Below are 56,620 nucleotides of genomic sequence, written 5' to 3'. Positions count from 1 at the left end.
ACCTTGTAGGGGGCGAGGATGCCGTCCTTGACCGCCTGGAGGGCGAAGGCGCTGCCCAGGTCGACCACGTCGGGGGCGCGGTCCTGGCCCTTGCGGGAGTTGATCGCGTTGATCTCGTCCTGGCTGGAGCCGTCCGGGTTCTCCTCCTCGACCTCGATGCCGTACTTGGCCTTGAAGCTGTCGATGATCTTGCCGTAGTTCGCCCAGTCCCGGGGCAGCGTGATGACGTGCAGCTTGCCCTCCTTCTTGGCGGCGGCGATCAGGCCGTCCATGCCGCCGAAGTCGGCGGCGGAGGTGGCCGTCTTGGCGTCCTTGGCGCCGCCCTGGGCGGCGTCGCCGGACTTGGCGCTCGAACCGGCGGAGCCGCAGGCGGTGAGGGAGAGCGCGGCGGCGGTCAGGACGGCCGCGAAGGCGGCGGCGCGGGCGCGGTGCACGGTCACGGGGAAGTCTCCTGTTAAGGGGCGTACTGCGAGGGGCGCTCGCGGGGGGTTCCGCGGGCTGGCGTCTCGCGAAGGCTCGCGAAGGCCTGGGACGGCCTGCGAAGGTTCGTGAAGCCTTGCGAAGGTTCGCGAGGCCTTGCGGAGGGCGGCGGGCCGACCGGGGTGAGCGATCGATCGACGTCGTCCGAGTTGACTAGCCAACTTCGCTGACGGCAGTAAGTACGCCGGAGTCCGGTGACGGGAAGGTGAACGGACGGCCCAGCGCCGGGGTCGGGTGCGGGAACGGTGGAATCCGGCCATCGGAGCGTGATCCGTTCGGTGCGATGCTTCGAAGGCGCAGCGGAGTAAGGTCGGGCTGTCCGCGCCGGTACGGCTGCGCAGGACACCGCCCCAGGAGGGACATTGACTGACGTGGCAACTGAGCCCCAGCGCCCCGAGGGCCCCCCGGCCGCGGACGGGAGCCCGGCGGCCGGAGCCCCCTCGGCGGCCGGGGAACCCCCGGCGGAGCGCCCCGGCGCGCTGTACCGGAAGGTGGCCGCTGACCTGCGCGAGGCGATCACCACCGGCGCGTACGGCGAGGCCGGCCGGCTGCCCGCCGAGGGCGCGCTGGCCGAGCAGTACGGCGTCTCCCGCGGCACCGTCCGCCAGGCGCTCGCGGTGCTGCGCTCCGACGGACTGGTCACCTCCCGCCGCGGCACCCGCCGGGTGGTCCTCGGCGGCGCCCGGGTGCAGAGCTTCTCCGAACTGCTCAGCTTCACGCACTGGGCGTACTCGATGGGCGAGGAGCCCGGCGGCATCCTCGACTCGCTGGTGCGCCGCCCGGCCGACGCCGCCGAGCGCGAGCAACTGCGCCTGGAGCAGGGCGCCGAGGTGTACGTCATCGTCCGGCTGCGGACGCTGTCCGGCACGCCGGTGATGGTCGAGCGCACCGTCTACCCGCCGCGGGTCGGCGAGATCGTCGCCGAACTGCCCCCGGACGTGGTCTCGCACACCGAAGTGCTGCGCGAGCACGGCATCCTGTTCACCGACGCCGACCACACCATCGACATCGTCCCGGCCAACGGTGAGGACGCCCGGCTGCTCGGCTGCCGCCGGGGCGGTCCGCTGCTGCGCGAGCGGCGCCGCACGACCGACCCGACGGGCACGCCGGTGGAGTGGTCCCAGGACCGCTACCTGCCCGGGACGGTGGCGTTCAGCGTGCACAACTCCCTGGCCACGTCGGCGCTTTCGCGGCACGCTCGGGAGCTGGACTGAGCCCCGCCGACTACCGCATGAGCGCGGCGAGCAGCGGGCGGTAGTGCGCGAAGCCGGGCGTCGGGGCGCCGGCCTCCTTCGCCTGCTCGTCCCAGCGCCGCACCGCCACCGCGTCCCGCGCGCCCGGGAGTTCGGCGAAGGCGGCGGCCTGCTGCTCGTCCATCGGGCCGCCCTGGACGGTCAGGGTGTACTCGGAGGCCGCGGAGAGCTTCTCCCGGTAGCCGGGCTCGACCGCGCACAGGTAGCGCTTGGCGGCCACGTGCAGCCGGACCGGCTCGGTGACCTCCGGGCCGAACCAGCCCGCCAGCCAGTCGGCCCCGGAGTCGCTGTGGCGGTTGTCCTGACCCTTCATCAGATCCGTTCCGTGCAGGGCACCGTGGAAGTGGCCGACGTCGTGCAGCAGCGCGGCGGCGACCAGGTGGTCGGGCGCCCCGGCCGCCTCGGCGGCAGCGGCGGCCTGGAGCATGTGCTCGGCCATGGTGACCTCCTCGCCCAGGTACTCCGCGGCGCCCTCGCCGGCGAACAGCGCGGCGATCGTGTCCAGGGCGGCGGCCCGGCGGCGCAGCACGGCGAGGGTGGAGGAGAGCGAGTCGAGGTCGGCGTAGCAGCCCTGGAGGTGCCGGTGGCCGTCCTGCTGGAAGGCCGTCCTGGCGTGCAGCAGGCGGGTGTTGTCGAAGACCAGGCAGTCGCCGGGGCCGAGGCGGAAGGTGAGCTGGAGCTCGGGGCGCAGGGTGATCTCGGCGAAGCGGCGGTAGGCGGCGTAGAAGGCGTCCAGGCCCGATCCGCGCAGGGTGCCGGTCGAGCGGTTGTTGAACCGGACCTCGCGGATCCGCCCCTTCGGGTCCAGGTCGATCGGCGGGCGGTCGGCCCGGAGCTCGGTGCGGCGGTCGCGGAAGACGAACGGGACGGGCGTGCGGGTGAGGACCTCGAAGGCCTCCGGCGCCTCCTCCCGGAGGACCGCCGCGGCCTTGAAGCCGTCCACCAGTCCGGAGTCGCCGCCGGTCGCCGAGTTCTCCAGGCAGTGCAGCAGCTGGAGGGTCGGCACCGGGTCCCGGTACGGGTTGTCGGTGTGCGGGGCGATGGCGACGCTGGTGAAGGCGAGGTTGTTGGGGGACGGTTCGACCCGGACGTCGAACAGCTCCCCGTAGTTGGTGACCCGCACGTACCCGAAGCTCTCCGCCACCCGCAGCACCTGCCGCTCGACGGTCGGCACCCCGCGCAGCACGGCGAAGCCGCTGTCCCGGACGGCGGCCAGCACCGCGGCCTGCTCGGCCGGGTCGGTCAGGTAGGCCTCCCACGACGCCCCGGGGAGGCCGGGCGCGAAGTCCGCCGCCGTCCAGAGCCGCTTGCCCCGCTCGGTGCGCCCGTCGCCCTCGTCCGTCCCGTCGAGCCACTCCCGCGGGTACCGCGACCGGTGCCCGTCCGACCAGAGCACCTCCAGGTGCCCGTCGGCCTCCGTGCTCGCGGCGACCGCCAGGTCCGGCGGCAGCTCGTGGATCTGGAACAGCTTCTGTCCGTTGCGCGGGTCCCGGCACTCGGCGCACGGGCAGTTGTCGCGCAGCCAGTACGGCGGCAGCTCGGTCATCGGTCTTCTCCTCGGCGGCACTACGGCTGTCGTGTCGGCTGAAGTTGTATAGCCAACTTCAGCCCTGCCGGGAGCCTGCCCGCCCTCGGTGAGTTCCACGTGCCGAGCGGATGAACGCCACGGGAACTGTGCCCGGTGGGCCGTCCCGGCGGGCTGTTCGGGTGAGGGGGTGCGGGGCGCCGCGCGTTTCGGTGGGGGAGGGGTGGGGGCTGCGGCACTGTCGGGGTGGATTTGTCCCGATATATGAGAGGTGCGAGCAATGGCCCATTCCTCCTCCAATCCGCCCGGCTCGGGGCACACCGCGCTGCGGCGCGAGGTCGGCGTCATCGGACTGCTCTGGGCCTCGGTCGGGGCGATCATCGGCTCCGGCTGGCTGTTCGGGGCGCAGAAGGCGGCGGTGGCGGCCGGGCCGGCGGCGCTGGTGTCCTGGGGCGTCGGCGCGGTGGCGATCATCCTGCTGGCGCTGGTGCACGCCGAACTGGGCGGGCTGTTCCCGGTGGCGGGCGGCACGGCGCGCTACCCGCACTACGCCTTCGGCGGGTTCGCCGGGATGTCCTTCGGCTGGTTCACCTGGCTGCAGGCCGCGACCATCGCGCCGATCGAGGTGCAGGCGATGATCAACTACGCCCAGCACTGGAGCTGGGCGGACGGCCTGCTGAACAAGGACCTGACGCTGACCGGCTGGGGGTTCGTCGTCGCGGCCCTGCTGCTCGGGGTCTTCGTCGCGGTCAACTTCCTCGGCGTGCGGCTGCTCGCGCACACCAACAGCGCGGCCACCGTGTGGAAGGTCGCCATCCCGGTGCTGACCATCATCACGCTCGGCTTCACCGAGTTCCACGGCTCCAACTTCACCGTCCACGGCTTCGCCCCGGACGGGGCCAAGGGCGTGCTCGCCGCGATCAGCAGCAGCGGGGTGATCTTCGCGCTGCTCGGCTTCGAGCAGGCCATCCAGTGGGCGGGCGAGAGCCGCAACCCGCGCCGGGACATCCCGCGCGCCGTGCTCGGCTCGGTGGTGATCGGTACGGTCGTCTACGTGATGCTGCAGGTGGTGTTCATCGGCGCGCTGCCGCCGGAGACCTTCGCCAAGGGCTGGACCACGCTCGACTACCCCGGGATCAGCGGACCGTTCGCCGGCCTGGCGACCCTGATCGGCCTGGGCTGGCTGGCCACCGTGCTGTTCATCGACGCGGTCGTCTCACCGGCCGGCACCGGGCTGGTCTACATCACCTCCAGCTCCCGGGTCACCTACGGCCTGAGCCGCAACGGCTACGCCCCGCAGGCGCTGCAGTCCACCGACAAGCGCGCGGTGCCCTGGCTCGGCCTGCTCATCGCCTGGGTGGCCGGGGTGATCTGCTTCCTGCCCTTCCCGAGCTGGCAGCGGCTGGTCGGCTTCATCACCTCGGCGGTGGTGCTGATGTACGCGGGTGCCCCGCTGGCCTTCGGGGTGCTGCGCAAGCGGCTGCCGGGGATGGAGCGCTCGTACCACCTGCCCGGCGGCTCGGTGGTCTCGCCGCTGGCCTTCGTGGTGGCGAGCCTGGTCATCTACTGGTCCGGCTGGGACACCCTGTGGCGGCTCGGCCTGGCGATCGTGATCGGCTACCTGCTGCTCGGCGGGTACTCCTGGTACGCGCGCTCGAAGGGGATGCCGAACGCGCCCCGGATGGACTTCCGGGCCGGGCAGTGGCTGCCGGTCTACCTGCTCGGCATGGGCGTGGTCTCCTGGCAGGGCACCTTCGGCGCGGGTGCGCAGGGGAACCTGCCGCTGTGGTGGGACATCGCCGTCGTGGTGGTGTTCTCGCTGGTCGTCTACTACTGGGCGCTGGCGATCGCGCTGCCGGCGGAGGAGATCGAGCGGAACATCCGCGGCGTCGAGGTGGTGGACGTCAACGGGCACTGACGGCCGGGTGCGGCGGCGGCCCCGGGGGTTGCTCCCGGGGCCGCCGCCGTGCGTGCGTCGGGCCGCGACGGCCGCTGTGCGTGCGTCGGGCCGCGACGGTCGCTGTGCGCGCGTCAGGCCGCGACGGTCGCGTTCCAGGCGGCCTCGGCGGCGGCCAGGGCGGGCGCCGGGTCGGCCGAGGTGGCGGCGGCGAGGCCGGTGAGGCAGGCGCGGACGGTGTCCAGCGAGGCGGCCCGCCCGTAGTGGTTGACCCGCAGCATCGAACCGGCCAGCGCGCCGCCGCCCGGCTGGACCGGCAGGGCCGGGTCGAGGCGGGCGGCGAGGGCGGTCGCGTCGACGCCGTCCGGGGTGCGCAGGGTGGTGGCGACCGGGGCCGCGTGGGCGTCCTCGACGACGTACGGGGCCAGGGTGCCGAGCGCGCGGACGCCGGCCCGGGTGGCGGCCGAGGCGGCGCGGTGCCGGGCGATCACGGCGGGCAGGCCGTCGGCGGCGATCCGGTCCAGGCAGGCGCCGAGCGCGAGCATCTCCAACTGGGCCGGGGCGTGCGGCAGTACGGCGCGGCCGGCGTCGGTCCAGCGCTCCTTCCAGTCCAGCAGCGAGAGGTAGGAGCGGCGCGGGGCGGCCGGGTTGGCGGCGATCCGCGCCCAGGCGCGCTCGGAGACGGACACGGCGGAGACGCCGGCCGGGCCGCCCATCGCCTTCTGGCCGCCGATGACGCACAGGTCGACGCCCCACTCGTCGGTGAGCACGGGCTCGGCGGCGACGGAGGCCACCGCGTCGAGCATCAGCAGCGCGCCGTGCTCGCGGACCACGGCGCCGATCTCGGCGACCGGGTTGGTGTTGCCGGTGGCGGCCTCGGCGTGCACCAGGGAGACGAAGTCGATCTCCGGGTTCGCCTCCAGGGCCGCGGCGACCTGCTCGGCGCTCACCGCGCTGTCGAAGGGCACGGCCAGGTCGACGACCTTCGCCCCGCAGGAGCGCAGCCAGTTGCCGAAGGTCTGCCCGTACGGGCCGGTGACGACGTTGAGGGCGGTCGAGCCGGGGTGCGCGGCGCCGCGGATCGCGGCCTCCAGGGGGAGCAGCGCCTCGCCCTGGGTGACGATCACGTCGGCCCCGGTGTGCAGCAGGGCGGCCACCTGGTCCTCGATCGCCGCGAACTCGGCGGCGCTGAGCGGGGGCAGGTCGAGGAAGGGGCTCACGTCGGTATCGCCTTTCGCGGGGTTTCGCGGGAGTCGCGCGGGGGCCGCGCGGGGGCCGCGCGGGGGTCGTGCGGGGTGGGGGTGCGGAAACGAGTCTGCCGCATTGTGACTGCTTACACGGAACCCGCCCGTCGGTAGAGTGCGGCCATGAGCGATGGCGCGGTGCTGCACGTGCGGGGTCGGGTGCTGGTCGGTCCGCAGGACGTCCGGGACGAACTCTGGGTGGTGGACGGCCGGGTGAGCTTCACCCGCCCGCCGACCGCCGGGGACGTCCGGACGGTGACCGGCTGGGTGCTGCCCGGCCTGGTGGACGCGCACTGCCACGTCGGCCTGGACGCGCACGGCGCGGTGGACGCCGAGACCAGCGAGAAGCAGGCGCTCACCGACCGGGACGCCGGCACCCTGCTGATCCGCGACGCCGGCTCGGCCGCCGACACCCGGTGGATCGACGACCGCGAGGACCTGCCCCGGATCATCCGGGCCGGGCGGCACATCGCCCGCACCCGCCGCTACATCCGCAACTACGCGCACGAGATCGAGCCCGGCGACCTGGCCGCCTACGTCCGGGCCGAGGCCCGGCGCGGGGACGGCTGGGTGAAGCTGGTCGGCGACTGGATCGACCGCGACCGCGGCGACCTCGCCGCCTGCTGGCCCGGCGACGCGCTGGCCGAGGCGATCGCGGCGGCGCACGAGGAGGGCGCCCGGGTCACCGCGCACTGCTTCTCCGCCGAGTCGCTGCCGGACCTGCTGGCGGCCGGGATCGACTGCGTCGAGCACGCCACCGGCCTGACCGAGGAGCTGATCCCGGTCTTCGCCGAGCGCGGGGTGGCGATCGTGCCGACCCTGGTCAACATCGCGACCTTCCCGGGCCTCGCGGCCGGCGGCGAGGCCAAGTTCCCTGCCTGGTCGGCGCACATGCGCCGGCTGCACGAGCGCCGGTACGCCACGGTGGGCGCCGCGCACGACGCGGGCATCCCGGTGTTCGTCGGCACCGACGCGGGCGGCTCGCTGGCGCACGGGCTGGTCGCGGAGGAGGTGGCGGAGCTGGTGAAGGCGGGGCTGAGCCCGGCCGAGGCGCTGTCGGCGGCGAGCTGGGGAGCGCGCGCGTGGCTGGGGCGGCCGGGGCTGGAGGAGGGCGCGTCGGCGGACTTCGTGGTGTACGCGCAGGACCCGCGGGCGGACGTCCGGGTGCTCGCGGACCCGCGGCTGGTGGTGCTGCGGGGGCGGCCGGTCGGGTAGTCGCGCCGGGGTTCCGCCGCGGGGCCGGGGAGGGTGCCCGGGCGGGGGTGCTGCCGTCCCCGGGCCGGCCCGCCGCCGGGGTTCCGCCGGCCTGCCGGGCCCTCTCGATCACATGATCATCCGCTGAAAGCCGTGTCGGTGTAGGCCGATAGGGTGGCGACCATGGCACCGCGTCCACTGAACGAGATCGTCGAGCCCGGCTGGGCCACCGCCCTGGAACCCGTCGCCGGAAGGGTCGCCGCGATGGGCGACTTCCTGCGCTCCGAGCTGACCGCAGGCCGTACCTACCTGCCCTCCGGCCCGAACGTGCTGCGCGCCTTCCAGCAGCCCTTCGCCGACGTGCGGGTGCTGATCGTCGGGCAGGACCCGTACCCGACCCCCGGCCACGCCGTCGGGCTCAGCTTCTCGGTGGCGCCGGAGGTGCGGCCGATCCCGGCCAGCCTGATCAACATCTACCGGGAGTACGGCACCGACCTGGGCCTGCCGGAGCCGTCCAACGGGGACCTCACCCCGTGGACGAACCAGGGCGTGCTGCTGCTCAACCGGGTGCTCACCGTCCAGCCGCGCAAGAGCGGCGGGCACCGGGGCAAGGGCTGGGAGGCGGTCACCGAGCAGGCGATCCGGGCGCTGGTGGCGCGCGGCGGCCCGCTGGTGGCGATCCTGTGGGGGAGCGACGCCCGCAACCTGCGGCCGCTGCTGGGCAACGTCCCGTCGGTGGAGTCGGTGCACCCCAGCCCGATGTCGGCCGACCGCGGCTTCTTCGGCTCGCGGCCGTTCAGCCGGGCCAACGAGCTGCTGGTGCGGCAGGGGGCGCAGCCGGTGGACTGGCGGCTGCCGTAGCAGAGATGGGTCAGCGCAGAACGCCAATCTCACTCCAACGGGTGAAATGACGTTCTGTGTTACTCATGTGACGGATTGTTCGAGAAGACTGGCGGCTCATCGTTTCATCTGTGTGGGGGTACCGCCTTGTCTTCTCGCCCGTCTTCGGCCTCGTCTTCGCGCCCGTCCGCTCGCCCGTCCTCTCGCCGAATCGTTTCCGCCGCCGCGGCCACCGCCGTGGTGGCGAGCTCACTGCTCACCGCCGCGCCCGTCCAGGCGGCCGAGCCCGCCCCGTCGTCGCCCGGTAAGGCGCGCGCCGTCACCGCCGAACTCGACCTGGACGTCAGCCTGTTGAACAAGGCGGTGGACGTCCCGGTGAACATCGCGCTGAACAAGGTGGAGTCGCCGGCGCAGCGCGACGGCTCGATCCTGACCGCCACGGTGGCCGGGGTGGACCAGACGGGCCCCGTCACCCTGGTCAAGGCGGACGTCGGCAAGTCGGTCACCCGCGTCGACGCCAAGGGCGCCACCGCCTCCGTCAAGCTGGTCAACGCCGACGTGCACGCCCCCGGCCTGCCCGCCACCGCGCTGCTCGGCCTGGAGGCGATGAGCGCCGAGGCCAGCTGCCCGGTGGACGGGCAGCCCACCGCCGACGTGGTCGCGCCGCTCAAGCTCAGCGTGCTCGGCAAGCCGGTCACCGTCGGCCTGTACGGGCCGACCAAGGTGGACGTGCCGCTAGTCGGCAGCGTCTCGGTGGAGTTCTCCAAGAAGACCGTCACCACGACCACCGCCGCCGCCTCCGCCCTGGAGGTGCAGGTGGAGGTGAACCCGCTCAACCTGAACGTCGCCAAGGTCACCGGGAAGGTCACCGTCGCCTCGGTGAGCTGCGAGAAGCCCTCCGGGCCGGCGGCCACCCCGTCCGGCCCGGCCACCCAGAGTGCCGCGCCCACCAGCGCGCCCGCCGTCGAGCCGGTCGCCGACACCACCGCCTCGCGCACCCCCGTTCCGCAGGCCGCGGTGGAGAAGCCGGAGAAGTCGGAGAAGCTGGCCGCCACCGGCGGCAGCAGCGCCACCGGCCCGCTGGCCGCGGGGGCCGCCGCCCTGGTCGCGGGCGGGGCGGCCGCGCTGTGGGCCACCCGGCGCCGTCGCGCCGCGCACGCCCGCCGGCACTGACCGCCCGCCGGCGCTGACCGTCCGCCGGTACCGACCGTGTGGCTCCGCTGACCACGGGGTGGCGCTGATCACGCGTCGTCACTGAACGCACCGGTGTAGTCACTCATGGCACCCGGAATGGCGGGAGTGTCGCCCCCGGCACTCCCGCACCGTGACCGTGCCAATGCGGACGGTTGGTTCACCTGCGCGTTACACAAGAGGAACAACCGGGAAACGGCGGCTTGCGACGCTACGCGGGCACCCACCACCCAGCAATGCGAGGGACACGCAGTGGCAATCAAGGCCGAGTACATCTGGATCGACGGCACCAAGCCGACCGCGAAGCTCCGTTCCAAGACTCGCGTCCTGCCCAACGCCGACAAGATCCCGACCTGGGGCTTCGACGGTTCCTCGACCAACCAGGCCGAGGGCCACGCCTCGGACCGCGTGCTGGACCCGGTGCGGGTGACGCCGGACCCGATCCGCGGCGGCGACAACATCCTGGTCCTCTGCGAGGTCCTGGAGACGGACGGCACCCCGCACGTCTCCAACACCCGCGCCCTGCTGCGCGAGGTCGCCGAGAAGTACGCCTCGCAGGAGTCGATCTTCGGCATCGAGCAGGAGTACACCTTCTTCAAGGGCTCCCGCCCGCTCGGCTTCCCGGAGGGCGGCTTCCCGGCCCCGCAGGGCGGTTACTACTGCGGCGTCGGCGCCGAGGAGGTCTTCGGCCGCGAGATCGTCGAGCTGCACCTGGACCGCTGCATCGACGCCGGCCTGGCCATCTGCGGCATCAACGCCGAGGTCATGCCCGGCCAGTGGGAGTTCCAGATCGGCCCGGTCGACGCGCTGACCGTCTCGGACGACATGTGGATCGCCCGCTACCTGCTGTACCGCACCGCCGAGGAGTTCGGCATCGACGCCACCCTCGACGCCAAGCCGGCCCGCGGTGACTGGAACGGTGCGGGCGCCCACACCAACTTCTCCACCAAGGCGATGCGCGAGGGCTACGACGCCATCATCACCGCCTGCGAGTCGCTCGGCACCTCGCAGGAGAAGGTGCTGGAGCACGTCAACCAGTACGGCCACGACATCCAGTCGCGCCTCACGGGCAAGCACGAGACCGCCCCGTGGAACGTCTACAGCTACGGCGTCTCCGACCGCGGCGCCTCGGTGCGCATCCCGTGGCAGGTCGAGGTGGACAAGAAGGGCTACATCGAGGACCGTCGCCCGAACGCCAACGTCGACCCCTACGTCGTCACCCGGCTCCTGATCAACACCTGCTGCGAGGCCCTGGAGAAGGCCGGCCAGGTCTGATCCGCCGCGTCTCCTGAGCAGTCCGCCGGGCCTCCCCTCCATGTGAGGGGAGGCCCGGCGGCGTTCCGGTCGGCTCCGCGAAATCGGCGGACCAGCCGTTGAACTCGGCCGAGCGGGGCTCCCGTTGCTACCGGAGAGGGCCCGACGGGCGGGCGCCGGGAAGCGCTCGCGCGCCGACCGGTCGCCGCCCGCGGCCCGAACCGTTCACTCAGGAGCGTTCATGAAGAAGATCCAGGCGGCCCTCGTCTCCGCCGCCGCCCTCGCGGGCATCGGGCTGGCCGCGGCCGCGGCTCCCGCCTCGGCCGCCGGCGGGACCACCGCCACCACGCCGGGCGTGCCGATCACGGTGCAGGGCGTTCCCTCGCCGGGTGCGCCGACCACGGTGCCGGGCGCTCCCAGGCCGGGCGTGCCGAACACGCCGGGCAAGCCGGCCGGGCCGGGGGTGGCGCAGAACCTCGCCGTCGAGCCGGCCGGTTCCGGGAGCACCCCCGTGCCGGGTGTCACGACCTGCAGCGACCGACTGTTCGGCGGCACGTTCTACTGCGGCGGCAGCTACGGCAGCGGGGCGACCTTCTTCGACTTCCGGGACGGCACCCGCCTGATCCTGGTGATCGGCACCAACCACGCGGTGTACACGCGGTCGACCATCGCCAACTCCACCAAGCTGACCGACTGGAAGTCCCTCGGCGGCACCATGGCCGGCAAGGTCGAGATCACCGCGGCGACCATGGGCGGCGCCTTCCGCATCGACGTGCCCGGCGCCGACGGCCGGACCTGGTCCCGGGCCCGGGACACCAACGGCAGCTGGACCGGCTGGACGGCGCGGTAGCGAGCCGGTTCCGGCCGGGTCTTGATCGGGGTGGGGCGGTCCCGGAGAATCGGGCCATGACTGCTCCGGACCGCCCCCTCCTCGTGCGCCGTCTGCACGTGGACCTGGGGCGGGTGTGGGCGGACGGGTGTCGCGGTCGGCGGGTTCCGTCAACCGACCGCAGGCAGTACCGGCCCCAGGAGTGTGTCCGTCCATGGCTCTCACCTTCCACTGGTTCCTCCCCACCAACGGCGACAGCCGGCTGATCGTCGGCGGCGGGCACGGCTCCACGCCCGGCACGGCCGGCTCGGACCGGCCGCCGAGCGTCGGCTACCTCGGCCAGATCGCCCGCAGCGCCGAGCAGTTGGGCTTCGAGGGGGTGCTGACGCCGACCGGGGCCTGGTGCGAGGACGCCTGGCTGACCACCGCGATGCTCAGCCAGGTGACCGAGCGGCTGAAGTACCTGGTGGCGTTCCGGCCCGGGCAGATCAGCCCGACGTTGGCCGCGCAGATGGCCGCCACCTACCAGCGGCAGTCCGGCGGGCGGCTGCTGCTCAACGTGGTGACCGGCGGGGAGTCCGCCGAGCAGCGCGCCTACGGGGACTTCCTGGACAAGGACGCCCGGTACGCGCGGACCGGGGAGTTCCTGGGCATCACCCGGCGGCTCTGGGCGGGCGAGACGGTCGACCACCACGGGCCGCACCTGCGGGTCGAGGGGGCGCGGCTGAACCGGCTGCCGGACCCGGTCCCGGCGGTGTACTTCGGCGGCTCCTCCCCGGCCGCCGGCGACGTCGCCGCCGAGCACGCGGACGTCTACCTGACCTGGGGCGAACCGCCCGCCCAGGTCCGGGAGAAGATCCGCTGGATCCGCGGCCTGGCCGCCGCCCGGGGCCGGACCGTACGGTTCGGCATCCGGCTGCACGTGATCACCCGGGACACCGCCGCCCAGGCCTGGGCGGAGACCGAACGGCTGCTCGCCGCGATGGACCCGGAGCGGGTGCGGGAGACCCAGCGGGCGCTCGCCCGGAGCGAGTCGGAGGGCCAGCGGCGGATGCTCGCGCTGCACGGCGGCTCGGCGCAGCGGCTGGAGGTGTACCCCGGACTGTGGGCCGGCATCGGGCTGCTGCGCGGCGGCGCCGGCACGGCGCTGGTGGGCAGCCACCGGGAGGTCGCGGACCTGATCTGCGAGTACCACGGGCTGGGCGTCGACGAGTTCGTGCTGAGCGGGATGCCGCACCTGGAGGAGGCGTACTGGTTCGGCGAGGGCGTGCTCCCGCTGCTCGCCGCCCGCAACCTGTGGTCCCGCCCGTAGCGGGCGCCCGCTCCGCGCGTCGACCCGCAAACCGCTGGTCAAGCGCCCCCGCCGGACCGAGAATTCATGGCATGACCCAGCAGCCCCTGCTCCTCCTCGACGTGGACGGACCGCTCAACCCCTACGCCGCGCCGAAGCGGAGGCCCGAGGGCTACGCCACCCACCGGCTGCGCCCCTCCTGGTGGGTGGCGAAGCAGGAGCACCTGGCGGCGGTCCAGGCCCGGCAGGCGACCCGCGCCAGGCACGCCAAGCCCCCCGCCGTCCGGGTCAAGCCGCTGCGGGTCTGGCTCAACCCCTCGCACGGCGCGGAACTGCTGGCACTGCCCTACGAACTGGTGTGGGCCACCGGCTGGATGGGCGACGCGAACACCCACATAGGCCCGCACCTGGGCCTGCCCGAACTCCCGTACATCAGCTGGTCCGACCTGTTCGGCGAGGCACGGGACGGGCTGCACTGGAAGACCAGGGACGTGGTCGCCTGGGCCGCCGGACGCCCGTTCGTCTGGGTGGACGACGAACTCGGCCCGCGGGACGAGGAGTGGATCGAGGCGAACCACCCCGGCCCGGCGCTCGCCCTGCACGTCAACCCCCGACTCGGCCTGCTCGCCGACGACTTCGCCACGCTACGGGATTGGGCGGAGGGGTGTGCTGTTCCAGGGGCGTGAACGGAGAAGGGCGGGGCGCGCGAGGTGTGAACGGTCGAGCGGAGTGCGCCGAGCGCCCCGTTGTGCTCGGGGCGCCGCCCTTTCTACCGTCCCGTCATGACCATTCTCACGGAGCCCATCGGCAGCATCCCCCGGCCGAGCACTCTGCTGAACGCCCTGACCGAACACGCCGAGGGGCGGCTGTCCGACGCCGACCTGAAGAAGCTGCAGGACGAGGCCACCGCCGACACCCTGGCCAGGCTGGCGGAGCTCGGCTGCCCCGTCCTGGTGGACGGCGAGCAGGCGAAGCCGAGCTTCGTCACGTACCCCCTCGCCGGGCTGACCTCCCTCGCCGGGGACGGCGCCGTCATCCCCTTCGCCGACGGACACACCCGGCAGCTGCCGCGGCTGACCGCCGGACCCTTCCGGTACCGGGTCCGTGCCGAGACCTATCTGCGCGACGCCCTGCGGCACACCTCGCGGCCCGTCAAGCAGGCCGTCATCGCACCCTCCGCGCTCAGCCTGCTCTACCCCGCCGACGGCATCGACGGGTACTCGCGCGAGAACTTCCTGGAGGACCTGGCCGACGAGGCCGAGGCCGACATTCGCGGCTGCCTGGACGCGGGCGCCCACGTCGTCCAACTCGACTTCACCGAGGCCCGGTTGTCGCTCAAGCTGGACCCGTCGGGCAGTCTGCTGGACGACTTCGTGGCCCTCAACAACCAGGTGCTCGACCGGTTCGCCGAGGAGGAGCGGGCCCGCCTCGGCGTGCACACCTGCCCGGGCGGGGACCAGGACTCCACCCACAGCCTGGACGTCGACTACGCCGAGCTGCTGCCGAAGCTCTTCCGGCTCAGGGTCGGCAACTTCTACGTGCAGCTGGCGAGCGAGGCCGACCCCGACCGCGTGCTCGCCGTCATCGCGGATCAACTCCGCCCCGGAATCCGGGTGTTCGTCGGAGTGACCGACCCGATCGACCCCAGGGTGGAGACCCCGGAGGAGGTGCGGGACCGGGTGCTGGCCGCAGCCCGGCACATCCCGGTCGACCAGCTCGGCACGACCGACGACTGCGGATTCTCGCCGTTCGCAGACGACGCCTCCACCTCGCGGGACACCGCCTTCGCCAAGATCGCGGCCCGCGTGAAGGGCACCGCCCTGGCGGCGGAGGCGCTCGGGCTCCAGTAGCGCTCGCTGGGTCGGCCGGGGGTGTGCTGTCGTGCGTCCGCCCGGCCGGCCGGGCGGGGGTGGTCTGGTGTTGCGCCGGTCAGGCCGAACCGAGCACGGCCTCAAGGGCGTTGAGGAACCGGTCGGTGGTCGCCTCGTCCCGGACGGCGATCCGCAGCCACTCCTCGCCCAGCCCCGGGAAGGTGTCCCCGCGCCGGACGGCGAAGCCGTGCTCGCGCAGCCGCCGCCGGACCGCCGCCGCGTCGGGCAGCCGTACCAGGACGAAGGAGGCGGCCGGTTCGCCGTACAGCCGCACCGACGGGAAGGCGGCCAGGCCCTTCATCAAGTGCTCGCGCCAGAGCGCCAGTTCGGCCGCCGCCAGCTCCGCCTCGGCGAGCGCCGCCGGGCCGCTGCACGCCTCGGCGGCGGCCAGCGCCGGGGTGGAGACCGGCCAGAGCGGCTGGGCGGCGCCGAGGTCGGCGATCAGCTGGGCGGGCCCGAGCACGTAGCCGATCCGCAGTCCGGCCAGGCCCCAGGTCTTGGTGAGGCTGCGCAGCACGACGACCCGGCCGGGCAGCTCCCGGGCGGAGGCGAGGGACTCCCGCTCGCCCGGGACGGTGTCCATGAACGCCTCGTCCACCACCAGGGTGCGCCCCGGCCGGGCCAGTGCGGCGACGGCCTCGGCGGGGTGCAGCACGGAGGTCGGGTTGGTCGGGTTGCCGAGGACGACCAGGTCCGCCTCCTCGGGGACGGCGCCCAGCCGGAAGCCGTCCCCGGGGGAGAGCAGCACCCGGTGCACGTGGTGTCCGGCGTCCCGCAGGGCCGCCTCCGGCTCGGTGAACTGGGGGTGCACCACGACGATGTGACGTGGCGTCAGTACGCGCGCCAGCAGGACGAAGGCCTCCGCCGCCCCCGAGGTGAGCAGCACCTCCTCGACCGGGCGGGCGTGCCGGGCGGCCACGGCGGCGCGTGCGGCGCTCTGGTCGGGGTAGGCGGCGAGGTCGCCGAGGGTGGCCGCGAGGTGCTCGCGCAGCCAGGCGGGGGGAGTGCCGGTGCGGACGTTGACGGCGAGGTCGACCAGGCCGAGCCCGTCGGCGCGCACCTCGGCGTCGCCGTGGTGGCGCAGGTCGGGTTCGGGGGCGGTCACGCGGGGTCTCCTCGCTGGGTGGTGCGGCTGGTTCGGGTGGTCGCGACTGGTGGTGGACGTGATGCGGTTCTACGGGCCGGGTGGTGCGGCGGGCCGCGGGTCGTCGCCGAGGTCGGGCGGTGCGAGCCGTCCGTGCGCCGCCGCCCGGGCGATCGCGACCGTGGCCCGCGCCGACTTCCGCTTGGTGACCACGAGCCGGCCCCCCGGCGCGCTCGCCAGCGCCGCGGCCTCGGCCACGCTCGCGGTGCCGACGGCCGTACCGACGGCGGCGGAGGGGTTCGGCACCGGCACGCCCGCGAGCGCCTCGGGCGGGTGCTCGTCCACGGGTACGCCGGTGAGGTGGTCGGCCGCCCAGCGCACCGCCGGGTGGTCCGCCTTGCCCGCCACGGTGGCCAGCCGGGCCACCTCGGAGCGGTCCAGCCCGGCCTCCCGGAGGGTTTCCGTCAGCAGCCGCAGCACCTCGGTCCGCTCGGCGCCGCTGCTCGCACCGATCCCGACCACCAGGGTGCGGGGGACGACGGCGACCAGTCCGCTCACGTGCCGCACCCCTTCGTCCCAAACTCCGGTGATCCCACCACGCCCGGGCGGAACGGGTCAATCGCGGCGGGTGTGAGATCCGACGCCGGTGCCGTCGCCGCTCCCGACGCCCCTCCCGATGTCCTTGCCGATGCTCTTGCCGACGCCGCTGGTCCGCCGGGGCGCGGCAGCTGTTCGCCTGTTCTTCACTTGTCTTGTGCGGTACACGTCACCGCGGCACTCCTACTGTTCTCGGCGCTCCCGCCAGGAAGCCCCGACATCCGGAGGACCCCATGGCCTTCGCACGACTGCGCACCCCCGGCACCCCCTCTTCCGCCGTCGCCTCCCTCCCGCGCCCCGGCCGCCGCCGGCCGCGCCCGCGCCACCCGCTCACCGCGCTGGCCGCCGGCCTCGGCCTGGTCGCCGGCTCGCTCGGCCTCTGGGCCGCCGGCGGCAGCGCGGCCGCCGACACCGCCGCGGGCGCCGCCGCCGGCCTGCCCGCGCCCGACCACGTGGTCGTCGTCGTCCTGGAGAACCACGCCTACTCCCAGGTGATCGGCAGCTCCAAGGCCCCGTACATCAACACCACCCTGGTGGCCGGCGGCGCGACGCTGACCCAGTCCTACGCGCTCACCCACCCCAGCCAGCCCAACTACTACATGCTGTTCTCCGGCAGCTCCCAGGGCATCGTGGACGACGGCTGCGTGGACGTCGGCGCCCTGCAGCAGCCCAACCTCGCGTCCGAGCTGATCGGCGCCGGCCAGACCTGGGCCAGCTACAACGAGGGCCTGCCCGGCCCCGGCGCCACCGACTGCAGCAGCGGCAACTACGCCCAGAAGCACAACCCGTGGTTCGGCTTCGGCAACGTGCCCACCTCCAGCGCGTACGGCATGGACGCCTTCCCGAGCGACTACAGCACCCTGCCGAAGGTCTCCTTCGTCGTCCCGGACCTCTGCGACGACATGCACGACTGCTCCGTCGGCACCGGCGACTCCTGGCTCCAGGCCAACCTCGACGGGTACGCGCAGTGGGCGAAGAGCCACAACAGCCTGCTCCTGCTCACCTTCGACGAGGACAACAAGCTGTCCGGCAACCGCATCCCGACCCTCGTCTACGGCGCCCACGTCGCCCCCGGCAGCAGCACCGCCACCACGTACAACCACTACGACGTGCTGCACACCCTGGAGGACCTGGCCGGGGTCAACGCCCACGCGGGCAACTCGGCCGGCGCCGCCGACATCACCGGAATCTGGAACTGACGCCCGTGTACGTCGCGGACTCCCGCAGCTCGAAGGCCCCCGCCGCCCCGACCGACGCCGACGCGGCCCCCCTCGGGGCGGCCCCCGCGCCGGCCACCGGTCGGGCGCGGCGGGGCGCCGTGCCGGGGGCGGTCCTCGCCCTCGGCACGGTCAGCCTGGTCACCGACATCTCCTCCGAGATGGTCACCGCCGTCCTCCCGCTCTACCTGCTCACCGGCCTCGGCCTCTCCCCGCTCGGCTTCGGCCTGCTCGACGGCATCCAGAACGGCTTCAGCGCGCTGGTCCGGCTGGTCGGCGGCCACCTCTCGGACCGCCGCGGCCGCGACGGCGCCGCCCGCCACAAGGCCGTCGCGGCCGTCGGGTACGGGCTGTCCGCGCTGTGCCGGCCGCTGCTGCTGTTCGTCCACACCGTGCCGCTGATCGGCGCCGTGATCGCCGTCGACCGCACCGGCAAGGGCCTGCGCACCGCGCCCCGGGACGCGATGATCTCGCTCGCCACCGAACCCGCCCACCGCGGCCGGGCGTTCGGGGTGCACCGGGCGATGGACACGGCCGGGGCCCTGCTCGGCCCGCTCACCGCCTTCCTGGTGCTGCGGCTGGCCGGCGGCCCGCTGCTCGCCGACGGCGGCGAACGGCACGGCTACGACGCGGTGTTCACGGTCAGCTCGTGCGTCGCGGCGCTCGGCGTGCTGATCCTGCTGCTGTTCGTGCCGAACCGGCAGCAGGGCGACGACGCCTCGGCGCCCGCCCCCTCGCTGCGCGCTAGCCTCACCCTGCTGCGGCTGCCGGGGCTGCGCCGGCTGACGCTCTGCGCCGTCCTGCTCGGCCTCACCACCGTCAGCGACTCCTTCCTCTACCTGCTGGTCCAGCGCCGACTGGACCTGCCCGTCGACCTGTTCCCGCTGCTGCCGCTGGGCACCGCCGCGGCCTTCCTGCTGCTCGCCGTCCCGCTCGGCGCGCTCGCCGACCGGATCGGCCGCCACCGGCTCTTCCTCGCCGGGCACGGGGTGCTGCTGCTCGCGTACGGGCTGCTGCTCTCGCCGCTGCGCGGGCTGCCGGCGGTGCTCTGCGTGCTGGCGCTGCACGGCACCTTCTACGCGGCCACCGACGGCGTGCTCGCCGCGGCGGCCGCCGACGCCGTACCCGCCGAGCAGCGCGGCGCCGGGCTCGCCCTGGTCGGCACCGGGCAGGCGCTGGCCCGGTTCGCCTGCTCGCTACTGTTCGGCGCGCTGTGGGGCGCGGTCGGCGGCTCGGCGGCGCTGGGCTGGTCGGCGGGGGCGCTGGCGCTGTGCGTGCTCGGCGCGGCGGCGGTGCTGCGCCGGTCCGAACCCCCGGCCGCGGCGGTGCCGCACCCGTCCGAACCCGTCGTCGTGAAGCCCCCGGAGGAGAAGAGCCGATGAACCTGCGGAACCGGACCAGGGTGATCATCCTGCTGGTCGCCGTCGTGCTGCTCGGCGCGGTCGGCACCGGGGCCGTCCTCTACGCCGCCGACCGCACCGCCCGCCGCGACCAGGCCCAGCCCGGCGGGCCGTCCGTCGCTTCCGGCCCGGTGTCACTACAGGTGCAGTCCGGCGGACGACAGCTGTTGTTCCGCAACATGGCCTGGGGCCCGCACCGGGACGAGATCACCACCGTCGCCGCCGACCACCCGGACGGCCCGCGCACCGCCTCCGGCGTCCAGTGCCTGCGCTTCCACGCCGCCGCCGGCACCGGCATCTGCCTCCAGGCCCAGCACGGCGCGCTGGAGGACACCTACCGCGCCGTCGTCCTGGACGACCACCTGCGCGAACTCCGCTCGTTCCCGGCGGCCGGCATCCCCACCCGCTCCCGGGTCTCGCCGTCCGGGCACCTCGCCGCCTGGACGGTCTTCGTCAGCGGCGACTCGTACGCGGGCAGCGACTTCTCCACCCGCACCTCGATCGTGGACGTCCGGGACTGGAACCTGCGGGAGAACCTGGAGGACTTCGCGGTCGTCCTGGACGGCCGCCCGTACCAGGCGCACGACATCAACATCTGGGGCGTCACCTTCGCCGACGACACCACCTTCTACGCCACCCTCGCCAGCGCCGGGCAGACCCACCTCGTCCGCGGCGACCTCACCGCCCGCACCCTCACCGCCCTGCACGACAACGTCGAGTGCCCCTCGCTCTCCCCGGACGGCACCCGCGTCGCGTACAAGAAGCGCGTCCCCGGCCTGCCCGCCGACGCCCCGTGGCGGCTGTACGTGCTCGACCTCGCCACCATGACCGAGACCGCCACCGCCGAGCAGCGCAACATCGACGACCAGGCGCTCTGGTCCGGCGACGGCACCCTGGTCTACGCCCTGCCCGGCGACTACGGCGCCGACCTGTGGACCGTCCCGGCGGACGGTTCGGGCCGCGCGGAGCCGGTCACCAAGGCCGCGGTCGCCCCCGCCTACTTGGGCTGAGGAACTCTCGGCTACCGTCCCACGTCGAGCAGAGTGTGACGTCCCGATCAGGCACCTCGAACAAATGTCCTGATCAGACGTCCTGATCGAGCGTTCTGACCGAACGGGGGAGCAAGACAACCGTGGACGGCATCCCACCCGAGCGCACGGTGACCGACTCGTGGCCCGCCCTGCACGGCCGCCCGGTCCTGCGGCGCACCGTCGCCGTCGGGCTGGTGCTGTGCGTGTCCGTCGCCGCCGCCCTCGTGGTGCGCGGCGTCAACGCGCTCACCGCCGGCGGCACCGGCCGCGAGACCGACCGCGACCGCGCCGAACGTCTGGCCGGGCTCCACCCCTCCCAGCATCCTGGCGTCGGCCGCTTCTACGTCCCGGTCGGCGCCGTCTACACCCACACCTCCGACGGCGCCCCGGTCGCCTACCTGCACTACCGCCTCGGCGGCGGCCGGGCCCCCGGCCTCGGCGACTTCCTCAGCGCCTACGACCTCCCCGCGCCCGGCCCGGTCGCCCCGCTCCCCGCCGACCTGCTCGCCGCCCTCGGCGGCGACGAGCCGGCCGAGGCCCCGGAACTCCCCGACTCCCCGCCGCCGCCCGTCGCCACCCCCTCCCCCTCGGCCACCCCCACCCCCGCCGAGAGCCCGTCCCCGGAGGCCACCCCCACCCCGGAGTCCGACGACCCCCTCGCCGAGCCCGCCGACCCCGCCGACCCGGCCCCCGTGGTCGCCCCCGCCCCGGACCCGGTCCCGGACGAGCCCGCCGCCCCGGACGAGCCCACCCCCGACGACCCCACCCCGAGCCCCACCTGGACCCCCACCCCCAGCCCCACCGCCCTCCCCACCCACGCCCCCACCGCCCGCCGCATCTACGTCGCCACCATCTCCGGCGGCCTCCCCGGCGCCGCCGACATCTACATCCGCGCCACCGGCTGACCCTGGCCGTCCACGCTCACCCGCCGCTCCGCGCCGGCCTCCGGACACGCCTGCGCCCCGCCAGGAGGGACTCGGCGGGGCGCAGGCGTTCGGGAGGGGCTGGTCAGCGGGCGGCGGTGGCCGGTTCGGGGCGGGGGGTGGGGGGCTCGGCCGCGGCTGTGGAGGGGGTGGTGGTCGGGGTGCGGCGGGCGGGGGCTTGGCCGACGAGCATGGCGGCGAGGGCGAGGAGGAGGCCGAGGACCTGCCAGGGGGTGAGGGTCTGGCCGAGGACGAGGAGGCCGCCGAGGGTGGCGACGACCGGGTTGATCAGGCCGAGGAAGGAGGCCGGGCCGGCGCCGAGGTGCTCGATGCCGCGGAACCAGAGGGAGTAGGCGAGCGCGGTGCCGAACAGGCCGAGGTAGGCGAAGCCGGCCAGGTTGGCGGCGCTCAGGGCGGGCGGTGCGCCCTCGACCAGGGCGGCGAGCGGGACGAGGAAGACCGAGCCGGCCAGGAGCTGCCAGCCGGTGAGGTCGAGCAGGGTGGCGCCCTCGGGGCGGCCCCAGCGGCGGGTGAGGACGGTGCCCATGGCCATCAGCGAGATCCCGGCGACCATCGAGGCGATGCCGACGCCGTCCAGCCGGGCGCCGCTCTTGAGCACCAGCAGGGCCACTCCGCCGACCCCGACCAGTCCGGCGATCACCGCCCGCCGTCCGGGTCGCACCCGCAGCACGCCGATCGAGAACCCGGCGACGAGCAGCGGCTGGATCGCCCCGATGGTGGCGGCGACGCCGCCGGGCAGGCGGTAGGCGCCGACGAACATCAGCGGGAAGAACAGCCCGATGTTGAGCATCCCGAGCACGGCCGCGCGCCCCCACCAGCGCCCCTTGGGAAGTCGGCGGCCGATCAGCAGCAGGAGCAGCCCGGCCGGGAGTGCGCGGAGCGCGGCGAGCAGCAGTGGGCGGCCGTCGGGCAGCAGCTGGGTGGTGACGAGGTAGGTGGTGCCCCACGCGGCCGGGGCGAGTGCGGCGGTGGCGGCGATCCCCGCGCGCTTGCGGTCCATGACGGCCATGACGTCCCCCTGAACGTTGATTATCTGAACGTTGAGATAATTTCTACGCCGGGGATCCGCGAACGTCAAGTATGTGAATGTTAAGATATCTACGTCGGGTGGGCGGTGGACACTGGACGGCTACGGACAGACGGCTCCGGAAGGGCGGCGGGCATGCAGCAGCGCGACACCGTGGACGACATCGTCGAGCAGTGGGCCCGGGCCCGCCCCGAGCTGGACGCCGGGCCGATGGCCCTGATCGGCCGGCTGCGACGGCTCAACGTCCGGGTCGACAACGCCCTGCGCGAGTACTTCACCGCCTGCGGCCTGGACTCCTCCGAGTTCGACGTGCTGGCCACCCTGCGCCGCTCCGGCGAGCCGTACGAGCTCAACGCCCGCGCGCTGCTCAAGTCCGCGATGGTCACCTCCGGGGCCATCACCAACCGGGTCGACCGGCTGTCCGCCAAGGGACTGGTCGAGCGCAACCCCTGCCCGACCGACCGCCGGGCCGTCCTGGTCCGCCTCACCCCGGCCGGCAAGGAACTGATCGACGGGGCCCTGGCCGGTCACGTCCGCAACGAGGAGCGCATCCTCTCGGCCCTCGACGCGGACGAGCGCAACCGGCTCGACGCCCTGTTGCGCAAGCTCCTCATCGCGCACGGGGACACCGAGCCGCTCCTCTGAGCCGGGCCGGTGCCTCCAAGGGCGGGTGCGGGCGGCGTGTCCAGCGGTGTCCCGGCGGCGTTATCCCCTGCGGAAGCCCACCGGAGGAGAGGCCCCGATGAAAGAGAAGACCCCCAGGGACATCGCCGTCGGCGACCAGCTGCGGGCCGCCGGCACCGAGGGTGCCCAGTGGCTGACCGCCTCCGGGTGGGGGCCGCCGGTCAAGGTGCCGCTGCAGGAGGCGGCGAAGTGGCAGCAGGAGACCCGCGCCCGGATGCTGGCGTCGCAGCGGGACGAGTCCTGCACCTGGTGCGACCACCTGCTGTACGGCGGGCCGCAGCCCGTCGTCGTGCACGCGGAACACCCGACCCACCTGATCTGCCGCGCCTGCTCGATCGCCGCCCGCCCCCGCCGGGTCTGCCTGGACTGCGGGGAACCCGCCGCCTCCACGTCCCCGGCCGACGGGCGCGAGGACGTCTTCATGGGCGCGGTGGCGATCTACACCCGGCTGCGCTGCGCCGCCTGCCACCACTCCGACCCGCTCACCGGCACCTTCGGCCAGCCCGTCTGACCGGGGCGTCTGGTCGGGAGGTCCGACCGGGCCGCCCGACCGGGCCGCTCAACGGCGTGCGACCAGCGCGTACCGCTCGTCGTCCACTGGCCCGCCCCACAGCTCGGCCTCCCCGCCGAGCGGCTCGACCCGCAGCTCGGAGACCAACGGCCGTACGGCCGCCGCGAGTTCCTCCGCCCCGACCCCGCCGCCCCACGGCAGCGGCCCCGCCCCGGCCGGGTACGGCGAGACGGTGGCCTGCCCGGTCTCCCGCCACCGGCCCTCGACCAGGACCAGCCGGCCGCCCGGCCGCAGCAGCCGCACCCAGGCGCGCAGCGCCCGCTCGGGCTCGGGGAGCGTCCAGACCAGGTGCCGCGACAGCAGGACGTCGAAGCTCTCGTCCCCGAGCGGCGGCGCGCCCGCGTCACCCACCAGGAACCGCGCCGTCAGGCCCGCCGCGACCAGCTTCGCCCTGGCCCGCCCGACCATCCGCGGCGCCAGGTCCACGCCCGTCACCCGGTGCCCGTCCGCCGCGAGCAGCAGCGACAGCGAGCCGGTGCCGCACCCGACGTCCAGCACGTCCGCCGCCCCGCCCGGCACCCACCCCCGCACCCGCCGAAGCCACGCCGCCCGCACCGGCCCCGCCCGCAACCCGTGGTCGGGCTCCTCGTCGAAGGCCGCGGCGGCCGCGTCCCAGTACTCGGCAATGGCGCGGCGGCCGGAGTCATCCATGGCGCGCATCATCGCAACCGCCACCGACACGGGCCGCCCGACGGCCTCGTCGCGATGGACTTCGGAACGTATTCCGAACTACCGTCGGACCATGCCGACCCTCACCGTGTCGTTCTCCGAGCTGTCGAAGAACTCCAAGCGTGTCGCGGACACCGTGGAGCGGGCCCAGCGCGTGCGCGTCACGCGGCGGGACGGCGAGGACCTCTACCTCACCACCGAGCGCCACGACCGCCAGCGCGAGCAGACCGCGGACGTCACCGCGCGCCTGCTCGCCGCGCTGATCGGCAGTGATGAGGGTGCCCGGGCCGTGCTGCCGGCCCTTCCCATGGTCTTCCCCTGGGTCAGGCACCTGTCGGCCGAGGAGATCCGGGAGTTCGTCGTCGACCTCGTCGACGCGACGCGTGACGTCGTCGAGTTGGACGTGCACGCCAGCCTGCACCGGGTGATAGCCGAGTGGCGCGCCACCGCCAGAGTCCTCGCGGATCCGGAACTGGCGGCCGAGCTCACCGGCCCCCTCCCCGGCGACGACCACGGCGAGGTGGTCGAGTCGTGAGCCCCAAGCGCGGCGACGACGTCCCGCCGTCTCGGCGCGGGACCCTGATCGGCAGCACCGGCTCCGGGGGCGCCTGGCGACCCGGGTCTTCGGCGGGGTCGAGCTGCCGCAATGGGAGTACGAGGTGACGGCGGGCGGCCGGGTGCGGTACCTGGTGGACGAGGCGGCCCGCACCGTCCACTTCGTCTACGCCTCGCCCCGGCACCCCAAGGACACCGACACGTAGCCGGCCTTGGCTCCGGCGGCTGCGGGTCCCCTCGCCCCGGTCCGCCTCACCCCGCTCCGCCCAGGGTCGGCGGCTGCCAGTCGAAGGTCGCGGCCGAGCGGTTCAGCAGGGTGCGGGCGGGGAGGAGGCCGGTGAGGGTGAGGGCGGTGTCGCGCAGGAGGGTAGCGGCGGGGGAGCGGAGGGCGACGAGGTCGCCGATGCGGCGGGAGGCGGCGACGACGGCGGTGGTGCGGGGGAGTCGGGCGGCGGTGTAGGCGGGCAGGGCGGCGGCCGGGTCGGCGGCGGGGGTGAGCAGGGAGGCGAGGACGACGGCGTCCTCGATGGCCTGGCAGGCGCCCTGGCCCTGGAAGGGGCACATCGCGTGGGCGGCGTCGCCGAGGAGGGCGACCCGGCCGTGGTGGTGGGCGGGCAGCGGGTCGGCGAGGTCCCAGACGTCGTGGCGCAGGACGCGTTCGGGCTCGGCCAGGGCGAACAGCCGCGGTACGGGGGCACACCAGTCGCCGAACCGGCGCAGGAGTTCGGCCCGCTCGTCCCCGTCGGCGGCCCGCTCGCCGGCCGGGGCGAGGGCGGCGCCGTAGACGTAGACCCGGCCGTCGGCGAGCGGGACGACTCCGGCGAGCCGGCCGCGGCCCCACACCTCGCCGACGGCGGCCGGGCGGCGGTCGGGGGTGACGACGGCGCGCCAGGTGGTGAAGCCGCTGTAGCGGGGGCCGGGGTGGCGGGGGAAGAGCAGGGCCCGGGTCGCGGAGCGGATGCCGTCGGCGGCGACGACCAGGTCGGCGGTCTCCTCCCCGTCGGCGGTGCGCAGGACGGCGGGTTCGGTGGCGCTGCCGGGGGTGACGAGGCTGGCGGGCGAGCCGGTGTGGACGGTGTCCTCCGGGAGCGCGTCGACCAGGGCGGCGATGACGTCGGCGCGGGCGACGGCGGCGATGGTGTCGCCGAAGCAGGCCTCGAAGGCCGTGGTGTCGAGGCGGGCGAGCCAGCGGCCGGAGGGGTGGCGCAGGCCGACGGCGGGGTGCGGGGCGGCGAGGGCGCGCAGGCGCGCGCCGACGCCGAGCCGGTCGAGGGAGCGCAGGGCGTTGGGGGCGAGGGCGAGCCCGGCGCCGACGGGTTCGAGGGATTCGGCGCGTTCGTGGACGCGTACGGGGATGCCCTGCCGGTGGAGGGCGAGGGCGGCGGTGAGGCCGCCGATGCCGCCGCCGATGACGATCGCCTGGTGCAGGCCCATGAGGGGGCTCCTCTTCTCGCGCGATCCGGCAACTACAGGTGTAGTGTCCGATGTCCGGCCACGCTACTACATGTGTAGTGAGCCGTAAACTACGGCTGTAGTGAGTTGGGGGAGCCCGACTGGAAAGGCCATGATCGGACCCATGACACCCCCGCGCCCGACCCTGATCGCCGACGCCGCCATCGACCTGATCGCCGACGCCGGCCTGCGCGGGCTCACCCACCGCGCCGTGGACGACGCGTCCGGCCTGCCCGCCGGCTCGACCTCCAACCTCGCCCGGACCAGGGCCGCCCTGCTGGAGCTCGTGCTCACCCGGATCGTCGAGCGGGAGACCGCAGACTTCCCGGTCCTCGCCGAGGGCGAACTGCCGCGGGCCGCCGTCCCGCCGCGCGAACTGCTGGCCGAGGTCGGCGCCGAGGTGCTCTTCCGGGCGCTCACGGAGGGCCGCCGGCTCACCCTGGCCCGCCTGGAACTCGCCCTGGAGGCCACCCGCAGGCCCGAACTGCGCACCCTCTACGACCGCCTGGGCGCGCGCTTCGCCCAGCGCGCCGCCGAGCTGCTCGCCGCCTCCGGCTCGGGCGACCCCGCGGGGGACGCCCGCCGGTTGATCCGCTGGTGCGACGGCGTGCTGTTCAACGCCACGGCCGGCAGCGGGCACTGGCACGTGCCGATGCCGGAGGAACTGCGCGAGGAGATCGACCGCTACCTCGCCGTGCTGCTCGACCGGTAGGAGCCGGTAGGACCGGTGGGACCCGGTCGGGCCGGGGCCCGGGGGTGCCCGCCTATACTCCCTCTGCCCGATCAGGCAGGGGGAAGAAATGCTGAACACGCTCGACGTCGCGGTACTGGTGGTGGTCGGGGTGGCGCTGCTGGTGCGGCTGGCGACGCTGCCGGTGCTGGTTCGTGCCCAAGCGGCAACGCGCCGCCGGGCGTTGGCGGCCGCCGCTGCGGACCCGGCCGGAGGTGCGCGGGGCGGCACCGGCGCGACGATCGGCGAACTGACGGTGGGTCTGCTGACCGCCGTGGGAGTGCTGGCCGTCCTGCGCGCCTGGAGCAGCGTCCTCTTCGAGGGGCTGGGGCGGTCGTTCGACGTCTACAACGCGCGGTACCTCACGATCGTCTCGCACCTGCCCCTCCATTCGGCGCGGACCTGGTACATCACCTCCTTCGTCGTCTGCCTGCTGCTCTGGCTGCTGCTCTGGTGCCTGACCCAGCGCAACCTGTGGACGGTCGGCATGCCGCCTCGGCTGTGGCGGGCCGGCCGGACCCGGGCCCAGGTAGCCGGCCTGCTCGCCCTCCGCGCGGTGCTCGCCGTGTTCCTCCTGCCGGTCGGGCTGATCGTCGCCGCGCTGGTGTTCCAGGCCGTCGCGATGGCGGCGAGCCGCCGGGCCAGGCCGGTCGGCGCGGAGGCGGTGCGCGCCGAAGAGGCCCGAGCGGCCCAGGCCGCCCAGGCGGCTCAGGCGCTCCCGGCGTCGCCGTACCCGTACGTGCCCACCGCGCCGGCGCGGGCGCCGTACGTCCCGCCGCAGACGCCGTACGCCCCGCCTCAGGCCCCGTACGTCCCCACGCAGTTCGCGCAGCCCGCCCCTCCGGCGCCGGCTGCCCCGGCCGCCCCGCCGGTGCTGCCGAGGCCGCCCGTCGGCAGCCCCCTCGGTGCTCACGAGCCCCGCACGATCGGCGGCTACCAGCTCCTCGGCCGGATCGGCTCCGGCGGCATGGGCACGGTCTACCTCGCCCAGCGGCAGGGCTCCGCCACCCAGGTCGCGCTCAAGACCATCAACCTCGAACTCCTCGACGACGCCGACCTGTTGCGCCGCTTCCAGCGCGAGTCCGAGGTGCTGGCGATGGTCCCCGGCGCCTACACCGCCCGGGTGCTCGACACCGGTGTGGACTCCGGACGCCCGTACCTGGCCATGGAGTTGCTGGACGGCCGCCCGCTGGACGCCCACCTGCGCGAGCAGGGGCCGATCCGCTCCGCCGAGGCGCTGCGCGCCCTCGCGCTGGCGCTGGCCGTGGCGCTGTCCGGGGTGCACCGGCTGGGGCTCGTCCACCGGGACCTCAAGCCCGCCAACATCATGCTGACCACGGCCGGTCCGCGCCTGCTGGACTTCGGCATCGCGGCGATCGTGGACGGCACCCGGCTGACCGCCACCGGCGGCGGGCCGGGCACCCTGACGTACATGGCGCCGGAGCAGTTCGGCGAGGAGCGGGTCGGTACGGCGGCCGATGTGTGGGCCTGGGCGTGCTGCGTGGTGTGCGCGGCGCACGGCGCCAGCCCGTTCGCGGCGACCAACACGGGAGCGGTGATCCGCCGGATCGTGGAGACCGGGCCCGAACCCGCGGCGCTGGCGGCGGTCCAGGCCCTCGACCCGGCGCTCGCCGCCGTCGTCACCCGCGCGCTGGCCATGGCCCCCGAACAGCGCCCGGCGGACGGCACGGCCCTGCTGGCGGCGCTGGCGGCGGCCCAGCCGACGGCGCCGGACCCGGCGGCCGTCCACGACCAGATCACCCGGGGCTGGCAGACCCTCGCGCTGTAGCGGCGGCGACGGGCCCGGCCCCGGTGGCTCCGGAAGGGAGAGTGCGGCCTCAGCCGTCGGAGGTTACCCGCCCGGCGACGAGCCGGGCGCAGTCGTCCACCGAGGCCCTCGAGGTGTCGACGACCAGGTCGTAGGTGACGCCCTCGTGCACCAGCGAGGCCTGCGCGGCGGCCATCCCGGCCGCCCGGTCGCCGCGGGCGGCCTCCCGCTTCGCGGCCACCGCCGGATCGCAGCGCACCCCGACCCAGAGCACGTCCAGGCCCTCCAGCGCCGACCGCCACCGGGCCTGCGAGGCGGCGCCGCCGAGGAACACCTCGTCCACCACGATCCGGGCCCCGGCCCGGGCCATCGCCGCGACCCCGAGCGTCCAAGCGGCGTCCAGGGTGGCGAAGACCGGGCCGACCTCGACCGTCCCGTCCCCGTCCTCCAGCCCGCCGATGCCCTCGCCGCCGGTGCGCAGCGACGGCGGCAGCGCCTCGACCATGGTGTCCGCGCCGAGGTGCAGCCAGGGGTCCGGCAGCAGCTCCTGCAGGCGCAGGGCGATGCTCGACTTGCCGGAGCTAGACCCGCCGTTGAGAACGATCACATGCATGCGCGGAGCCTACGGCCGCACACCCCGCGTCGTCGCGGCGTTATCCCGGGGGTGCCACAGGGGCGCGGCCATGGACCGCACGGCCCCGACCGCCCCCATCAACGCCGCCCCCATCAACGCCGCCCCCCACCGCCGAAGCCCCGGGCTACGCCGCCCCCGCCGCGAAGGCCGCCGCCGCGGCGGTGAAGGAGGCGGCCACCGCCGGTGCGCCCGCCCAGTGCAGGTGCAGGTAGGAGGCGTGCACGTTGCCGCTCGCGAAGCCCTCGGTGCGGGGGCCGGTCGGCAGGCGCCAGCCCCAGGCGGGGAGTTCGCCCGCGCCGGGCTCGCAGACCGTGCGGTGGAACTCGTGGCCGCGCAGCCTGGTGCCGGCCGGGGCCAGCGGGGAGTCGTGCAGGGCGACCGCCTCCCGGTAGCCGAGGGTGAGGCGTTCGGTCATCCGGGCGGCGGCGGGCAGTACGCCGCACATCGGCAGGCCGTCCAACTCCCGTCCCAGGTAGAGCAGTCCGGCGCACTCGGCGGCGACCGGCCCGCCCGCGGCGGCGAACGCGGCGATGGCGGCGCGCAGCGGGGCGTTGCCGCTCAGCTCGCGGACGTACAGCTCGGGGAAGCCGCCGCCGATGACCAGGCCGGCCGTCCCGGCGGGCAGCGAGGAGGCGTGCAGCGGGTCGAACGGGACCACCTCCGCGCCCGCCGCGCCGAGCAGTTCGGCGTTCTCGGCGTACGAGAAGGAGAAGGCCGCGCCGCCCGCCACCGCGATCCGGGGCCGGCCGGCCACCGGGGTGACCTCGGCCGACGGGTCCCAGGGTTCGGCGTCCAACTCCGGTGCCGTCCGGGCGAGTTCGAGCAGGGCGTCCAAGTCGACCGAGGAGGCGACCAGTTCACCCATGTCGGCGACCGCCCGGAGGGCCTCCGCCGAGCGTTCCACCGCCGGGATCAGCCCGAGGTGGCGGGAGGGTGTGGCGACCGCCGTCGAGCGGCGCAGCGCGCCCAGTACCGGCACGCCGGAGCCCTCCTCCAGGGCCTCGCGCAGCAGGTGCTCGTGCCGGTCGGAGGCGACCCGGTTGAGGATCACCCCGGCGAGCCGCACCTGCGGGTCCCAGGAGGCGAAGCCGTGCACCAGCGCGGCCACCGAGCGGGACTGCGAGGAGCCGTCCACGACCAGCACCACCGGTGCCCGCAGCAGCTTGGCGACGTGCGCCGTGGAGGCCAGTTCGCCGCGCCCGGAGGCCCCGTCGAACAGGCCCATGACCCCCTCGACGACGGCGACGTCCGCCCCCGCCGCGCCGTGCAGGAACAGCGGCGCGATCCGCTCCGGCCCGCACATGAAGGCGTCCAGGTTGCGGCCCGGGCGCCCGGCGGCGAGCGCGTGGTAGCCCGGGTCGATGTAGTCGGGGCCGACCTTGTGCGGCGACACCGCCAGCCCGCGCGCGGCGAGCGCCGCGATCAGGCCGGTGGCGACGGTGGTCTTGCCGGCGCCCGAGGAGGGCGCGGCGACGACGAGGCGGGGGATGTTGCTCAACGGTCTACCACTCGATACCGCGCTGGCCCTTGCGGCCGGCGTCCATGGGGTGCTTGACCTTGGTCATCTCGGTGACCAGGTCGGCGAAGCCGGTCAGCGCCTCGGGCGCGTACCGGCCGGTGATGACGACGTGCTGGCTGCCCGGGCGGTCCTTGAGCACGGCGACCACCTCGTCCGGGTCGACCCACCCCCAGTGCATCGGGTAGGTGAACTCGTCGAGCACGTAGAAGCGGTAGGTCTCGGCCGCGAGGTCGCGCTTGACCTGCTCCCAGCCCTCCTTGGCCGCCTCCTCGCTGGACATCTCCTGCTCGGCGGAGCGCTGGATCCAGGACCAGCCGGAGCCCATCTTGTGCCAGTCGACGGTGCCGCCCTCGCCGGAGGCGCCGAGCACGCGCAGCGCGTTCTCCTCGCCGACCTTCCACTTGGCGGACTTCACGAACTGGAACACCCCGACCGGCCAGCCCTGGTTCCAGGCCCGCAGCGCCATGCCGAACGCGGCCGTGGACTTGCCCTTGCCGGGGCCGGTGTGCACGGCGGTGATCGGCAGCGTGCGGCGCTGACGGGTCGTCAGGCCGTCGTCGGGGACGCTCTCGGGGACTCCCTTGGGCATTCGGCTCAGGCCGCCTTTCGCATCGAAGTGGTCGAACGGTTCGCGGAGCGGTCCGCGGCGCGGTTCTCGCGGACGAGCGAGGCCACGCCCTCGGCGCGCAGCTCGTCCAGGCTGACGGCGGTGCCGCCGAGCAGCCCGGCCAGGGTGCGGGCCAGGCCCAGGCGGACCGGGCCGGACTCGCAGTCCAGCACCACGCTGGCCGTGCCCTGCGCCGCGAACAGCGCGGCCGCGCGGCGCGACTGGGCGAGCGCGTCCCGCCCGCCGGTGGCCCGGCCGTCGGTCACCACGACCAGCAGCGGGCGCCGGCTCGGGTCGCGCAGCCGCTCCACCCGCAGCACCTCGTGGGCGCGCAGCAGGCCGGCGGCGAGCGGGGTCCGCCCGCCGGTGGGCAGTGACTCCAGCCGGGCCGCGCCGACCTCCACCGAGGAGGTGGGCGGCAGTGCCAGCTCGGCGCCCGAGCCCCGGAAGGTGATCATGCCGATCTTGTCGCGGCGCTGGTAGGCGTCCATCAGCAGCGACAGCACCGCACCCTTGACGGCGGTCATCCGCTGCCGGGCGGCCATCGAGCCGGAGGCGTCCACCACGAACAGCACCAGGTTGGACTCCCGTCCCTGGCGCACCTGTTCGCGGAAGTCGTCCTTGTGCACCACCAGCGCCCGCCCGCTGCGCCCGCGCGCGGCCTGGTGCGGAGCGGCGGCCTGGAGGGTCGCGGTCAGGTGCAGCCGGGCGAGCGCGCCCTGCGGGCGGCGGGCGCGGATGGTGTGCCCGCCGGTGGTCTCGGCGGGGGAGCGGCGGCCCTGGGCGCCGTGCCCGGTGCCCTTCACGGTGAACAGCCGCGTCCGGTACGGGTCGCCGGCCGCGACCGGCGCCGACTCCCGTGCGGGGGCCGGGTGTTGGGCCGGTACGGGCGGCTGTGCGGGTGTCTCGGGGCCATCGGAGGCGGGGTCCTCGGGGGAGGGCGCCTCGGGCGCCTCGGGGCCGGCGTCGGACGGCTCGGGCGCGCCGCCGCCGTCGGGGCCGCCCCCGTCTGGGCCGCCCTCCGGCCCGTCGCCGCCTCCGTCATCACTGCCGCCACCGTCGCCGTCCGGGCCGGGCCCGTCGTCCTCGGGCTCCGGCTCCTCCTGCTGGGCGTGCTCCTCCAGCGTCCGGTCCAGCTGCTCCTCGTCCAGCCCGGGCGCGTCGAAGGGGTTGCGGCGGCGGCGGTGCGGCAGTGCCAGCTGGGCGGCCTTGCGGACGTCCTCCTCCAGCACCTCGGTGCGCCCGTCCCAGGCGGCCAGCGCGACGGCGGTGCGGGCCATCACGATGTCCGCCCGCAGGCCGTCCACCTCGAACGCGGCGCACACAGCGGTGATCTGACGCAGCGCCACATCGGTCAGCTCGACCTTGGGCAGCAACTCCCGTGCGGCGGTGATGCGTTCGGCGAGCGCCCGCTCCTCCTCGGCGAACCGCGCGGCGAAGCCGGCCGGGTCCGCGTCGTACCCGAGCCGGCGGCGGACCACCTCGGCGCGCTCGGCCGGGTCCCGGGTGGCGGCGATCTCGACGGTCAGGCCGAACCGGTCGAGCAGCTGCGGCCGCAGCTCGCCCTCCTCCGGGTTCATGGTGCCGACCAGCAGGAACCGGGCCGCGTGCCGCACCGACACGCCCTCGCGCTCGACGTACGAGCGGCCCATCGCGGCGGCGTCCAGCAGCAGGTCCACCACGTGGTCCTGGAGCAGGTTCACCTCGTCGATGTAGAGCACGCCGCGGTGCGCCCGGGCGAGCAGTCCGGGCTCGTAGGCCTTGACGCCCTCGGCCAGCGCCCGCTCCAGGTCGAGCGAGCCGACGATCCGGTCCTCGGCCACGCCGACCGGCAACTCGACCAGCTGGGAGGGCCGTTCGGAGGAGGACGGGGAGTCGTGCGGCCCGTCCGGGCACTGCGGGTCGGGCGCGGCCGGGTCGCAGGCGAAGCGGCAGTCGTCCACGGTGGCGATGGACGGCAGCAGGCCGGCCAGCGCGCGCACCATGGTCGACTTCGCGGTGCCCTTCTCGCCGCGCACCAGCACGCCGCCCACGGCCGGGGAGACCGCGTTCAGCAGCAGTCCGAGCCGCAGGTCGGCCATGCCGACGATCGCGGTGAACGGATAGCGGACGTCACTCATGCCGTACCCCAGTCCTGTCGTGCCTGACTCTGTGATCGTGCCCGGCCCTGCTGCCCCGCCAGGTTCGGCGGTCCTGCCCAGCCCTGCGTCCGTGTCCGGCTCATGCGTCACTCCCAGGGGCCCCGGGCGGGAGGAACGGCAGCGATCCGGCCGCCGGCACCCCGCCCTCGATCAGCTTCCACAGCGCGTCGGTGTCCGCGTGCTCCTCGATCAGGTCGCCCAGCCGGTCCAGCCGGGCCTCGCGCGCCGCGGCGAAGGAGGTGTCCGGCGCCGGGACGAACGCCCGGCCGGACAACTCGGCGACCTCGCGCAGGAGTTCGCGGCGGAACCCGTCGTTCTCCAGCGCGCCGTGCCAGGTGGTGCCCCAGACCGGGCCGACCCGGCAGCCGTCCAGGAAGGGACTGCCCCCCTCCACGGTCACCACCCCGTGGTGGATCTCGTAGCCCTCGACCCGCTGCCCGAACGCCTCGCCGACCGGCCGCGCCAGCACCTTCTCGACGCCGAAGCGCACCCGCGTCGGCAGCAGCCCGAGACCGTCGACGGCGCCCGCCTTCGACTCGACCTCGTCCACGATCGAGTGCGCCAGCATCTGGTAGCCGCCGCAGACCCCGAGGACCGGCAGTCCGGCCGCCACCCGCGCCTTCAGGGCCGGCTCCAGGCCGCGCTCGCGCAGCCAGGCGAGGTCCGCGACGGTGGCCCGGGTGCCGGGCAGCACCACCAGGTCGGCGTCGGCCAGCTCCTCCGGCCTGGTCGCCCAGCGGACCAGCACGCCCGGCTCCTGCGCGAGCGCGTCCATGTCGGTGAAGTTGGACAGCCGGGGGAAGCGCACCACGGCCACCCGCAACACGTCCGCGCCGAGCGGCCCGGGCCCGTCCGCCCGGTCCGCCACGGTGGACAGGTCCAGCGAGTCCTCGGCGTCCAGCCAGAGCCCGGGCAGCATCGGCAGCGTGCCCAGCACCGGACGGCCGGTCAGCTCGTGCAGCATCTCCAGCCCGGGCGCCAGCAGCCGCGCGTCGCCGCGGAACTTGTTGACGAACCAGCCCGCCACGTGCCGCTGGTCCTCCGCCGACAGCAGTGCCAGCGTCCCGTACATCGCCGCGAAGACCCCGCCGCGGTCGATGTCCCCGACCACCACCACCGGCAGGGCGGCGGCCGTGGCCAGGCCCATGTTGGCGATGTCGCGGTCGCGCAGGTTGATCTCGGCGGGCGATCCCGCGCCCTCGCAGACCACCACGTCGTAGCGGCCGCGCAGGTCGGCCAGGCACTCCAGGGCGCGCTCCAGCAGGACGGGCTTGCGCTCGCGGTAGTCCAGCGCGCCGACCTCGGCCACCGGCCGGCCGAGCAGCACCACCTGGCTGCGGCCGTCCGCGCCCGGCTTGAGCAGCACCGGGTTCATCGCCGCCTCCGGCTCCACCCGGGCGGCCTGCGCCTGCATCGCCTGGGCGCGGCCGATCTCGGCGCCGTCGGCGGTGACGAAGGAGTTGAGCGACATGTTCTGCGCCTTGAACGGCGCGACCCGCACGCCCTGGCGGGCGAGCCACCGGCAGATCCCGGCCGTCACCACGCTCTTGCCCGCGTCCGAGGTCGTCCCCGCGACCAGCAGTGCGTTGCTCATGCCCGTCCCCTCTTCTTCAGCAGTGCCCGCAGCAGGACGTGCCCCGCGACCGTCGTACCCAGCGCCAGTGCGCCCACCCGCCGGGAGAGCGCGCAGGCCCGCTCGATGTCGTCCACCGTCACCGGCCGCAGCTCCGCGCCCAGGACGGGCCGGTGCTCCACCCGCTCCCCGTACCGCAGCGTGCCGCCCAGTCGGACGCCCACCGCGCCGGCGAACGCCGATTCGGCCTGGCCCGCGTTCGGGCTCGGGTGCGCGGAGCCGTCGCGCCGCCAGACCCGCCAGGCGGTCCGGGGCTCGGGGGCGGCGGCCACCGTCAGCAGCGCCGTCAGCCGGGCGCCCGGCCAGCCCGCCACGTCGTCCAGCCGGGCCGAGGCCCAGCCGAACCGGGCGTAGCGGGGCGAGCGGTGGCCGACCATGGCGTCCAGGGTGTTCACGGCGCGGAAGGCCAGCAGGCCGGGGGTGCCGGCCAGGGCGCCCCAGGTCAGCGCGTTCACCACGGCGTCGGCGGTGTTCTCGGCCACCGACTCGACCACCGCCCGGGCGATCTGCTGCCCGTCCAGCGCGCTCGGGTCCCGCCCGCACAGGTGCGGCAGCCGCTCCCGGGCGGCGGCGAGGTCGCCGGCGGCCAGCGAGCGGCCGATGGTGCGGGCCTCCCGGGTCAGCGAGGTGCCGCCGAGCACCGTCCAGGTCGCGGCCGCCGCCAGCGCCGCCCGGCCCAGCGGGCGCCGGCCCACCGTACGGTCCAGGGCGAGCGCGCCCGCCGCGACCGCGCCCACGCACAGCGCGGTGTACCCGGCCCCGGCGGCGCGGTCGTCGCGCCACAGCCGCCGCTCCAGCCGGGTCGCGGCGCTGCCGAAGAAGGCCACCGGGTGGCCCCGGCGGGGGTCGGCGAAGCGGGCGTCGGCGGCGTAGCCCGCGGCGGCGCCGAGCGCGAACACGGCGGCGCGGGCCAGCGGGCGCGAGGCTCGGGTCAGCGGGCGCGGAGCGGGGGAAGGCGCGCGCGGGGTCATCGGCCGCACGGCGGAGGGCAGCTCGGAGTCCGGCCGGGCGGGGCAGCCTGCATCGCGTGCGTGTCCTCACTCAGGGTCCGCGCCCTGGATCGACGTGACGGCGGCGAGAGTCTCCTGGCTTCCGGGTCGAACGCACCCCCGGAGCCTTCCAGCGGCCGTCGACGGCCCGCCGTGGCGATGTTCCGAGCGTGCTCCCCGGTGACAGTGGCGGGACCGCGCCGGACTTCCACCGGCTTCCTCTCCATGCCTCCGTTTGGCCCCAGGATCCCATCACGGGCCCGAACCGGGAGTCAACCGAGGTCACGGAGGGGTTGGTCACACGGGGACGCCGCTGACGCCCGGTCGGATCGCCCGGCGCGGCCCCGCCCCGACCCCCGCCACCGGCACCCCCTGAGTACCGCCCTGAGCACCGCCCTGAGCACCCCGGGAGCGCCCGCCGGGTGACCCGGACGGCCCAGCCCGGTGGCCGGTCGGGCGGAGCGCCGGTGAACTGGGGCTCGAACACCGTCCGGTCCGTGAAGAACGTCCGTGAACAACGTCCGTGAACAACGTCCGTGAACAACAGAGCGGGGAGCGAGATGCGTTGGGGAACCGCCGCCGTCGTGGCGGCCGCCGCGGTGGGGGCCGCCGTGCTGGTGGTCGGCCGCCGGGCCTCCGAGCGGATGGTCCGTCCGGTGACCGCCGTCCAGGAGTCCGGGCCGGTCCAGGTCCGCGCCCTCGCCGCCGGCCGGGTCACCTTCACCCGCGGCCCCGCGAGCCTGCGCCCCGGCCGCTGGGCGGTGGAGTGGGCGGACGGCGGGCACGCGGTCGTCGAGGAGGTGCTGCACGCCGACGAACAGGGCGTCACCCGCCGACTGGTCCGCGCCGACCGGGGCACCCTCGTCCCCGGCACCGAGGTCCGCTTCACCCCGCGGGTCCACCTCGGCGACCCCACCGAGGCGCTCGGCCTCGCCTTCGCCGACACCACCGCCGACGGCGAGCTCGGCGCCCTCCCCGCCTGGCGGCTCGACGGCAAGCGCGGCACCTGGGTGATCCTGGTGCACGGCCCCGGCGACGACCGCCGGCAGACCCTCCCGGTGCTCCCCGTCCTCGACCGGCTCGGCCTGCCCGCCCTCGCCGTCACCTACCGCGGCGACCGGGGCGCCCCCGCCTCCCCGGACGGGCTCAGCCACTTCGGCGAGACCGAGTGGCGCGACATCGAGGCGGCGGTGCGGCTGGCGCTCGACAGCGGCGCGGGCAAGGTGATCCTGTACGGCTGGTCCGTCGGCGCGACCATCGTGCTGCAGACCGTGGCCCGCTCCGCCTGGTCGCACGCCGTCCGCGGCCTGATCCTCGACTCGCCCGTGCTCGACCTGCCCGCCTCCGCCCGCCGGGACGCCGCCCGGGCCGGCTTCCAGGGCGTCGCCGCCGAGCTCGGCGCCCTCGCCGCCGAGGGCCGCACCGGGGTCGACCTCGCCGACTTCGGCCGCATCGCCGACGGCACCGACCTGCGGGTGCCGACCCTCCTCCTGCACAGCCCCGAGGACCGGATCGCGCCCTTCGGCGCCGCCGAGAAGCTGGCCGCCGCCCGCCGCGACGTGGTGAGCCTCCAGCCCTTCCCCGGCGCCGACCACGCCACCCTCTGGAACACCGCCCCCGACCGCTACACCGAACTCCTCCGCCGCTGGCTCACCCCGCTCCTCTAGGGCCTCAACCACCCCCCCTGTGCGCGAGGGCGTTTTCGGCTGGTCCCCGCCGCTTTTCCCGGTGCGATTCCCCCCGTCCGGGAATGAACGTTCCTCCCATTCCTCCGGGCCCGCGTGAAAAGTCGGCCCGGCCGACTTCCGGTGCGGCTCGATCCCGATCACGCCGCCCGCCATCCGTCCGGATTCGGGCTGGACAGTCCTGCCGGGCGTCGCCGGGCCGAATCGCCCCCGTACGGGCCCCTCGGCTGTCAGGAGCAATATTTGGCCCGACCCCTTACCCCCCACCCGTACGCACGGTGACCGCCCGAGCATTCCCGGCAACCGGGCCGCCCCCCGTGGCATGGGCAGGTCACACGTTTCCGGCCAGGCGGTTTGCCGTTGTTGCCCGATCTTGCGGAGGTGCCACCGGCGGTCGCCCGGTCGTACGGACAACCGGATGTGACAGAAGGCCGGTACAAGGGGAAGACTGCTCGACGTGACGTCTCGGAACCCGCGCGACCGTGATGCCCCGCTCCCGCCGACGATCGGTACCGGTGCGACGGTGACCCGTCTCCCCGGAACGGCCCAACGGCCCGCCGGTGGCAGGCCGGGCGGGGCGGGAGTCCCCCGTAACGCAGTACCCCGGCGACGAGGGCCCGCTCCGGCTCCCGGGCGGGGCAGGGTTCCCGTGCCGGAGGGCTTTCCGGCACCCTCCGAGCTGGCGCCGCTGGCCCGCCGGATGCTGGTGGACGCCGTCCGGGTCGCCCGCTGGGCCGGTGAGCTGGCCGAGGTCGACAAGCGCGGCGAGCTGCTCCCGGACGACGCCCGCGCGGCGGGCCGGGCCCTGGCCATGACGGTCGGTGCCGCCGCCAAGGCGTGGGGGCAGGCGCTGCTGGTGGGCCTGGTGGAGGCCCGGGACGGCGGAGCCGGCCCCGGCTGGCGCCTGCACGCCTGGGAGCACGACGACGAGGCCGTGGTGCGCGGCTGGTCGGCGCTGTTCGACGCCTGGACCCTGCTCGCCCCGGTGCCGCCCGCGGCGCTGCGCGGCGTCTTCGCCGTCCTGGCCGGGCAGGCCGTGGACCAGGCCCCGCAGCTGCTCTCCTTCCTGCACCTGGTGGACGGCCCGGTCGCCGAGAGCGAGCTGCTGGAGCTGCTGCGCCGCGGCCTGGACGAGCGCCGGGTCGGCACCGGCCTCGGCGGACCCGGCCTGTCGCCGGTGCCGCACGCGGCCTCGGCCGTCTCCGCCGTCCGCGGCACCTGCCGTGCGCCGCAGATCGACACCCCGGCCGCGCCCTCGGACGTGGCCGCCGTCCTGGACTGGATGCTGGACGGCCTGGCGGCCGTCGGCGCCCTGGTGCGCAGGAACGACGCCGCGGAGCTGTCGCCGCTCGGCCACTGGGCGGTGCGGGCGAAGCTGGAGGAGATCTGCACGGTCGCGCAGACCGCGGCCGGGCACATCGAGCAGAGCGCCTTCGAGCTGCTGAACGCCTGTGCGGACTACTCGCCGGGCCCGGCCCGCGCCGAGTTCCGGGCCTGGGTCGCGGCCCGTCCGGCCGACCGGGCGGTGGGCGAGCTGCTGGACGCCGCCCAGGGCGACGACGCGCTGGTGCGCGGGCTGGCCTTCGAGGCGCTGCGGGTGGCCGGCGGACCGGCCGAGCAGGCGGTGCGCGCGGCGGTGGACGAGCCGGTGCTGCGCCCGTACGCGCTGCTGTGGCTGGCGGAGCGCGCGGACGAGGGCGTCGCCCCGGCGGACGTGCTGGGCGCGGAGGACGCGGCCTGGCTCTGGGTGGACACCGCGGCCGCGGTGCTCGACCACGGCGAGACCGAGCTGCTGGTGGGCCACGTCGAGGGCGCCGCGGCGGGCGACCCGGTCCGGCTGTTCGCCCGGGCCCGGCAGTCCGGCCACCCGCGGGCGGCCTCGGTGCTGACGGCGGTCTCGAGCGTGCACCCGGACCCGGGCGTGGCCCGGGCGGCCCGCCGCTCGGCGTTCAGCGTGCACACCGGCGGCGCCTGAGCCGCACGGGCGCACGGGAACACGGGCGCACAGGAACACGGGAACACGGAAAGGGCCCGGAACCATCAGGTTCCGGGCCCTTCCCCATGCCGGTCGTGGGACGGCTCAGCCGAGCCGCGACTCCGCCCGCCGGGCGCGGACGTCGCCGACCTTCTGCCCCACCTTGCGGCGGATGACCAGCAGCGGCGCCATCGCGGCGAGCGTGATCTGGGCGAACGCGCCGACGTGCATCAGGCTGTCGCCGCCGGGCAGCCCGGTCGCCCAGGCGGCCAGGCAGCCGATCGCGACGACGACCCAGCAGAGCGTGGCGGTGGCCAGCAGCCCCTGCGGCTTCGGGTACTCGATCCGGCTGACCATCAGGTACGCGGCGCCGAAGATGGCGAGCAGACCGGGCAGGAACGGCGGGTCGAGCAGCACGATGGCGATCACCGTCATCGCGCCCATCGGGCAGGGCATGCCCTGGAACACCCCGGGCCGCATCTTGACGGCCGAGAAGCGGGCCAGCCGCAGGACCACCGCGAGCAGTACGGTCAGCGCGATCAGCGCCGACAGCTTGCTGTTGGAACCCGGGGAGACCATGCCCCAGACCGCGACGAAGTAGGCCGGCGCGATGCCGAAGCTGATCAGGTCCGCGAGGTTGTCCAGTTCCGCTCCGAGGGCGGAGGAGCGCAGCTTGCGCGCCACCAGCCCGTCGAAGAGGTCGCACATCGAGCCGATCAGCAGCAGCGTGACCGCGGTGGCGGCGCTGTGCCGGTCCGGAGCGGCGTCCGGGTTGGTGATGTGCGGGACCAGGACCCCGGTGGTGATCGAGTAGATCGCCAGGAAGCCGCAGACGGCGTTCCCCAGGGTCAGGAAGTCGGCCGTGGACAGGTGCTGGGGAGAGCGCGGGGCACGCAGCTCGCGGTCCCGTGCCCAGCGGCGGCGGCGCAGGGCCGTCTCCTCGTCGTCCAGGCCGACGATTGTCTCAGGATCAGTCACGGTCAAGGCGCGTCACCCCGGCTGTGGTCTTCTGGCCGACCTCGACGCCGACCTCGACGCCGGCCGGCAGGTAGGTGTCGACGCGGGACCCGAACCGGATCAGACCGATCCGGTCGCCCTGCTCGACCTTGGTTCCGGCGTCCACGTACGGCACGATGCGGCGGGCCACGGCCCCCGCGATCTGGACCATCTCGATGTCGCCGAGCTCGGTGTCGAAGTGCCAGACGACCCGCTCGTTCTGGTCGCTGTCCTTGTTGAACGCGGGGACGAAGCCGCCCGCGACGTGCTCGACCGACGTCACGGTGCCCGGCAGGGGCGCGCGGTTGACGTGGACGTTCAGCGGGCTCATGAAGATCGCGACCCGGGTGCGGCCGTCCGGCCAGGCGTCGATGCTCTGCACCACGCCGTCGGCGGGGGAGATCACTCTGCCCGTGCCGATCTCACGCTCGGGGTCGCGGAAGAACCACAGCATGCCCGCGCCGAGGGCACAGGCGGGTACCGCAGCCAGGGCCCACTTGCCGCTGCGCCGGGTGAGGGCGGTGGTCACGGCGGCCGTGGCGAGGGTGGGGACGAACCAGGGGGTGGCTCCGCGCGCGATGGTCACGCGGGGTCGCCGACCGGCCGTCGGGGCTGCGAGGGCATCGCGGTCCGTGACGGAGGTGTGAGGGGACGGGCTGATGGGCATCGAAGACCTTTGTCGCGGGGGATCATGGCCGCTGGACGGGGGCCACCGCGGAATCGGTAATAGAGGGACGGCTTGCTGTCCCGGTGGATGCTATCGGGAGCAGACGGTGGGTGGGCAACCCGCCTGCTCGTTCACGTGTCCGGTGGCGGCGCGTGTGCGCGTCCACTCCTACGACCGTAGCTCGGCCCGGTCCGGTTCCCAAGGGACCCGACAGGGCTGGTGACTCTTGTCTCAACGGGTGCGCGGACGGAACCCGGCGGACGAAACGGCCGTAGCGGCCGGAAGCGGGTGTGCGGAAGCGGCCGCAGGGCGCGTCGTTGCAGCTGTACGCCCTGCGGCCGCTTCCGGCGGGCCGTGCCGGACCCAGGCGGACCAGGCCGGGCCCGTGACGGGGCACGGCCCCGCGCCGGGACGGGCCCGCACGCCCGTCGACCGGCGGTTCGAGGGGGCTGCCCGGCGACGGGGTGCGTCGGCGGGCGGCCCGGGGGTCAGTCGGCGATCCGGTACTCCTCGAGGAGCCGGCGCCCGACGATCATCTTCTGGATCTCCGCAGTACCTTCACCGATGAGCAGCATCGGGGCCTCGCGGTAGAGGCGCTCGATCTCGTACTCCTTCGAGAAGCCGTAGCCGCCGTGGATGCGGAAGGCGTCCTCGACGACCTCCTTGCAGTACTCGGAGGCGAGGTACTTGGCCATGCCGGCCTCGAGGTCGTTGCGCTCGCCGCCGTCCTTCTTGCGGGCGGCCATGACCATCATCTGGTGGGCGGCCTCGACCTTGGTGGCCATCTCGGCGAGCTTGAACTGGATCGCCTGGTGCTCGGCGATCTTCTTGCCGAAGGTGGAGCGCTGCTGGGCGTAGGCGATGCCGAGCTCGAAGGCGCGGCGGGCGACGCCGCAGCCGCGGGCGGCGACGTTGACGCGGCCGACCTCGACGCCGTCCATCATCTGGTAGAAGCCGCGGCCCGGGACGCCGCCGAGGACGCGGTTCGCCGGGACGCGGACGTCCTGGAGGACCAGCTCGGTGGTGTCGACGCCCTTGTAGCCCATCTTCTCGATCTTGCCGGGCACGGTCAGGCCGGGAACCGAGGGGTTCGGGCCGAAACCGGCCTCCTTCTCGATCAGGAAGGTGGTCATGTTCTTGTACGGGCTGCTGCCGCCCTCGTCGGTCTTGCAGAGGACCGCGACCAGGGTGGAGGTGCCGCCGTTGGTGAGCCACATCTTCTGGCCGTTGAGGACGTAGAACTCGCCGTCCTTGACGCCCTTGGTGGAGATGGCCGAAACGTCGGAGCCGAGGCCCGGCTCGGACATCGAGAAGGCGCCGCGGATCTCGCCGGCCGCCATCCTCGGCAGGAAGTGGTCCTTCTGCTCCTGGGTGCCGTGGGCGTTGATCATGTGCGCCACGATGAAGTGGGTGTTCACGATGCCGGAGACCGACATCCAGCCGCGGGCGATCTCCTCGACCACCAGGGCGTAGGTGAGCAGCGACTCGCCGAGGCCGCCGTACTCCTCGGGGATGGTGAGGCCGAACAGGCCGAGCTGCTTCATCCCCTCGACGATGGCGGTCGGGTACTCGTCCTTGTGCTCCAGCTCGGTCGCGACCGGAATGATCTCCTTGTCGACGAAATCCCGCACGGTGGCGAGGATGTCCCGCTGGATCTCGGTGAGGCCGTCGGTCTGTGCGAGGCGTCCCATCGTGCGGCTCCGAAAGGTCTGAGGGTCTGCGGAAAAGTCGGGGAATCCCCGGGGGGGGGGATTGCGGGGGCCCTGCCGGCGTGGCTGCGGCAGCAGGGCCCCCGGGCCGGGTGGGGCGCGGCCGATGACGGCGGCCTGCCCGTCCGGGGTCTCTCGAGGGGCCCGCGGTGAAAAGCGGGCCCCTATAGAGGGGAGGGGCTCAGGAGAGCGGGGTCGGGCGGCCGGGCTGCTCGCCGCCGCGCTCCTCGGTGTACGTCGCGGTCGGCACCATCACCTTGCGGCGGAAGACGCAGACGACCGTGCCGTCCTGCTTGTACCCCTTGGTCTCGACGTACACGATGCCGCGGTCGTCCTTGGACTTGGACGGCCACTTGTCGAGCACGGTGGTCTCGCCGTAGATCGTGTCGCCGTGGAAGGTCGGCGCGATGTGGCGCAGCGACTCGATCTCCAGGTTGGCGATCGCCTTGCCGGAGACGTCCGGGACGGACATGCCGAGCAGCAGCGAGTAGACGTAGTTGCCCACCACGACGTTCCTGCCGAAGTCGGTCGTCTTCCCGGCGTAGTTGGTGTCCAGGTGGAGCGGGTGGTGGTTCATGGTGAGCAGGCAGAAGAGGTGGTCGTCGTACTCGGTGACCGTCTTGCCGGGCCAGTGCTTGTAGACCGCGCCGACCTCGAACTCCTCGTAGGTGCGTCCGAACTGCATGGCTGCTCAGGCCTCCGGGATCTCGAACTTGGTGGTGCGCTGCAGGCCCGCGGCCCGGCCCTTGCCGGCGACGACCAGCGCCATCTTGCGGCTGGCCTCGTCGATCATCTCGTCGCCGAGCATCGCGGAGCCCTTGGCGCCGCCCGCCTCGGAGGTGCAGTAGTCGTACGCGTCGAGGATCAGCTCGGCGTGGTCGTAGTCCTCCTGCGAGGGCGAGTAGATTTCGTTCGCGGCGGCGACCTGGTCCGGGTGGAGCACCCACTTGCCGTCGAAGCCGAGGGCGGCCGAGCGGCGGGCGACCTCGCGGTAGCCCTCCTGGTTGCGGATCTGGAGGTAGGGGCCGTCGATCGCCTGGAGGTCGTTGGCGCGGGCGGCCATCAGGATGCGCATCAGGATGTAGTGGTAGGCGTCGGCGCCGTAGCCGGGCGGCTGCTCGCCGACCACCAGCGACTTCATGTTGATGGAGGCCATGAAGTCGGCGGGGCCGAAGATGATGGTCTCCAGCCGGGGCGAGGCCTCGGCGATGGCGTCGACGTTGATCAGGCCCTTGGCGTTCTCGATCTGCGCCTCGATGCCGATCCGGCCGACCTCGAAGCCCATGGTCTTCTCGATCTGGGTGAGCAGCAGGTCGAGCGCCTTGACCTGCTCGGCGTCCTGCACCTTCGGCAGCATGATGCAGTCGAGGTTGGGGCCGGCGCCCTCGACCACGGTGATCACGTCGCGGTAGGTCCAGTGGGTGGTCCAGTCGTTGACGCGCACGACGCGGGTCTTGCCGCCCCAGTCGCCGTTGTTGAGGGCGTCGACGATGTTGTGGCGGGCGCTCTCCTTGACCAGCGGGGCGCAGGCGTCCTCCAGGTCGAGGAAGACCTGGTCGGCCGGCAGGCCCTGGGCCTTCTCCAGGAAGCGCGGGTTGCTGCCCGGTACGGCGAGGCAGGAGCGGCGCGGGCGCAGTCGGTTGACAGCAGTCATCAGAATCGAGGGTTCCTTCCCAGTGGTCAGCTGGTCAGCTGGTCAGTTCGTGGCCGCGGTCGGTGCGGACGTCCACGGCTGGAGCTTGTTGGCCAGCCGGATCTCGTCCACGATCCGGCCGATGATGGTGGTGATGCCGAAGTCCTTCGGGGTGAACACGGCGGCGACGCCGGCGGCCTTGAGGGCCTCGCCGTCCGCTGCCGGGATGATGCCACCCACGATCACCGGGACATCCTCCACCCCGGCGCGGCGCAGCCGCTTCAGGACGTCGGGCACCAGCTCGCTGTGCGCGCCGGAGAGGATGGACAGGCCCACGCAGTGGACGTCCTCCGCGACGGCGGCGGAGACGATCTGCTCCGGGGTCAGCCGGATGCCCTGGTAGACCACCTCGAACCCGGCGTCGCGGGCCCGGACGGCGATCTGCTCGGCGCCGTTGGAGTGCCCGTCCAGGCCGGGCTTGCCGACCAGCAGGCGCAGCTTGCCGGTGCCCAGCTCCGCGGCGGTCGCGGCGACCGCGGCGCGGACCTGCTCCAGCTCGCCGCCGGGCTCGGCGGCCACCGCGACGGGGGCGCCGCCGACGCCGGTGGGCGCCCGGTACTCGCCGAAGACCTCGCGCAGGGCGAAGGCCCACTCGCCGGTGGTGACGCCGGCCCGGGCGCAGGCGAGCGTGGCCGGCATCAGGTTGGCCTCGGTGGCGGCGACGGCCTTGAGCTCGGCCAGCGACGACTGGACGGCGGCCTCGTCGCGCTCGGCGCGCCAGGCCTCCAGGGCGGCGAGCACGGACTGTTCGGAGGCCGGGTCGACGACCATGATCGCGGTGTCGAGGTCGGCGGTGAGCGGGCTCGGCTCGGTGGTGTCGAAGCAGTTGACCCCGATGATCTTGTCCTCGCCGGACTCGATCCGGGCCCGGCGGGCGGCGTGCGAGGCGACCAGGTTGGACTTCAGGTAGCCGGACTCGACGGCCGGGATCACCCCGCCCATCTCCAGCACCTTGGCGATCTCCGCCTCGGCGCCGGCCAGCAGCTCCTCGGTCTTGGCCTCGATCACCTGGGAGCCGTTGAAGATGTCGCCGTACTCCAGCAGGTCCGACTCGTACGCCAGCACCTGCTGGATGCGCAGCGACCACTGCTGGTCCCAGGGCCGGGGCAGGCCGAGCGCCTCGTTCCAGGCGGGCAGCTGGACGGCCCGCGCCCGGGCGTCCTTGGAGAGGGTGACGGCCAGCATCTCCAGGACGATCCGCTGGACGTTGTTCTCCGGCTGGGCCTCGGTCAGGCCGAGCGAGTTGACCTGGACGCCGTAGCGGAAGCGGCGCTGCTTGGGGTCGGTGACGCCGTAGCGCTCCAGGGTGACCTTCTCCCACAGTCGGGCGAAGGCGCGCATCTTGCACATCTCCTCGACGAAGCGCACGCCGGCGTTCACGAAGAAGGAGATCCGGGCGACCACCTCGCCCATCCGCTCGGCCGGCACCTGGCCGGAGTCGCGCACGGCGTCGAGCACCGAGATGGCGGTGCACATCGCGTAGGCGATCTCCTGGACGGGCGTCGCCCCGGCCTCCTGCAGGTGGTAGCTGCAGATGTTGATCGGGTTCCACTTGGGGATGCTGCCGACCGTGTAGGCGATCATGTCGGTGATCAGCCGCACCGACGGGCCGGGCGGGAAGACGTGCGTCCCGCGCGACAGGTACTCCTTGACGATGTCGTTCTGGGTGGTGCCGGTGAGCGTGGCGATGTCCGCGCCCTGCTCCTCGGCGACCACCTGGTAGAGCGCCAGCAGCCACATCGCGGTGGCGTTGATCGTCATGGAGGTGTTGGTCCGTTCGAGCGGGATGCCGTCGAACAGGGTGCGCATGTCGCCGACGTGCCCGACCGGGACGCCGACCCGGCCGACCTCGCCGCGGGCGAGGACGTGGTCGGAGTCGTAGCCGGTCTGGGTCGGCAGGTCGAAGGCGACGGACAGGCCGGTCTGGCCCTTCGCCAGGTTCCGCCGGTAGAGCGCGTTGGAGTCGCTCGCGGTGGAGTGGCCGGCGTAGGTGCGCATCAGCCAGGGGCGGTCGCGCTTCCGGGGCTCGGTCATCAGATGTTCCTGAAACGGTTGATGGCGTCGAGGTGCTTGGCGCGGAACTCCGCGTCGTGCACGCCCAGGCCCTCCTCGGGGGCCAGGCAGAGCACGCCGACCTTGCCCTGGTGCCTGTTGTGGTGCACGTCCAGGGCGGCCTGGCCGGTCTCCTCCAGGGAGTAGACCTTGGAGAGGGTCGGGTGGATCTTCCCCTTGGCGATCAGGCGGTTGGCCTCGAAGGCCTCGCGGTAGTTGGCGAAGTGCGAGCCGACGATCCGCTTGAGCGACATCCACAGGTACCGGTTGTCGTACTGGTGCATGTAGCCGGAGGTGGAGGCGCAGGTGACGATGGTGCCGCCCTTGCGGGTGACGTACACCGAGGCGCCGAAGGTCTCCCGGCCCGGGTGCTCGAAGACGATGTCCACGTCCTCGCCGCCGGTGAACTCGCGGATCTTCGCGCCCAGGCGCTTCCACTCGCGCGGGTCCTGGTTGTTCTCGTCCTTCCAGAACCGGTAGCCCTCGGCGGAGCGGTCGATGATCGCCTCGGCGCCCATGGCGCGGCAGATCTCGGCCTTCTGGTCGCTGGAGACCACGCAGATCGGGGTGGCACCGCCGGCCAGCGCGTACTGGGTGGCGTACGAGCCGAGGCCGCCGCTGGCGCCCCAGATCAGCACGTTGTCGCCCTGCTTCATGCCGGCGCCGTTGCGCGAGACCAGCTGGCGGTACGCGGTGGAGTTGACCAGGCCGGGGGAGGCGGCCTCCTCCCAGGTGAGGTGCCGGGGCTTGGGCAGCAGCTGGTTGGTCTTCACCAGGGCCAGCTGCGCCAGGCCGCCGAAGTTGGTCTCGAAGCCCCAGATGCGCTGCTCCGGGTCCATCATCGTGTCGTTGTGGCCGTCCGCGGACTCCAGCTCGACCGAGAGGCAGTGCGCGACGACCTCGTCGCCGGGCTTCCAGGCGTTGACCCCGGCGCCGGTGCGCAGCACCACGCCGGCCAGGTCGGAGCCGACCACGTGGTACGGCAGGTCGTGGCGCTTGGTCAGCGGCGACAGCCGGCCGTACCGCTCCAGGAAGCCGAAGGTGGAGACCGGCTCGAAGATCGAGCTCCAGACGGTGTTGTAGTTCACCGCGCTGGCCATGACGGCGACCAGGGCCTCGCCCGGGCCCAGCTCGGGCAGGGCGACCTCGTCGAGGTGAAGGGACTTGCGGGGGTCCTTGTCGCGGCTGGCGAGGCCCGCGAACATCTGCTCGTCGTCCTTGTGGAGCGTCACCGCCCGGTAGGACTCGGGGAGCTTGATCGCCGCGAAGTCCGCCGACGTGCTGTCGGTGCTGAGGATCGCGTCGAGGATTTCCTGCATGGCTGCCTCCGAAGGCGTACCTGTGCGAGGGTCACAGGGCGTCTGGGGGAGCCGGGAGCGGACACCGGCTTCGCTGAGGTGGGTGGTGGGCGGGTCAGACGGGGCACCCGGGGTGGACCGGGCCGTTCTGGCTCTCTGCTCCCGGGGTGTGGGAACGCCGGACGACGGCGCGCCGAGGTGGGGAGCCGCGGCGCCGCGACTGGTGAGTAACAAGGTAGTGGCACCCTGTGCCACTCGTAAAGACACCGGGTGCCAGGAATTCCAGCCGGTTCAGAGGCCGCGTGACGCGCGTTGCGCGGGCATGCGAAAGGCCCGCGCCGACATCCCGGCGCGGGCCCTCGATACCGCTCTGACCTGCGTGAATACTGGGTCTACGACTCCCGGGCGCCACTCAGCGCGGCCCGGATGCTGTCCACCACGACGTCCAGCGGAGCGTCCGTCCGGGCGACTGTGATGAGCACCTCACCTCCGGGGCTGGCACTCAGTGCGCTCTCGACCCCGGTGTCCCCCGGCGTCCCGTTGGCACCCGGTGCCACCACCGATCCCCGCCTCCTGGCACCCGGGGCACTGGAGGCCCAGAAGGTCCGCCGGATCACCTCGAAGGAGTGGTCCAGCTGCGCCTCCACGTCGCCCCGGCCGCCGGCCCGCAGCCAGCGCCGCAGCACGTGGTTGTGCGCCGCGACCACCGCCGCCGCCGAGACCTCGGCCAGCATCGAGTCGTCCTCGCCGCCGCGCTGCCAGCCGGACGGGATGGACTCGCCGGTGTCGAAACGGCCCAGCAGGTAACGGGTGAACAGCCGCTCGTAGCGGGCCACCACAGCGATCTCCCGCTCGCGCAGCGCCGGGACCTGACGGATCAGCTGGTACCGCGCCACCGACACCCCCGGGGTGGAGGCGTACATCCGCAGCACCTCCTTGATGCCGCGGCAGACCACGTCCAGCGGGTGCTCCTCCGGCTCCGCGCTGGCCAGCAGGTCGGCCACCCGCACCAGGGTGTCGTCGTGGTCCGGGAAGATCGCCTCCTCCTTGGACCGGAAGTACCGGAAGAAGGTGCGCCGGGCCACCCCGGCGGCGGCCGCGATCTGGTCGACCGTGGTCTCCTCGTAGCCCTGCGAGGCGAACAGCTCCATCGCGGCCGTGGCCAGGTCCTGGCGCATCTGCTGGCGCTGCGCCGCCGCCCGGCGGCTGCCCGGCCCGCCCTCCGGCCCGGTGCCCCCGGTCGAGGGGCTGGTCCGGTCGGCGCCGCCGTGCGGCCCGGCGGGGTGCTGCGGGGAGGTTGACTGAACCCGATCCATGTCCGGAACGCTACACGGCCCGGACGGCGCGCCCGCGGCCCTTCCCCGCCGCACCGGCACCACCGGTCCGGTCACGGCCGGACGGGGCCAGCGGGAGGTCGCCGTCCCGGGGCTCCAGGCGGGGCGCAGGGGAGCCGCGGAGCCCGGTGGCGGCGCGGCGTGCGGTCCGGCCGGGGGCGGCTCGTACGGCAGCTCGTACGGGCCGCCCCCGGCCTGCGGGGTGGTCACCGGCGCGCGTGGTCGCGGAAGCCGCGGCCGGTCTTGCGGCCCAGGCAGCCCGCCGCGACCAGGTGCTCCAGCAGCGGCGCGGCCGCCAGACCGGGCTCGCGGAACTCCTGGTGCAGCACCCGCTCGATCGTCAGCGAGACGTCCAGGCCGACCACGTCCAGCAGCTCGAACGGGCCCATCGGGTAGCCGCAGCCGAGCTTCATCGCGGTGTCGATGTCGTCCACCGTCGCGTAGTGCTCCTGGAGCATCCGCACCGCGTCGTTCAGGTAGGGGAAGAGCAGCGCGTTGACGATGAAGCCGGCCCGGTCGCCGCACTCCACCGGGTGCTTGCGGACCTTGGCGGTCAGCTCCAGCACCGTCGCGGTGACGTCCGGCGCGGTCAGCACCGTGGAGACCACCTCGACCAGCTTCATCGCCGGGGCCGGGTTGAAGAAGTGCATGCCGATCACGTCCTGCGGCCGCGAGGTGGCGGTCGCGCAGCTGATCACCGGCAGCGAGGAGGTGGTGGTGGCGAGCACCGCGCCCGGTCGGACGATCTTGTCCAGGGTGGCGAACAGCTCGCGCTTGACCGCCAGGTCCTCGGCGACCGCCTCGACCACCAGGTCGACCTCGGCCAGCTCGGTGTACTGGCCGACCGGGGTGACCAGCGCCAGCGCGGCGTCCCGCGCCTGCGCGGACAGCCGGCCCTTGGCCACCGAGCGCTCCAGCGACCTCGCCAGCTGCGCCTTGGCCGCCTCGGCCTTCTCCTGGCTGCGGGCGGCCAGCAGCACCGGGTGCCCGGCCTTGGCGAACACCTCGGCGATGCCGGTGGCCATCGTCCCGGAGCCGCAGACGCCGACGGTGCGCACCTCCCGGCCCGGCACCTTCGGCAGGGCCGGCCCGGTCGCCGCGTCCACGGCGCGGGACGAGCCCGGCGCCTCGTAGGTGTAGAAGCCGCGGCCGGTCTTGCGGCCCAGCAGCCCGGCCGCGACCAGCTGGCCGAGGATCGGGGCCGGTGCGTGCAGGCGGTCCCGGGACTGCTCGTACATCGCCTCCAGCACGGTGCGCGCGGTGTCGACGCCGATCAGGTCGAGCAGCGCCAGCGGGCCCATCGGCAGGCCGCAGCCGAGCCGCATCGCGGCGTCGATGTCCTCCCGCGAGGCGTACTTGGACTCGAACATCGCGGCGGCCTGGTTCAGGTAGGCGAACAGCAGGCCGTTCACCACGAAGCCGGCCCGGTCGCCGGCCGCCACCGGCTCCTTGCCGAGGTCGCGGGCGAAGGCGGCGGCGTCCTCGGCGGTCCGTGGGGAGGTCAGCACCGTGCGGACCACCTCGACCAGCTTCATGCCGTGCACCGGGTTGAAGAAGTGCAGGCCGAGCACCCGCTCCGGACGGGCGGTCGCGGCGGCGATCCGGGTCACCGACAGCGCGGTGGTGCCGGTGGCCAGGACGGTGCCCTCCGGGCAGATCCGGTCCAGCTCGGCGAAGACCTCCCGCTTCAGCTCCAGCTGCTCGGGGACCTCCTCGATCACCAGGTCCGCCCCGGCGGCGGCCGCGAGCTCGTGGCCGACCGAGATCCGGGCCAGCAGCCCGGTGCGCTCCTCGGCGGTGAGCCGCTCCCGGCCGACCGCGTGCGCGGTGGCCTCCTCGATCCGGGCCAGCGCCCGGGCGGCCGAGTCCTCGGTGGCCTCGATGCCGATCACCCGGCGGCCGCTCTTGGCGACGGCCACCGCGACGCCGGCACCCATCGTGCCGAGGCCGACGACGGCGACAGTGGGGAAGGGACGCTCCATCTGTCCTGTACTCCTAGTCATGAAGGGCCCGCGCGTGCTCCGGCGGGCACGCCGCCGCGCCCGTACGCCGGGGGCGGCCGCCGCCGGAGGAGGGTCCACGCGCGAGGGCTGGGGAGATGACGGGGTGTCGGCACGCCGGGGCGGGGGCCGGTCCGCTCCGGCCCGATCGCGGGTGTGCCGTGGTGCTCAGGCGCTCGAAGGTGAAGGAGACGGCCCTGATACGAGGGAGGAACCCGGCCCGCCGCGGTCCGCGGCACCGGCCGGTGAAGGTGAAGGCGCACCGCGCGGGCGCCGGAGAAGCGGCGACCGCGGCCTGCCGCCGGTGCGGCTCCCGAAGCCCGGCGGTGGTGCGTGCCCGGCCACTGTAGCGAAGCTACTCGCGAGTAGGAAGAGGGCGGGGACGGAAAACCGTTCGGGGCCGCGGGCGTTCGCCGCCCCGGTGCCCGCCGACCTGCCCGCCGACGTGCCCGCCCCGAACGGGTGAACGGGTGAACGGGGGCGCCCGCAGGACCACCCGATAGGGGAGTTACCCGACCCCGACCGGCGGGGCAGCATGACGGCATGACCACCGGAACCGCCGCCGCCGGCCCCACCGCGCCCGGGCCCGCCGAGCCGCCCGTCACCGCCGAACGGCTCGCCGCCGCCGCGGTGGCGGCCGTCGCGCTGCCACCGCGCGAGGAGCGGGCCGCCCGGGCGGCGCAGGCCGTCGACCGGCTGCGCACCGAGGCCGTCGAGGCGGTGGCCGTCACCTGGGTGGACAACGCGGGCATCACCCGGGTCAAGGCCGTGCCGCTCGGCGGCCTGCTGCACGCCGCGCAGTGGGGCGTCGGCACCGCGCCCTGCTTCGACGTCTTCCTCGCCGACGACGCGATCACCACCAGCCCGATCATCGGCGGCCCCACCGGGGACCTCAGGCTCTACCCGGACCTCGACCGGATCGTCCCGCTGGCCGCCCAGCCCGGCTGGGCCTGGGCCCCGGGGGACAGGTACACCCAGGCCGGCGCCCCGCACCCCGGCTGCCAGCGGCTGTTCGCCCGCCGGGCTCGGGCCGTGGCGGCCGCGCGCGGCCTGAGCCTCAAGGCGGGCATCGAGGTCGAGTGGACGGTCGCCCTGGCCGGCGCCCCGGGGGAGGAGCCGCAGTACCCGACGCACGGCCCGGCGTACGGGATGCACCGGGTCACCGACCTCTCCGACTACCTGCGGGACGTCCTGCGCGCCCTCGGCCGGCAGGGCCTGAGCGTCCTCCAGATCCACCCCGAGTACTCCCCGGGCCAGTTCGAGGTCTCGGTCGCCCCCGAGGACCCGGTCGCCGCCGCCGACACCTCCGTCCTGGTCCGGCACACCGTCCGGGCCGTCTCCGCCCGGCACGGCCTGCGGGTCTCCTTCGCCCCGGTGGTGGAGACCGGCGGCGTCGGCAACGGCGGGCACCTGCACGTCAGCCTCTGGCGGGACGGGCGCAACCTCGGCCACGGCGGCCCCGGCCCGCACGGCCTGACGGCCGAGGCCGAGGGCTTCCTCGCCGGGGTGCTCGACGCGCTGCCCGAACTGCTGGTGCTGGGCTGCTCCAGCCCGGCCGGGTACCTGCGGCTGGTGCCCTCGCACTGGGCGGGCGCCTACCAGTGCTGGGGCCTGGAGAACCGGGAGGCCGCGCTGCGCCTGGTGACGGGCTCCACCGGGGAGCGGTCCGCCGCCGCCAACGCCGAGGTCAAGTGCTTCGACGCGAGCGCCAACCCGTACCTGGCGGTCGGCGGGGTGATCGCGGCCGGCCTCGCCGGGCTGGAGCAACGCCGCGCGCTGCCAACGGAGTTCACCGGCGATCCGGCGGCCGCCGAGCCCGGCACGGTGCCCCGGCTGCCGGCCTCCCCGGCCGAGGCGATCGCCGCGTACGAGCGCTCGGCGGTGCTGCGCGAGGCCCTCGGCGAGCCGCTCTACCAGGCGGTGCTGGCGGTGCGCCGGGCGGAGCGGGAGCAGTACGCGGCCGTCCCGCCCGAGGAGTTGGTCGCGGCCACCCGCTGGCGGTACTGAGCGGTGGCCCGGCCGGAGGGGCCCGCGCTGGTCGACCACCACTGCCACAGCGTGGTGGCGGCCGAGCTCGCCGACGACGCCCTGGTCGGGCTGCTCACCGAGTCCGACCGCCCGCCCGCGCCCGGCTGTTCGCCCTTCGACAGCGCGCTGGGCCTCGCGGTGCGGCGCTGGTGCCCGCCCGTGCTCGGCCTGCCGGCGCACGCCCCGGCCGCCGACTACCTGGCCCGGCGGCGGGAGTTGGGCGCGGCCGGGGCCACCGGGCGGCTGCTGGCGGCCGCCGGGCTGGACACCTGCCTGGTGGACACCGGGCTGACCACCGCCGCGGGCCACGAGCTGCTGTCGCTGGCCGAACTCGCCGGGGCCACCGGGGCGTCGGTGCGCGAGGTGGTCCGGCTGGAGTCGGTCGCCGCGGCGGTGACGGCCGGCGCCGGGGACTGGCCGGGGGCCGTCGCGCAGGCGCTCGGGTCGGCCGCCGCCGGGGCCGTCGCGGTCAAGTCGGTGCTCGCCTACCGGCACGGGCTGGCGGCCCCCGCCGAACGCCCCGCCACCGCGGCCGTGGTGGCCGCGGCCGGCGCCCACCTGCGCGCCGGGCGGGGCCGGCTGACGGATCCGGTGCTGCTGCACCACCTGCTCTGGACGGCCGTGGACGTCTGCGCCGAGCTCGGCCTGCCGCTCCAACTCCACACCGGCTTCGGCGATCCGGACCTCACCCTGCACCGGGCCGACCCGTCGCTGCTGACGGACTTCGTGCGGGCCGCCGAGCCCAGTGGCGTCCCGCTGGTGCTGCTGCACGGCTACCCGTACCACCGGCAGGCCGCCTGGCTGGCCCAGGCCTTCCCGACGGTGTACACCGACCTCGGGCTGACGGCCTCCTACACCGGGCCGCGGGTGGCCGCGGTGCTGGGCGAGATGCTGGAGCTGGCCCCGTTCGGAAAATTGCTGTTCTCCACCGACGCCTACGGGCTGCCCGAACTCTTTCTGGTGGGGACCTGTCAGTTCCGGTACGGACTGGGCGCGGTGCTGGCGGACTGGCGGGCCGACGGCGCCTGTTCCGCGGCCGACGCCGAGCGGGTGGCGGGCCTGGTCGCGGGCGGCAACGCGCGTCGGTTGTACGCGTTGTAGCGGCGCGATCCGCGCTGGTGGCCGAGGTTCCGAGGGGTGCGGCCGCACGTCGGCGAACCATCACTTTTTAACACTCTTGACCTCTGTTTCCCTGTTGACCCCCGAACGGTCGCATCCCGGTTTCTGGTTCAGATGTGACGATTAGATGACTACCTCTTGCGCTTATAAGCAAATATTCATTAGCGTCCCGGTCATTCCCAAGCGCACCTGCCACCGCAGCTGCCGCCTTGACGACTCGGGAGGCCAACCCTCATGCGTGTTCCTCGGATCAGCGGTACCCGGTACGCGGCAGTGGGCGTCGTGCTCGCCACTGCCGGCGCCCTCGCGCTGCCGGCCGGCACCGCCGTCGCGGCCCCCGCGGCCGACCCGACGACCGGTCCGGTGATGAGCTACGTCGTCAACACCAAGGCCAACCACGGTCAGGTGCAGAAGGTCGAGAAGGCCATCACCGGCCTCGGCGGCACGGTGGTCCAGTCGTACGAGCAGGTCGGCGTCGTGGTCGCCCGCTCGAACGACACCAAGTTCGCCGAGAAGCTGCGCCTGGCCAAGGGCGTCGACTCGGTCGGTGCCAGCCGCACCAAGGGCATCCAGGCCTCCGACCAGGGCAAGGCCGACGTCGCCGCCGAGCCGGCCGCCGCGGCCGCCCCGGGCCAGGAGCCCTACGACGCCTACCAGTGGGACATGCGTCAGATCGGTGCCGACAAGGCCCACAAGATCTCGCTCGGCAGCCGCAACGTCACCGTCGGCGTCCTGGACTCCGGCATCGACGCCACCCACGAGGACCTGGCCGCCAACGTGGACGCCTCGCAGTCGGTCTCCTGCATCGACGGCAAGACGAACACCGACTGGAAGGCCTGGCAGCCGACCACCAGCGACCACGGCACCCACGTGGCCGGCACCATCGGCGCCGCCAAGAACGGCAAGGGCATCGTCGGTGTCGCGCCGAACGTCAAGCTGGCCGCCGTCAAGGTCGTCGACGACGGCGGGTTCATCTACCCGGAGAACGCGGTCTGCGGCTTCGTCTGGGCCGGCGAGCACGGCTTCAAGGTGACCAACAACAGCTACTTCGTCGACCCGTGGATGTTCAACTGCAAGACGGACAAGGACCAGGCCGCCATCTCGGACGCCGTCCGCAAGGCCGTCGCCTTCTCGCAGCGCAAGGGCGTCCTCAACGTCGCCGCCGCCGGTAACGAGAACCTCGACCTGGCGCACAAGACCGTCGACGTGGCCAGCCCGGACGACACCACCCCCGCCTCCCGCCCGGTCACCAACGACTGCCTGTCGCTGCCGACCGAGCTGCCCGGCGTCGTCGCCGTCTCCGCGGTGGGCTCCGAGGGTGTCAAGGCGTACTACTCCAGCTACGGCAAGGGCGTCGTCTCCGTCACCGCGCCCGGTGGCGACCGCCGCTTCCAGCTCCCGGACACCCCCGACAAGGACGGCCGCATCCTGTCCACCATCCCCGGTGGCAAGTACGGCTACATGCAGGGCACCTCGATGGCCACCCCGCACGTCGCCGGCGTGGTCGCGCTGCTCGCCAGCACCTTCCCGTGGGCCAGCCCGGACGAGCTGACCGAGATGCTGACCAGCCACGCCGAGTCCGTCCCGTGCCCGAAGGGCGAGTTCAACCCGGGCGGCGCCGGTGCCTGGAAGGCCACCTGCGAGGGCACCACGAACGACAACGGCTTCTACGGCGCGGGCCTGGTCAACGCCGAGAAGGCGGTCCAGTGGTGGCGCTGACGCGCTGACCGCGGACAGCACTGAACAGTAGAACCGGGGAGCGGGCCCACAGGGTCCGTTCCCCGGTCGCGTTCCCACCCGTCGGCGTTCCGGCCGCGTCGGGCCCGAACCCGGCTAGCCCTCGTCGGCGTACTGCTCCCAGGCCGTCTCCACCGATGGCTTGCCGTGCAGGTCCGGTACGTCCCGCAGCCAGGCCGGCCGCCCGGCCCTGGTCCGGGCCGCCC

Annotated in this window: 48 protein-coding genes and 1 riboswitch (2 of these 49 cut by a window edge); of the genes, 24 read left to right on the top strand and 24 right to left on the bottom strand. The window is 74.3% G+C overall.

Features of this window, described 5'->3' with window-relative positions; all coding sequences use genetic code 11:
* On the bottom strand, positions 1–440 hold the 5' end (the start) of the coding sequence (locus ACFY4B_RS21355; protein ID WP_117490008.1) for an ABC transporter substrate-binding protein. The gene continues 730 nt to the left of window position 1, outside the view; only the first 440 of its 1,170 coding nucleotides appear in the window; its start codon is at positions 438–440; its stop codon lies beyond the left edge, outside the window.
* Between the two features lie 411 nt (positions 441–851).
* Here ACFY4B_RS21355 and ACFY4B_RS21350 point away from each other — a divergent pair, with 411 nt between their 5' ends.
* On the top strand, positions 852–1,694 hold the full coding sequence (locus tag ACFY4B_RS21350) for a GntR family transcriptional regulator (RefSeq protein ID WP_234348617.1): 843 nt from the start codon (positions 852–854) through the stop codon (positions 1,692–1,694).
* 10 nt (positions 1,695–1,704) lie between these two features.
* Here ACFY4B_RS21350 and ACFY4B_RS21345 read toward each other — a convergent pair whose 3' ends face one another.
* Positions 1,705–3,279: a phosphonate degradation HD-domain oxygenase gene (locus ACFY4B_RS21345; RefSeq protein ID WP_387969864.1), complete on the bottom strand. Its 1,575-nt coding sequence runs from the start codon at positions 3,277–3,279 to the stop codon at positions 1,705–1,707.
* 259 nt (positions 3,280–3,538) lie between these two features.
* Between ACFY4B_RS21345 and ACFY4B_RS21340 the strand changes: the two genes are divergently transcribed.
* Positions 3,539–5,176: an APC family permease gene (locus ACFY4B_RS21340; protein WP_387969862.1), complete on the top strand. Its 1,638-nt coding sequence runs from the start codon at positions 3,539–3,541 to the stop codon at positions 5,174–5,176.
* A 113-nt stretch (positions 5,177–5,289) separates the two neighbouring features.
* Here ACFY4B_RS21340 and ACFY4B_RS21335 read toward each other — a convergent pair whose 3' ends face one another.
* A complete protein-coding gene (locus tag ACFY4B_RS21335; protein ID WP_117490014.1) occupies positions 5,290–6,375 on the bottom strand; it encodes an alanine--glyoxylate aminotransferase family protein in 1,086 nt (361 codons plus the stop codon).
* Positions 6,376–6,522: 147 nt separating this feature from the next.
* Here ACFY4B_RS21335 and ACFY4B_RS21330 point away from each other — a divergent pair, with 147 nt between their 5' ends.
* From ACFY4B_RS21330 to ACFY4B_RS21295, 8 genes are all read left to right on the top strand, one after another.
* A complete protein-coding gene (locus tag ACFY4B_RS21330; protein WP_387969859.1) occupies positions 6,523–7,614 on the top strand; it encodes an amidohydrolase family protein in 1,092 nt (363 codons plus the stop codon).
* A gap of 162 nt (positions 7,615–7,776) precedes the next feature.
* Positions 7,777–8,454 carry a uracil-DNA glycosylase gene (locus ACFY4B_RS21325; RefSeq protein ID WP_049659571.1) on the top strand — a complete coding sequence of 226 codons (678 nt, stop codon included), beginning with the start codon at positions 7,777–7,779 and terminating at the stop codon, positions 8,452–8,454.
* A gap of 75 nt (positions 8,455–8,529) precedes the next feature.
* On the top strand, positions 8,530–9,606 hold the full coding sequence (locus ACFY4B_RS21320) for an SCO1860 family LAETG-anchored protein (protein ID WP_387969856.1): 1,077 nt from the start codon (positions 8,530–8,532) through the stop codon (positions 9,604–9,606).
* A 270-nt stretch (positions 9,607–9,876) separates the two neighbouring features.
* Positions 9,877–10,899, top strand: a complete 1,023-nt coding sequence (glnII, locus tag ACFY4B_RS21315) for a glutamine synthetase (protein WP_049656664.1) — start codon at positions 9,877–9,879, stop codon at positions 10,897–10,899.
* Positions 10,900–11,119: 220 nt separating this feature from the next.
* Entirely contained in the window at positions 11,120–11,728 is a 609-nt protein-coding gene (locus tag ACFY4B_RS21310) for a hypothetical protein (RefSeq protein ID WP_387969853.1), read from the top strand.
* 193 nt (positions 11,729–11,921) lie between these two features.
* Positions 11,922–13,019: an LLM class flavin-dependent oxidoreductase gene (locus ACFY4B_RS21305; RefSeq protein WP_117490022.1), complete on the top strand. Its 1,098-nt coding sequence runs from the start codon at positions 11,922–11,924 to the stop codon at positions 13,017–13,019.
* Between the two features lie 71 nt (positions 13,020–13,090).
* Positions 13,091–13,684, top strand: coding sequence for a hypothetical protein (locus ACFY4B_RS21300; RefSeq protein WP_049656658.1), 594 nt, complete (start codon positions 13,091–13,093; stop codon positions 13,682–13,684).
* Positions 13,685–13,780: 96 nt separating this feature from the next.
* Entirely contained in the window at positions 13,781–14,848 is a 1,068-nt protein-coding gene (locus ACFY4B_RS21295) for a cobalamin-independent methionine synthase II family protein (protein ID WP_387969850.1), read from the top strand.
* A 79-nt stretch (positions 14,849–14,927) separates the two neighbouring features.
* Here ACFY4B_RS21295 and cobC read toward each other — a convergent pair whose 3' ends face one another.
* Both cobC and ACFY4B_RS21285 read right to left on the bottom strand, forming a co-directional pair.
* Positions 14,928–15,974 (bottom strand): Rv2231c family pyridoxal phosphate-dependent protein CobC, encoded by a 1,047-nt coding sequence (gene cobC, locus ACFY4B_RS21290; RefSeq protein ID WP_387969848.1) that lies wholly within the window; start codon positions 15,972–15,974, stop codon positions 14,928–14,930.
* Between the two features lie 69 nt (positions 15,975–16,043).
* Entirely contained in the window at positions 16,044–16,511 is a 468-nt protein-coding gene (locus ACFY4B_RS21285) for a cobalamin biosynthesis protein (protein WP_387969845.1), read from the bottom strand.
* 272 nt (positions 16,512–16,783) lie between these two features.
* Between ACFY4B_RS21285 and ACFY4B_RS21280 the strand changes: the two genes are divergently transcribed.
* From ACFY4B_RS21280 to ACFY4B_RS21265, 4 genes are all read left to right on the top strand, one after another.
* Entirely contained in the window at positions 16,784–17,749 is a 966-nt protein-coding gene (locus tag ACFY4B_RS21280) for an alkaline phosphatase family protein (RefSeq protein WP_387969842.1), read from the top strand.
* Positions 17,750–17,754: 5 nt separating this feature from the next.
* Positions 17,755–19,149 carry an MFS transporter gene (locus ACFY4B_RS21275; protein WP_387969840.1) on the top strand — a complete coding sequence of 465 codons (1,395 nt, stop codon included), beginning with the start codon at positions 17,755–17,757 and terminating at the stop codon, positions 19,147–19,149.
* The gene (locus ACFY4B_RS21270; RefSeq protein WP_387969837.1) at positions 19,146–20,177 is read left to right on the top strand and encodes a TolB family protein; all 1,032 of its coding nucleotides are present in this window, start codon (positions 19,146–19,148) and stop codon (positions 20,175–20,177) included. The genes ACFY4B_RS21275 and ACFY4B_RS21270 overlap by 4 nt, the downstream gene beginning before the upstream one ends.
* Before the next feature lie 122 nt (positions 20,178–20,299).
* Positions 20,300–21,103: a hypothetical protein gene (locus ACFY4B_RS21265; protein ID WP_387969834.1), complete on the top strand. Its 804-nt coding sequence runs from the start codon at positions 20,300–20,302 to the stop codon at positions 21,101–21,103.
* Positions 21,104–21,206: 103 nt separating this feature from the next.
* Here ACFY4B_RS21265 and ACFY4B_RS21260 read toward each other — a convergent pair whose 3' ends face one another.
* Positions 21,207–22,151 carry an EamA family transporter gene (locus tag ACFY4B_RS21260; RefSeq protein ID WP_387969831.1) on the bottom strand — a complete coding sequence of 315 codons (945 nt, stop codon included), beginning with the start codon at positions 22,149–22,151 and terminating at the stop codon, positions 21,207–21,209.
* 153 nt (positions 22,152–22,304) lie between these two features.
* Here ACFY4B_RS21260 and ACFY4B_RS21255 point away from each other — a divergent pair, with 153 nt between their 5' ends.
* Positions 22,305–22,814 carry a MarR family winged helix-turn-helix transcriptional regulator gene (locus ACFY4B_RS21255; RefSeq protein ID WP_375873277.1) on the top strand — a complete coding sequence of 170 codons (510 nt, stop codon included), beginning with the start codon at positions 22,305–22,307 and terminating at the stop codon, positions 22,812–22,814.
* Positions 22,815–22,911: 97 nt separating this feature from the next.
* On the top strand, positions 22,912–23,364 hold the full coding sequence (locus ACFY4B_RS21250; RefSeq protein ID WP_049655346.1) for a hypothetical protein: 453 nt from the start codon (positions 22,912–22,914) through the stop codon (positions 23,362–23,364).
* Positions 23,365–23,412: 48 nt separating this feature from the next.
* Here the strand turns inward: ACFY4B_RS21250 and ACFY4B_RS21245 are convergent, their stop codons facing one another.
* Positions 23,413–24,084, bottom strand: coding sequence for a class I SAM-dependent methyltransferase (locus ACFY4B_RS21245; RefSeq protein WP_387969827.1), 672 nt, complete (start codon positions 24,082–24,084; stop codon positions 23,413–23,415).
* Positions 24,085–24,166: 82 nt separating this feature from the next.
* Between ACFY4B_RS21245 and ACFY4B_RS21240 the strand changes: the two genes are divergently transcribed.
* Positions 24,167–24,628, top strand: coding sequence for a prevent-host-death family protein (locus ACFY4B_RS21240; RefSeq protein WP_387969824.1), 462 nt, complete (start codon positions 24,167–24,169; stop codon positions 24,626–24,628).
* Positions 24,629–24,900: 272 nt separating this feature from the next.
* Here ACFY4B_RS21240 and ACFY4B_RS21235 read toward each other — a convergent pair whose 3' ends face one another.
* Positions 24,901–26,082 carry an FAD-dependent monooxygenase gene (locus tag ACFY4B_RS21235; protein WP_387969821.1) on the bottom strand — a complete coding sequence of 394 codons (1,182 nt, stop codon included), beginning with the start codon at positions 26,080–26,082 and terminating at the stop codon, positions 24,901–24,903.
* Positions 26,083–26,224: 142 nt separating this feature from the next.
* Here ACFY4B_RS21235 and ACFY4B_RS21230 point away from each other — a divergent pair, with 142 nt between their 5' ends.
* The gene (locus ACFY4B_RS21230; protein WP_380776842.1) at positions 26,225–26,812 is read left to right on the top strand and encodes a TetR/AcrR family transcriptional regulator; all 588 of its coding nucleotides are present in this window, start codon (positions 26,225–26,227) and stop codon (positions 26,810–26,812) included.
* Positions 26,813–26,900: 88 nt separating this feature from the next.
* Positions 26,901–28,619, top strand: a complete 1,719-nt coding sequence (locus ACFY4B_RS21225; RefSeq protein ID WP_387969818.1) for a serine/threonine-protein kinase — start codon at positions 26,901–26,903, stop codon at positions 28,617–28,619.
* A 49-nt stretch (positions 28,620–28,668) separates the two neighbouring features.
* Here the strand turns inward: ACFY4B_RS21225 and cpt are convergent, their stop codons facing one another.
* From cpt to ACFY4B_RS21195, 6 genes are all read right to left on the bottom strand, one after another.
* The gene (gene cpt / locus ACFY4B_RS21220; protein ID WP_387969971.1) at positions 28,669–29,205 is read right to left on the bottom strand and encodes a chloramphenicol phosphotransferase CPT; all 537 of its coding nucleotides are present in this window, start codon (positions 29,203–29,205) and stop codon (positions 28,669–28,671) included.
* Between the two features lie 151 nt (positions 29,206–29,356).
* The gene (locus tag ACFY4B_RS21215) at positions 29,357–30,730 is read right to left on the bottom strand and encodes a cobyrinate a,c-diamide synthase (protein WP_387969815.1); all 1,374 of its coding nucleotides are present in this window, start codon (positions 30,728–30,730) and stop codon (positions 29,357–29,359) included.
* 4 nt (positions 30,731–30,734) lie between these two features.
* Positions 30,735–31,340, bottom strand: coding sequence for a cob(I)yrinic acid a,c-diamide adenosyltransferase (cobO, locus tag ACFY4B_RS21210; protein ID WP_049655361.1), 606 nt, complete (start codon positions 31,338–31,340; stop codon positions 30,735–30,737).
* Between the two features lie 5 nt (positions 31,341–31,345).
* A complete protein-coding gene (locus ACFY4B_RS21205; protein ID WP_387969812.1) occupies positions 31,346–33,478 on the bottom strand; it encodes a putative cobaltochelatase in 2,133 nt (710 codons plus the stop codon).
* Positions 33,479–33,578: 100 nt separating this feature from the next.
* On the bottom strand, positions 33,579–35,093 hold the full coding sequence (locus ACFY4B_RS21200; RefSeq protein WP_074001625.1) for a cobyric acid synthase: 1,515 nt from the start codon (positions 35,091–35,093) through the stop codon (positions 33,579–33,581).
* Positions 35,090–36,103, bottom strand: coding sequence for a cobalamin biosynthesis protein (locus tag ACFY4B_RS21195; RefSeq protein WP_387969809.1), 1,014 nt, complete (start codon positions 36,101–36,103; stop codon positions 35,090–35,092). Before ACFY4B_RS21195 ends, ACFY4B_RS21200 begins: the two co-directional genes overlap by 4 nt.
* A gap of 107 nt (positions 36,104–36,210) precedes the next feature.
* A riboswitch (cobalamin riboswitch) is annotated at positions 36,211–36,344 on the bottom strand.
* A 337-nt stretch (positions 36,345–36,681) separates the two neighbouring features.
* Here ACFY4B_RS21195 and ACFY4B_RS21190 point away from each other — a divergent pair.
* On the top strand, positions 36,682–37,788 hold the full coding sequence (locus ACFY4B_RS21190) for an alpha/beta hydrolase family protein (protein WP_387969807.1): 1,107 nt from the start codon (positions 36,682–36,684) through the stop codon (positions 37,786–37,788).
* 667 nt (positions 37,789–38,455) lie between these two features.
* Positions 38,456–39,781, top strand: coding sequence for a hypothetical protein (locus tag ACFY4B_RS21185; RefSeq protein ID WP_074001623.1), 1,326 nt, complete (start codon positions 38,456–38,458; stop codon positions 39,779–39,781).
* Positions 39,782–39,886: 105 nt separating this feature from the next.
* Here ACFY4B_RS21185 and ACFY4B_RS21180 read toward each other — a convergent pair whose 3' ends face one another.
* From ACFY4B_RS21180 to ACFY4B_RS21140, 9 genes are all read right to left on the bottom strand, one after another.
* Positions 39,887–40,765: a phosphatidylcholine/phosphatidylserine synthase gene (locus ACFY4B_RS21180; protein ID WP_369808332.1), complete on the bottom strand. Its 879-nt coding sequence runs from the start codon at positions 40,763–40,765 to the stop codon at positions 39,887–39,889.
* Positions 40,752–41,444, bottom strand: a complete 693-nt coding sequence (locus tag ACFY4B_RS21175) for a phosphatidylserine decarboxylase (RefSeq protein ID WP_049655656.1) — start codon at positions 41,442–41,444, stop codon at positions 40,752–40,754. The genes ACFY4B_RS21180 and ACFY4B_RS21175 overlap by 14 nt, the downstream gene beginning before the upstream one ends.
* A gap of 488 nt (positions 41,445–41,932) precedes the next feature.
* Positions 41,933–43,135 carry an acyl-CoA dehydrogenase family protein gene (locus ACFY4B_RS21170; protein ID WP_074001622.1) on the bottom strand — a complete coding sequence of 401 codons (1,203 nt, stop codon included), beginning with the start codon at positions 43,133–43,135 and terminating at the stop codon, positions 41,933–41,935.
* Positions 43,136–43,334: 199 nt separating this feature from the next.
* Positions 43,335–43,838: a MaoC family dehydratase gene (locus ACFY4B_RS21165; RefSeq protein WP_049655661.1), complete on the bottom strand. Its 504-nt coding sequence runs from the start codon at positions 43,836–43,838 to the stop codon at positions 43,335–43,337.
* Positions 43,839–43,844: 6 nt separating this feature from the next.
* On the bottom strand, positions 43,845–44,807 hold the full coding sequence (locus ACFY4B_RS21160) for a CoA ester lyase (protein ID WP_049655662.1): 963 nt from the start codon (positions 44,805–44,807) through the stop codon (positions 43,845–43,847).
* Positions 44,808–44,849: 42 nt separating this feature from the next.
* Positions 44,850–46,880 carry a protein meaA gene (locus tag ACFY4B_RS21155; RefSeq protein ID WP_380737338.1) on the bottom strand — a complete coding sequence of 677 codons (2,031 nt, stop codon included), beginning with the start codon at positions 46,878–46,880 and terminating at the stop codon, positions 44,850–44,852.
* Positions 46,880–48,217 carry a crotonyl-CoA carboxylase/reductase gene (gene ccrA, locus ACFY4B_RS21150; protein WP_049655667.1) on the bottom strand — a complete coding sequence of 446 codons (1,338 nt, stop codon included), beginning with the start codon at positions 48,215–48,217 and terminating at the stop codon, positions 46,880–46,882. The genes ACFY4B_RS21155 and ccrA overlap by 1 nt, the downstream gene beginning before the upstream one ends.
* A gap of 371 nt (positions 48,218–48,588) precedes the next feature.
* Positions 48,589–49,512, bottom strand: coding sequence for a TetR family transcriptional regulator (locus tag ACFY4B_RS21145; protein ID WP_117492055.1), 924 nt, complete (start codon positions 49,510–49,512; stop codon positions 48,589–48,591).
* Positions 49,513–49,736: 224 nt separating this feature from the next.
* The gene (locus ACFY4B_RS21140; RefSeq protein ID WP_375873289.1) at positions 49,737–51,512 is read right to left on the bottom strand and encodes a 3-hydroxyacyl-CoA dehydrogenase family protein; all 1,776 of its coding nucleotides are present in this window, start codon (positions 51,510–51,512) and stop codon (positions 49,737–49,739) included.
* A 561-nt stretch (positions 51,513–52,073) separates the two neighbouring features.
* Between ACFY4B_RS21140 and ACFY4B_RS21135 the strand changes: the two genes are divergently transcribed.
* From ACFY4B_RS21135 to ACFY4B_RS21125, 3 genes are all read left to right on the top strand, one after another.
* On the top strand, positions 52,074–53,537 hold the full coding sequence (locus ACFY4B_RS21135) for a glutamine synthetase (protein ID WP_387969802.1): 1,464 nt from the start codon (positions 52,074–52,076) through the stop codon (positions 53,535–53,537).
* 3 nt (positions 53,538–53,540) lie between these two features.
* On the top strand, positions 53,541–54,659 hold the full coding sequence (locus tag ACFY4B_RS21130; protein WP_387969799.1) for an amidohydrolase family protein: 1,119 nt from the start codon (positions 53,541–53,543) through the stop codon (positions 54,657–54,659).
* 252 nt (positions 54,660–54,911) lie between these two features.
* Positions 54,912–56,396 carry a S8 family serine peptidase gene (locus ACFY4B_RS21125; RefSeq protein ID WP_049659264.1) on the top strand — a complete coding sequence of 495 codons (1,485 nt, stop codon included), beginning with the start codon at positions 54,912–54,914 and terminating at the stop codon, positions 56,394–56,396.
* 114 nt (positions 56,397–56,510) lie between these two features.
* On the opposite strand, the gene ACFY4B_RS21120 is transcribed toward ACFY4B_RS21125, so the two are convergent.
* Positions 56,511–56,620, bottom strand: the 3' end of a protein-coding gene (locus ACFY4B_RS21120; protein ID WP_387969797.1) for a HipA family kinase. Its footprint extends 790 nt past the window's final position; only the last 110 of its 900 coding nucleotides appear in the window; the start codon falls outside the window, past its right edge; it ends in the stop codon at positions 56,511–56,513.

Source organism: Kitasatospora sp. NPDC001261 (assembly GCF_042896795.1).
Lineage (GTDB): Bacteria > Actinomycetota > Actinomycetes > Streptomycetales > Streptomycetaceae > Kitasatospora.
Note: the sequence above shows the minus strand (reverse complement) of the source record. Positions and strands in the feature narration are given on the sequence as shown.

What these genes read in the sequence shown, in the direction of transcription:
- ACFY4B_RS21345 (WP_387969864.1), bottom strand. Translation starts at nt 3,279, where the DNA reads ATGACCGAGCTGCCGCCGTACTGGCTGCGCGACAACTGCCCGTGCGCC.
- ACFY4B_RS21340 (WP_387969862.1), top strand. Translation starts at nt 3,539, where the DNA reads ATGGCCCATTCCTCCTCCAATCCGCCCGGCTCGGGGCACACCGCGCTG.
- ACFY4B_RS21330 (WP_387969859.1), top strand. Translation starts at nt 6,523, where the DNA reads ATGAGCGATGGCGCGGTGCTGCACGTGCGGGGTCGGGTGCTGGTCGGT.
- ACFY4B_RS21325 (WP_049659571.1), top strand. Translation starts at nt 7,777, where the DNA reads ATGGCACCGCGTCCACTGAACGAGATCGTCGAGCCCGGCTGGGCCACC.
- ACFY4B_RS21310 (WP_387969853.1), top strand. Translation starts at nt 11,120, where the DNA reads ATGAAGAAGATCCAGGCGGCCCTCGTCTCCGCCGCCGCCCTCGCGGGC.
- ACFY4B_RS21305 (WP_117490022.1), top strand. Translation starts at nt 11,922, where the DNA reads ATGGCTCTCACCTTCCACTGGTTCCTCCCCACCAACGGCGACAGCCGG.
- ACFY4B_RS21300 (WP_049656658.1), top strand. Translation starts at nt 13,091, where the DNA reads ATGACCCAGCAGCCCCTGCTCCTCCTCGACGTGGACGGACCGCTCAAC.
- ACFY4B_RS21295 (WP_387969850.1), top strand. Translation starts at nt 13,781, where the DNA reads ATGACCATTCTCACGGAGCCCATCGGCAGCATCCCCCGGCCGAGCACT.
- ACFY4B_RS21280 (WP_387969842.1), top strand. Translation starts at nt 16,784, where the DNA reads ATGGCCTTCGCACGACTGCGCACCCCCGGCACCCCCTCTTCCGCCGTC.
- ACFY4B_RS21270 (WP_387969837.1), top strand. Translation starts at nt 19,146, where the DNA reads ATGAACCTGCGGAACCGGACCAGGGTGATCATCCTGCTGGTCGCCGTC.
- ACFY4B_RS21260 (WP_387969831.1), bottom strand. Translation starts at nt 22,151, where the DNA reads ATGGCCGTCATGGACCGCAAGCGCGCGGGGATCGCCGCCACCGCCGCA.
- ACFY4B_RS21255 (WP_375873277.1), top strand. Translation starts at nt 22,305, where the DNA reads ATGCAGCAGCGCGACACCGTGGACGACATCGTCGAGCAGTGGGCCCGG.
- ACFY4B_RS21250 (WP_049655346.1), top strand. Translation starts at nt 22,912, where the DNA reads ATGAAAGAGAAGACCCCCAGGGACATCGCCGTCGGCGACCAGCTGCGG.
- ACFY4B_RS21245 (WP_387969827.1), bottom strand. Translation starts at nt 24,084, where the DNA reads ATGCGCGCCATGGATGACTCCGGCCGCCGCGCCATTGCCGAGTACTGG.
- ACFY4B_RS21240 (WP_387969824.1), top strand. Translation starts at nt 24,167, where the DNA reads ATGCCGACCCTCACCGTGTCGTTCTCCGAGCTGTCGAAGAACTCCAAG.
- ACFY4B_RS21235 (WP_387969821.1), bottom strand. Translation starts at nt 26,082, where the DNA reads ATGGGCCTGCACCAGGCGATCGTCATCGGCGGCGGCATCGGCGGCCTC.
- ACFY4B_RS21230 (WP_380776842.1), top strand. Translation starts at nt 26,225, where the DNA reads ATGACACCCCCGCGCCCGACCCTGATCGCCGACGCCGCCATCGACCTG.
- ACFY4B_RS21225 (WP_387969818.1), top strand. Translation starts at nt 26,901, where the DNA reads ATGCTGAACACGCTCGACGTCGCGGTACTGGTGGTGGTCGGGGTGGCG.
- cobO (WP_049655361.1), bottom strand. Translation starts at nt 31,340, where the DNA reads ATGCCCAAGGGAGTCCCCGAGAGCGTCCCCGACGACGGCCTGACGACC.
- ACFY4B_RS21205 (WP_387969812.1), bottom strand. Translation starts at nt 33,478, where the DNA reads ATGAGTGACGTCCGCTATCCGTTCACCGCGATCGTCGGCATGGCCGAC.
- ACFY4B_RS21200 (WP_074001625.1), bottom strand. Translation starts at nt 35,093, where the DNA reads ATGAGCAACGCACTGCTGGTCGCGGGGACGACCTCGGACGCGGGCAAG.
- ACFY4B_RS21195 (WP_387969809.1), bottom strand. Translation starts at nt 36,103, where the DNA reads ATGACCCCGCGCGCGCCTTCCCCCGCTCCGCGCCCGCTGACCCGAGCC.
- ACFY4B_RS21190 (WP_387969807.1), top strand. Translation starts at nt 36,682, where the DNA reads ATGCGTTGGGGAACCGCCGCCGTCGTGGCGGCCGCCGCGGTGGGGGCC.
- ACFY4B_RS21175 (WP_049655656.1), bottom strand. Translation starts at nt 41,444, where the DNA reads ATGCCCATCAGCCCGTCCCCTCACACCTCCGTCACGGACCGCGATGCC.
- ACFY4B_RS21170 (WP_074001622.1), bottom strand. Translation starts at nt 43,135, where the DNA reads ATGGGACGCCTCGCACAGACCGACGGCCTCACCGAGATCCAGCGGGAC.
- ACFY4B_RS21165 (WP_049655661.1), bottom strand. Translation starts at nt 43,838, where the DNA reads ATGCAGTTCGGACGCACCTACGAGGAGTTCGAGGTCGGCGCGGTCTAC.
- ACFY4B_RS21160 (WP_049655662.1), bottom strand. Translation starts at nt 44,807, where the DNA reads ATGACTGCTGTCAACCGACTGCGCCCGCGCCGCTCCTGCCTCGCCGTA.
- ACFY4B_RS21155 (WP_380737338.1), bottom strand. Translation starts at nt 46,880, where the DNA reads ATGACCGAGCCCCGGAAGCGCGACCGCCCCTGGCTGATGCGCACCTAC.
- ccrA (WP_049655667.1), bottom strand. Translation starts at nt 48,217, where the DNA reads ATGCAGGAAATCCTCGACGCGATCCTCAGCACCGACAGCACGTCGGCG.
- ACFY4B_RS21145 (WP_117492055.1), bottom strand. Translation starts at nt 49,512, where the DNA reads ATGGATCGGGTTCAGTCAACCTCCCCGCAGCACCCCGCCGGGCCGCAC.
- ACFY4B_RS21140 (WP_375873289.1), bottom strand. Translation starts at nt 51,512, where the DNA reads ATGGAGCGTCCCTTCCCCACTGTCGCCGTCGTCGGCCTCGGCACGATG.
- ACFY4B_RS21135 (WP_387969802.1), top strand. Translation starts at nt 52,074, where the DNA reads ATGACCACCGGAACCGCCGCCGCCGGCCCCACCGCGCCCGGGCCCGCC.
- ACFY4B_RS21125 (WP_049659264.1), top strand. Translation starts at nt 54,912, where the DNA reads ATGCGTGTTCCTCGGATCAGCGGTACCCGGTACGCGGCAGTGGGCGTC.